Source organism: Methylacidiphilum sp. Yel (assembly GCF_004421185.1).
Lineage (GTDB): Bacteria > Verrucomicrobiota > Verrucomicrobiia > Methylacidiphilales > Methylacidiphilaceae > Methylacidiphilum.
In genome coordinates this window covers 1-55227 of sequence record NZ_LXQB01000001.1, presented here as the reverse complement: position 1 = coordinate 55227, position 55227 = coordinate 1, and the positions used below count along the sequence as shown (strand labels likewise).

At 43.6% G+C, this 55227-nt stretch carries 45 protein-coding genes; 17 read left to right on the top strand and 28 right to left on the bottom strand.

Going from position 1 to position 55227, the window contains the following annotated elements:
- Positions 1-117: 117 nt before the first annotated feature.
- Both A7Q09_RS00225 and A7Q09_RS00220 read right to left on the bottom strand, forming a co-directional pair.
- A complete protein-coding gene (locus tag A7Q09_RS00225; RefSeq protein WP_134389322.1) occupies positions 118-1206 on the bottom strand; it encodes a hypothetical protein in 1089 nt (362 codons plus the stop codon).
- A gap of 411 nt (positions 1207-1617) precedes the next feature.
- Positions 1618-2916: an APC family permease gene (locus tag A7Q09_RS00220; RefSeq protein WP_134389321.1), complete on the bottom strand. Its 1299-nt coding sequence runs from the start codon at positions 2914-2916 to the stop codon at positions 1618-1620.
- A 98-nt stretch (positions 2917-3014) separates the two neighbouring features.
- Here A7Q09_RS00220 and A7Q09_RS00215 point away from each other — a divergent pair, with 98 nt between their 5' ends.
- Positions 3015-4340: an aspartate aminotransferase family protein gene (locus A7Q09_RS00215; RefSeq protein WP_134389320.1), complete on the top strand. Its 1326-nt coding sequence runs from the start codon at positions 3015-3017 to the stop codon at positions 4338-4340.
- 18 nt (positions 4341-4358) lie between these two features.
- Here the strand turns inward: A7Q09_RS00215 and A7Q09_RS00210 are convergent, their stop codons facing one another.
- Genes A7Q09_RS00210 through A7Q09_RS00190 form a run of 5 tightly spaced genes read right to left on the bottom strand, consistent with a single transcriptional unit; the run spans position 4359 to position 8998 of the window.
- The gene (locus A7Q09_RS00210; RefSeq protein WP_134389327.1) at positions 4359-5033 is read right to left on the bottom strand and encodes a dienelactone hydrolase family protein; all 675 of its coding nucleotides are present in this window, start codon (positions 5031-5033) and stop codon (positions 4359-4361) included.
- 50 nt (positions 5034-5083) lie between these two features.
- Positions 5084-6286, bottom strand: a complete 1203-nt coding sequence (locus A7Q09_RS00205) for an argininosuccinate synthase (RefSeq protein WP_134389319.1) — start codon at positions 6284-6286, stop codon at positions 5084-5086.
- Positions 6287-6308: 22 nt separating this feature from the next.
- Positions 6309-8201 (bottom strand): 1-deoxy-D-xylulose-5-phosphate synthase, encoded by a 1893-nt coding sequence (dxs, locus tag A7Q09_RS00200; protein WP_134389326.1) that lies wholly within the window; start codon positions 8199-8201, stop codon positions 6309-6311.
- A 29-nt stretch (positions 8202-8230) separates the two neighbouring features.
- Entirely contained in the window at positions 8231-8476 is a 246-nt protein-coding gene (xseB, locus tag A7Q09_RS00195) for an exodeoxyribonuclease VII small subunit (RefSeq protein WP_134389318.1), read from the bottom strand.
- Between the two features lie 6 nt (positions 8477-8482).
- Positions 8483-8998, bottom strand: a complete 516-nt coding sequence (locus A7Q09_RS00190) for a hypothetical protein (protein WP_134389317.1) — start codon at positions 8996-8998, stop codon at positions 8483-8485.
- A gap of 179 nt (positions 8999-9177) precedes the next feature.
- Here A7Q09_RS00190 and A7Q09_RS00185 point away from each other — a divergent pair, with 179 nt between their 5' ends.
- The gene (locus tag A7Q09_RS00185; protein ID WP_134389316.1) at positions 9178-11823 is read left to right on the top strand and encodes a valine--tRNA ligase; all 2646 of its coding nucleotides are present in this window, start codon (positions 9178-9180) and stop codon (positions 11821-11823) included.
- A 406-nt stretch (positions 11824-12229) separates the two neighbouring features.
- Here the strand turns inward: A7Q09_RS00185 and recA are convergent, their stop codons facing one another.
- From recA to dnaG, 3 genes are all read right to left on the bottom strand, one after another.
- Entirely contained in the window at positions 12230-13285 is a 1056-nt protein-coding gene (gene recA / locus A7Q09_RS00180; protein ID WP_134389315.1) for a recombinase RecA, read from the bottom strand.
- 1101 nt (positions 13286-14386) lie between these two features.
- Positions 14387-16261 (bottom strand): RNA polymerase sigma factor RpoD, encoded by a 1875-nt coding sequence (rpoD, locus tag A7Q09_RS11180; RefSeq protein ID WP_134389314.1) that lies wholly within the window; start codon positions 16259-16261, stop codon positions 14387-14389.
- Positions 16262-16316: 55 nt separating this feature from the next.
- Positions 16317-18092: a DNA primase gene (dnaG, locus tag A7Q09_RS00170; RefSeq protein ID WP_134389313.1), complete on the bottom strand. Its 1776-nt coding sequence runs from the start codon at positions 18090-18092 to the stop codon at positions 16317-16319.
- 91 nt (positions 18093-18183) lie between these two features.
- Between dnaG and A7Q09_RS00165 the strand changes: the two genes are divergently transcribed.
- From A7Q09_RS00165 to A7Q09_RS00155, 3 genes are all read left to right on the top strand, one after another.
- The gene (locus tag A7Q09_RS00165; RefSeq protein WP_134389312.1) at positions 18184-19302 is read left to right on the top strand and encodes a DUF362 domain-containing protein; all 1119 of its coding nucleotides are present in this window, start codon (positions 18184-18186) and stop codon (positions 19300-19302) included.
- A 70-nt stretch (positions 19303-19372) separates the two neighbouring features.
- Entirely contained in the window at positions 19373-20158 is a 786-nt protein-coding gene (gene mazG, locus A7Q09_RS00160) for a nucleoside triphosphate pyrophosphohydrolase (RefSeq protein WP_134389311.1), read from the top strand.
- Positions 20159-20553: 395 nt separating this feature from the next.
- The gene (locus A7Q09_RS00155) at positions 20554-21306 is read left to right on the top strand and encodes a M14 family metallocarboxypeptidase (RefSeq protein ID WP_134389310.1); all 753 of its coding nucleotides are present in this window, start codon (positions 20554-20556) and stop codon (positions 21304-21306) included.
- A gap of 149 nt (positions 21307-21455) precedes the next feature.
- On the opposite strand, the gene A7Q09_RS00150 is transcribed toward A7Q09_RS00155, so the two are convergent.
- The 9 genes from A7Q09_RS00150 to A7Q09_RS00110 form a co-directional block, all read right to left on the bottom strand.
- Entirely contained in the window at positions 21456-22178 is a 723-nt protein-coding gene (locus tag A7Q09_RS00150; protein ID WP_134389309.1) for a 1-acyl-sn-glycerol-3-phosphate acyltransferase, read from the bottom strand.
- Between the two features lie 64 nt (positions 22179-22242).
- Positions 22243-22905: a leucyl/phenylalanyl-tRNA--protein transferase gene (aat, locus tag A7Q09_RS00145; RefSeq protein WP_134389308.1), complete on the bottom strand. Its 663-nt coding sequence runs from the start codon at positions 22903-22905 to the stop codon at positions 22243-22245.
- A 46-nt stretch (positions 22906-22951) separates the two neighbouring features.
- The gene (locus A7Q09_RS00140; protein WP_134389307.1) at positions 22952-24190 is read right to left on the bottom strand and encodes a CinA family nicotinamide mononucleotide deamidase-related protein; all 1239 of its coding nucleotides are present in this window, start codon (positions 24188-24190) and stop codon (positions 22952-22954) included.
- A 30-nt stretch (positions 24191-24220) separates the two neighbouring features.
- Positions 24221-27241: a preprotein translocase subunit SecA gene (secA, locus tag A7Q09_RS00135; RefSeq protein WP_134389306.1), complete on the bottom strand. Its 3021-nt coding sequence runs from the start codon at positions 27239-27241 to the stop codon at positions 24221-24223.
- A 116-nt stretch (positions 27242-27357) separates the two neighbouring features.
- A complete protein-coding gene (locus tag A7Q09_RS00130; protein ID WP_244228417.1) occupies positions 27358-28449 on the bottom strand; it encodes a S1C family serine protease in 1092 nt (363 codons plus the stop codon).
- A gap of 203 nt (positions 28450-28652) precedes the next feature.
- On the bottom strand, positions 28653-29735 hold the full coding sequence (trpD, locus tag A7Q09_RS00125) for an anthranilate phosphoribosyltransferase (RefSeq protein ID WP_134389304.1): 1083 nt from the start codon (positions 29733-29735) through the stop codon (positions 28653-28655).
- A gap of 6 nt (positions 29736-29741) precedes the next feature.
- Positions 29742-30953: a glutamine-hydrolyzing carbamoyl-phosphate synthase small subunit gene (carA, locus tag A7Q09_RS00120; protein WP_134389303.1), complete on the bottom strand. Its 1212-nt coding sequence runs from the start codon at positions 30951-30953 to the stop codon at positions 29742-29744.
- Between the two features lie 24 nt (positions 30954-30977).
- The gene (locus A7Q09_RS00115) at positions 30978-32297 is read right to left on the bottom strand and encodes a dihydroorotase (RefSeq protein ID WP_134389302.1); all 1320 of its coding nucleotides are present in this window, start codon (positions 32295-32297) and stop codon (positions 30978-30980) included.
- A gap of 16 nt (positions 32298-32313) precedes the next feature.
- Positions 32314-33273 carry an aspartate carbamoyltransferase catalytic subunit gene (locus A7Q09_RS00110; RefSeq protein ID WP_134389301.1) on the bottom strand — a complete coding sequence of 320 codons (960 nt, stop codon included), beginning with the start codon at positions 33271-33273 and terminating at the stop codon, positions 32314-32316.
- A 39-nt stretch (positions 33274-33312) separates the two neighbouring features.
- On the opposite strand from A7Q09_RS00110, the gene A7Q09_RS00105 reads away from it, so the two are divergent.
- The 4 genes from A7Q09_RS00105 (at position 33313) to A7Q09_RS00090 (ending at position 38014) form a co-directional block, all read left to right on the top strand.
- A complete protein-coding gene (locus A7Q09_RS00105) occupies positions 33313-33861 on the top strand; it encodes a 3-isopropylmalate dehydratase (protein ID WP_134389300.1) in 549 nt (182 codons plus the stop codon).
- 33 nt (positions 33862-33894) lie between these two features.
- Entirely contained in the window at positions 33895-35007 is a 1113-nt protein-coding gene (leuB, locus tag A7Q09_RS00100) for a 3-isopropylmalate dehydrogenase (RefSeq protein ID WP_134389299.1), read from the top strand.
- Positions 35008-35075: 68 nt separating this feature from the next.
- Entirely contained in the window at positions 35076-36215 is a 1140-nt protein-coding gene (locus A7Q09_RS00095; RefSeq protein ID WP_134389325.1) for an Lrp/AsnC family transcriptional regulator, read from the top strand.
- The gene (locus A7Q09_RS00090) at positions 36167-38014 is read left to right on the top strand and encodes a SulP family inorganic anion transporter (protein ID WP_134389298.1); all 1848 of its coding nucleotides are present in this window, start codon (positions 36167-36169) and stop codon (positions 38012-38014) included. The genes A7Q09_RS00095 and A7Q09_RS00090 overlap by 49 nt, the downstream gene beginning before the upstream one ends.
- Positions 38015-38179: 165 nt before the next feature.
- Here A7Q09_RS00090 and tyrS read toward each other — a convergent pair whose 3' ends face one another.
- From tyrS to A7Q09_RS00075, 3 genes are all read right to left on the bottom strand, one after another.
- Positions 38180-39337 carry a tyrosine--tRNA ligase gene (gene tyrS / locus A7Q09_RS00085; protein ID WP_134389297.1) on the bottom strand — a complete coding sequence of 386 codons (1158 nt, stop codon included), beginning with the start codon at positions 39335-39337 and terminating at the stop codon, positions 38180-38182.
- 66 nt (positions 39338-39403) lie between these two features.
- Entirely contained in the window at positions 39404-40126 is a 723-nt protein-coding gene (locus tag A7Q09_RS10815; protein WP_244228415.1) for an RNA-binding protein, read from the bottom strand.
- A gap of 561 nt (positions 40127-40687) precedes the next feature.
- Positions 40688-41074 carry an ApaG domain gene (locus tag A7Q09_RS00075; protein ID WP_134389296.1) on the bottom strand — a complete coding sequence of 129 codons (387 nt, stop codon included), beginning with the start codon at positions 41072-41074 and terminating at the stop codon, positions 40688-40690.
- A 59-nt stretch (positions 41075-41133) separates the two neighbouring features.
- Between A7Q09_RS00075 and thiD the strand changes: the two genes are divergently transcribed.
- The gene (thiD, locus tag A7Q09_RS00070) at positions 41134-41907 is read left to right on the top strand and encodes a bifunctional hydroxymethylpyrimidine kinase/phosphomethylpyrimidine kinase (RefSeq protein WP_134389295.1); all 774 of its coding nucleotides are present in this window, start codon (positions 41134-41136) and stop codon (positions 41905-41907) included.
- Between the two features lie 6 nt (positions 41908-41913).
- Here the strand turns inward: thiD and A7Q09_RS00065 are convergent, their stop codons facing one another.
- From A7Q09_RS00065 to bamD, 3 genes are all read right to left on the bottom strand, one after another.
- Positions 41914-42942, bottom strand: a complete 1029-nt coding sequence (locus A7Q09_RS00065; RefSeq protein WP_134389294.1) for an NAD(P)-dependent alcohol dehydrogenase — start codon at positions 42940-42942, stop codon at positions 41914-41916.
- A 201-nt stretch (positions 42943-43143) separates the two neighbouring features.
- Positions 43144-43677 carry an LptE family protein gene (locus A7Q09_RS00060; protein ID WP_134389293.1) on the bottom strand — a complete coding sequence of 178 codons (534 nt, stop codon included), beginning with the start codon at positions 43675-43677 and terminating at the stop codon, positions 43144-43146.
- Positions 43677-44753, bottom strand: coding sequence for an outer membrane protein assembly factor BamD (gene bamD / locus A7Q09_RS00055; protein WP_134389292.1), 1077 nt, complete (start codon positions 44751-44753; stop codon positions 43677-43679). Before bamD ends, A7Q09_RS00060 begins: the two co-directional genes overlap by 1 nt.
- A 189-nt stretch (positions 44754-44942) precedes the next feature.
- Between bamD and A7Q09_RS00050 the strand changes: the two genes are divergently transcribed.
- From A7Q09_RS00050 to A7Q09_RS00040, 3 genes are all read left to right on the top strand, one after another.
- Positions 44943-46136, top strand: a complete 1194-nt coding sequence (locus A7Q09_RS00050; protein ID WP_134389291.1) for a DUF4912 domain-containing protein — start codon at positions 44943-44945, stop codon at positions 46134-46136.
- A 37-nt stretch (positions 46137-46173) separates the two neighbouring features.
- Positions 46174-47769, top strand: a complete 1596-nt coding sequence (locus A7Q09_RS00045) for a glycoside hydrolase family 57 protein (protein ID WP_134389290.1) — start codon at positions 46174-46176, stop codon at positions 47767-47769.
- A 141-nt stretch (positions 47770-47910) separates the two neighbouring features.
- On the top strand, positions 47911-48777 hold the full coding sequence (locus tag A7Q09_RS00040) for an N-acetylmuramoyl-L-alanine amidase-like domain-containing protein (protein WP_244228414.1): 867 nt from the start codon (positions 47911-47913) through the stop codon (positions 48775-48777).
- Here the strand turns inward: A7Q09_RS00040 and A7Q09_RS00035 are convergent.
- The 3 genes from A7Q09_RS00035 to A7Q09_RS00025 form a co-directional block, all read right to left on the bottom strand.
- Positions 48665-49882, bottom strand: coding sequence for a hypothetical protein (locus tag A7Q09_RS00035; RefSeq protein WP_134389288.1), 1218 nt, complete (start codon positions 49880-49882; stop codon positions 48665-48667). The two genes, A7Q09_RS00040 and A7Q09_RS00035, sit on opposite strands and share 113 nt — an antisense overlap.
- A gap of 104 nt (positions 49883-49986) precedes the next feature.
- Positions 49987-50421 carry an arsenate reductase ArsC gene (locus A7Q09_RS00030; protein ID WP_134389287.1) on the bottom strand — a complete coding sequence of 145 codons (435 nt, stop codon included), beginning with the start codon at positions 50419-50421 and terminating at the stop codon, positions 49987-49989.
- On the bottom strand, positions 50418-50786 hold the full coding sequence (locus A7Q09_RS00025; protein WP_134389286.1) for a helix-turn-helix transcriptional regulator: 369 nt from the start codon (positions 50784-50786) through the stop codon (positions 50418-50420). Before A7Q09_RS00025 ends, A7Q09_RS00030 begins: the two co-directional genes overlap by 4 nt.
- A gap of 170 nt (positions 50787-50956) precedes the next feature.
- On the opposite strand from A7Q09_RS00025, the gene arsB reads away from it, so the two are divergent.
- The 4 genes from arsB to A7Q09_RS00005 all read left to right on the top strand — a co-directional run bounded on the left by arsB (position 50957) and on the right by A7Q09_RS00005 (position 55089).
- A complete protein-coding gene (gene arsB, locus A7Q09_RS00020) occupies positions 50957-52027 on the top strand; it encodes an ACR3 family arsenite efflux transporter (RefSeq protein WP_208526644.1) in 1071 nt (356 codons plus the stop codon).
- Positions 52028-52258: 231 nt separating this feature from the next.
- Complete coding sequence (locus tag A7Q09_RS00015) at positions 52259-52939, top strand: class I SAM-dependent methyltransferase (protein ID WP_134389285.1); 681 nt, start codon at positions 52259-52261, stop codon at positions 52937-52939.
- Positions 52936-53958 (top strand): NAD(P)/FAD-dependent oxidoreductase, encoded by a 1023-nt coding sequence (locus A7Q09_RS00010; RefSeq protein ID WP_134389284.1) that lies wholly within the window; start codon positions 52936-52938, stop codon positions 53956-53958. Before A7Q09_RS00015 ends, A7Q09_RS00010 begins: the two co-directional genes overlap by 4 nt.
- A 90-nt stretch (positions 53959-54048) precedes the next feature.
- A complete protein-coding gene (locus tag A7Q09_RS00005; RefSeq protein ID WP_244228412.1) occupies positions 54049-55089 on the top strand; it encodes a naringenin-chalcone synthase in 1041 nt (346 codons plus the stop codon).
- Positions 55090-55227: the final 138 nt, after the last annotated feature.

The following is a 55227-nucleotide window of genomic DNA, read 5'->3' as shown; positions in this document are numbered from 1 at the left end:
GGCCGATGAGAGTGTCAGGGTCTATCAAAACCTCAACACCCTCATCGGAGAGCTTGCCCTGGCTAAATCTGGTCAGTTATCTCCAGGAATCCCCTGCCTTTAGGCATGGGGAGGATGTCAATGAGTTTTTAATGAAACGATCAATCCTGCTTCCTTAGGGTTCCATTTGTAGCCAAAGCCAAATGGCAAAGGCTCGGTTTTCTGCTGAGCAAATGCCTCTTCCAGATCTTTTTGATAAAATTCCTTGAATATGTTCAAAGGCGGGGTATAGACGCCAAAAAGCTCAACATTTCGTCCACCAGCGACCAAATATCGATAGGGAATACCACTATCATCTTGAATGATCATTTCGCTATGGGAAAGGAGAAACTCTCGCAGAGATGAAAAATTACTCCCATGCAGCAGATAAGAAGCTGATTTAATAACAGTATTGAACGGCCCCAAAGAAGAAAGAAAATTCATAAGGCTTCCTTCAAATCCCCCATTGGAGAGATCCGACTGAAAATAGTAAAGGGTTTTGAGCTTCCCTTTTGAATAAAACCGAATAATGGCTCTTGAGCCCATTGTTTTGCAATCGACAACTCTCCCGCCAGAGCGAACAATCATGATGAGAAAAAGAGGCACATTGCCGCCAAGCATGGGAAGATCCTGACGTAATTCTTTTGTCACAAAGTATCCGGCTTTAAAATAACTGTGCAAGGAAGCGAGGATCAGGGGAAAAGTCCTTTCAAATGTCTTTACTGATTCAAGATCTGGACAGTTTCCAGCAGACTCCCGACTGGCCAGAACATAGGTGGAAGCAAAAGGGAAAAGAGCCAAGGCGAACATAAAGTCTGGCCCACTAAAAGGATAGAATACGGGCAGATAGGGATCATCCAGTTTAGTTATTTTGTTTTCAGAAAAAACTCGAATCGGTGTCCAGGACCAGGAGTCGCGTTTTTGCCACTGCTTTTCCAGTAACTGAGCATACTGCTGCCATGTTTGCGACTTTTCGTAAGCATACAATAAAGCTGAATCATGTTCTTTAACCGGCAATCCTCCTAAAAACAAACTAATGGCATCAGTTCCCGTTTTTGTTTGTTCAGGGATTGGCTCCTCTTCTTCAAGTTGTCCAAAAAGAGATGATAACCAACCAAAGACAAAAAAAAGAAGCCATAGGCTTATGGTCATCTTCGATTTGGATTCGATAGTTATTTCTTGTTCCATTGTTTGATTCGTCCTCAAAGAATAGGCTTTTGAAAGGCAAGCTTAGAGAAAAGCATCGAAAAAAGGTGATAATCGCTAGAAGGATCTCAATCAAGAGAAAAAACCCCATGAGGAATATAAATTTCAAAATAGAGAGAAAAAAAATCACTTTAAAAGCATTGACTGCTCCTCCGTTCTGTATAGGTAGTGTGAACGAGCGGTAGCGGCATCCAGAACACTAGCTATGGCCTAGGAAAACCGGATTTGCAAAACTCCTAAAGATAGCCAAGTTCTCCGACAGGCTCAAAGTCTCTAGTAGCTATGTAGGGCATTAGATCCAGTGGCGGGAAAGTGGCTTGAAAAAACCGCAAAAGATAAGAGGCAAGCCTTTTTGGTACCTAAGGCCATGCTAACAGATTTTATCTCGAGCTCTTACTTCGAAGGAGACTTAGTCGAAAAGAAGTAAACAATGGCACCCACTAGAAAAGTAGAGAGTCCTAGCAATGATTCTACTGGTCTTTGCCTGAACACCTGCAACAGAATGATAGACTCAATGATGATATAGAGTAAGGGAGTCAATGGGTAGCCCCATGTAGAATAAAAACGCTTGAGTTCAGGGGCTTTCAAACGCAGCACGATCACTCCAAGAACCGTAACAACGGTCGATAAGCCCAAAGCAAACTCCACATAAGTGATTATCTTTGCAAAGGAGGAACTAAACAGAAGGCAAAACATAATAAGGGCCTGAAGCAATAACCCTACGTAAGGTACGCCTTCTTTTGAACGTTTACTTAGAATACGAAAAAAAGGATAATCCTCTCCTATAGCTGCAGCCACCCTTGGTCCAGTCCATGCCATGGCGCTCAGAGAAGAAACGAGGCTTACGCCAATTAAAAATCCGGCAAACCGGCTGCCCCATTCCCCAAAAATTTTTCTAGCCACAATGGCACCGACCTCAATTTGACCTGAAATTTGATCTCGAGGAACAGAAAATATAAAGACTGCGTTAAGAAAAGTATAGATGATGACCACGATGGTCGATCCTAAAATAAGGGCAAGAGGAATGTTTTTCTTTGGATTTTCGATCTCTCCAGCGATATAGGCTGCAGCGTTCCACCCGGAGTAGGAATACATCGTGTAAATAAAACACAAGGCAAAAGGAGGGCTAAAAAAAACAGCTAGATCTTCTGGCTTTAGAAGAAAATCGAGTGTTGGTCTTTCTATATGCTCAATGCCGCTAACAATAAAAAACAAAATCAAAAAGATTTCGACCAAAATAAAAAAATTTTGGAAAATTGATTCCCAACGAAGGCTCCGAAGATGCAAAGCATAAACGAGAATTGCCACACAACAAGAAATCCAAAGGGGTGGTATCATGGGAAAGACATAGTGAAAATACTTTCCAAGGGCCATCGCCGTGGCTGCAGAAGGAGCAGCAAACCCCACAGTCACCGACAAAAAACCTGCCAAAAAGCCCATCATCGGATGATAAATTTTACTTAAAAACAGATATTCTCCTCCTGATCTTTGAAAGATAGCTCCAAGTTCTGCATAGGAAAGAGCACCACTAAGAGCAACAATGCCTCCCAAAATCCAAATGCAAAGGATGATAAAGGGCGAAGCAATTTCCTTTACTTGAAAACCAAGGGTAGTAAATACGCCCGTGCCAATCATATTAGCGATTACGATGGAGATAGCTGTTAGAGCCGATATTTTCCTAGGGCCGATCATTACTCCTCCATTTTCCTTCTTTATACAGAAAATACCACTTAATTCTCCTATTCTTTTCGATTGTCAGTAGGCCTATTAATTTTTTACTTTATGTTCTAATGAGCCTGCCTTCTTCTTATTTCTTTTTTGAGCCAACCCCAGTAACCCTACCGCTTTTTATAGAGCGGGCTCAAGGCATTTATCTCTACACCAAAGAAGGCAAGGAAATAATCGATGCGGCTTCAGGGGCAGTTGTTGTCAATATTGGTCAAGGCAGAGAAGAAATCGCGACAATAGCCCAGGAGCAAATAAAAAAACTAGATTATATTGTTCCCATTTGGTTATCTGAAGCACTTGAAGGGCTTGTTAAAAAACTATCCGAGTGGTTTCCAACCGAACCCTATCGGTTCTACTTTACGACGGGAGGCGCAGAATCTGTAGAAGCAGCGTTTCGTTTTGCTTTTTTGTATCAAGTAGCTGAGAATAAGCCTTGGAAGAACAAAATCCTTTCTCGTTGGACCTCCTATCATGGCATTACCCTTGGCGCTTTATCAGCCAGCGGCAACCGATTACGAAGGGAGCATTTGGAACACTGTCTGCTTGATTGGCCCAAAATCCCTCCTCCCTATTGTTATCGTTGTCCATGGTCCAAAACCTATCCCTCTTGTGGCATTGCCTGTGCTCAGGCACTAGAGGAACTGCTCCACTCTCAGACAGGCAAAGGCATAGCCGCTTTCATTGCCGAACCTATTATTGGAGCTAGTGGGGGAGCGATTGTACCCGTCGAGGAGTACTGGCCTGCCATTGCGGAAATCTCTAAAAAATATGGCCTATTACTGATTATCGATGAAGTAATGACTGGTTTTGGGAGGACAGGCAAACGATTTGCTTTTGAACACTGGAAGCTTCAACCAGACATTATTGTCAGTGCAAAAGGTCTATCGGGCGGCTATATCCCCATGGGTATGCTTGCTGTCAGAGAAGAGCTTGTCCAAAGATGTGAAAAAATAGCAAAAAATTTCATGTTCTTTACTTATACTTCCCATCCACTAAGCTGTGCGATTGCAAAAAAAGTGATCGATATTTTGGAGGCTGAAAACCTTATTGATCACTCAATGAAAATGGGCGAACTACTTGGCCAGTCCTTAAAAAACGAACTAGCGGATCATCCTGTTGTTGGAGACATACGTGGCAAAGGCCTTTTTTGGGGAGTAGAATTTGTAAAATCCAAAATCACCAAAGAACCTTTCCCTCCTGAAGAAGGCTTTTTAAACCGGCTATTAAGAAAAGCGCTGGAACTTGGAGTATTTTTTTATCCTTGTCAAGGAATGGCTGATGGCTTTTCAGGGGAAGCCGTGCTTGTTTGCCCACCTCTTATCGTGAAGGAAGAAGATATTCTGAAAATCGTTGCTGTTTTAAAAGAATCCCTAAACCAGCTGGTTTGATATTAGGGGAGGAGCAGTTCATGAAAGGATAGCGGAGTGTGGCCAGTGAGCAGAAAACCAATCTGCAGCCACCGCAGCGACTTTATCGAGGGTTCCTGGTTCTTCAAAAAGATGGGAAGCTCCTGGAATAACCACCAGTTCTTTTTTGCACTGCAGGGCTTCTAATGCCTGTTCATTAAGCCTTAAAACGAACTCATCCAGACTCCCAACTATGAGTAGGGTCGGAGACTTCACCTTTTTTAGCGATTCACCGGCTAGATCCGGCCTTCCTCCTCGAGAAACCACAGCTTTTATTTTGTCTCCAAGCTCGGCGGCAGCGACTAAAGCAGCTCCTCCTCCTGTGCTCGAGCCGAAAAAGCCTATTGGATAATTTCTGGTTTGTTTTTGTGTTTTTAACCAATGAGCAGCTCCTACCAGCCTTCTAGCTAGAAGTCCGATATCAAACCGGTAAATGCCACTAAACTCGTCTTCGGCTTCTTCATCAGAAGTTAAAAGATCAAAAAGAAGGGTGCCAGACCCTTTTTCTCTTAAAACTTTAGCAACTAACTGATTCCTCGGACTAAAACGGCTACTACCACTGCCATGGGCAAAAAGAACGATACCCCTTGCTCCGGGAGGAATTTCTAATGTCCCAGGGAGATAAATTTCCCCAATCGTAACGTTGACTTCTTCTTTGATCGCTTCATTAAGCACAAAAATAAATATGACAGTTAGGAATAAAGAAATCAAGAATGGCTTCTTCCTTAGCCGAATAGACCTTTTTGAGACTGAGCAACCGTCCTAAGCCGCAAAGACTGAAGCTTGATAAATCCTGTGGCATCCTTTGGGTCATAGGCACCTTGATCAGCCTCCATCGTTGCCAGCTTTGGGTTATAAAGCGAATAGGGACTTTTCCTCCCAAGCGTATAGAGCTGGCCTTTGAAGAGTTTCAGCCGAACAGTTCCTGTTACAAAACGCTGCGTTTGATCGAATGCAGCTTGAAGGAAAGATCTTTCTGGAGAAAACCAAAATCCATTATAAATCAACTCAGCATATTTTGGAATCAAGCTATCCCGCAGGTGCATGACTTCCCTATCCAGAGTGATCGTTTCCATCTGCCGATGCCCAAAATAAAGGATCGTTCCTCCAGGACACTCATAGACACCCCTAGATTTTATTCCTACAAAGCGATTTTCAACGATGTCAACTCTGCCGATTCCATGCTTTGCTCCAAGGCTATTCAAAGACTTTAAAATTTCGACTGGACTTTTTTTCTCCCCGTTGACCCCCACACAGTTACCTTCTTCAAATTCTAACTCTACCACTTCTGGTTGATTAGGTGCCTCTTCGGGACTTTTAGTTAACCGAAACAAGTCCTGAGGCGGTTCTTGCCAAGGATCTTCTAAAACACCGCTTTCATAGCTAATGTGTAGGATATTCCTGTCCATTGAATAAGGTTTTTCTCGGCTGACAGGCACCTCAATACCCTGTTTTCTAGCGTAGGCTATCAGCTCTTCTCTTCCCTGAAAGCTCCATTCTCTCCATGGAGAAATGACTTTAAACTCAGGCGCTAAAGCGGCATAAGCCAACTCGAAACGGACCTGATCATTCCCTTTACCCGTAGCTCCATGCGCAAGCGAATCAGCTCCTTCTTTCCTTGCAACCTCCACCTGTCTTTTAGCAATTAAGGGTCTAGCAATACTTGTGCCCAAAAGATACTGATTTTCGTATATGGCTCCTGCTCGAAGCATCGGATAGACATAATCCCTAACAAACTCTTCGGTCAGGTCTTCCACAATACATTTTGAAGCACCAAGCTTCCGTGCCTTTTCCTCTAATCCTATGAGTTCTTCTTCCTGACCTAAATTGGCACAATAGGCAATAACCTCCGCCTGATACTGCTCAATAAGCCATCGAAGTATCACCGAAGTATCTAATCCTCCTGAATAAGCCAAGACGATCTTCATGCCCACGCCATTCCTTTTAGTCTCAAGCAATTTCTAGATGGCCTGCGGCCTTCGATCCCTTTAAAATTTTCAAGGACTGCTCTAGAGCATTCTCGACCGTTACTCCATATTTTTTCCTGAGGATATCCACCTTCCCATGTTCAATAAACTGATCTGGCCAGCCAATTCTAACTACAGGGGTTCGCAATCCGAGCTGCTGCAGCTCCTCAAGCACAAGCGAGCCAAAGCCTCCAGCTAGCACATGATCTTCAATCGTTACAATTAGCTCGACATGTCTAGCGAAAAACTCAAGCGTTCCTCTATCAAAGGGCTTGACAGTCCTTGGGTTAATCACCGCTGCCGAATAACCAAGCTCTTCAAATCTTGCCGCTAATTCTTTTGCCATTTCTATCATCACTCCTAGTCCAAAGATTGCCAACTCCCTACCATGTTGAAGGACCTCAGCCCGTCCAATAGGGATCAATTCCGGTTGCTCTTTGACCGCTACCCCGCTGCCTGTCCCCCTTGGATACCGGATAGCCACCGGAGCAGGGTGATGCATGGCAGTAAAAAGCATATCGGCTAGTTCATCTTCATCTTTTGGATGCATGATCGTAATATTCGGTACGGTCCGTAAATAGGCTACATCGAAAAGCCCATGATGGGTCGGTCCATCATCTCCTGAAAGTCCTCCACGATCCAAGCAGAAGACTACTGGTAATTTCTGCAAGCAAACATCATGAATGATAGGATCATAAGCCCTTTGAAGAAAAGTTGAATAGATCGCACAATAAGGTTTGAATCCCTTGGTGGCAAGACCAGCAGCAAAAATGACTGCATGCTCTTCTGCAATACCCACATCAAAATACCTATCCGGAAATTTAGGCTGGAACTTATCCAGGGCTGTCCCATTGGGCATTGCCGCTGTGATCGCCACAACATTCCTGTTCATCTCAGCCAACTTAATCATTGTCTCAGCAAAGACTTCTGAAAATGTTTTTCTTGGGCTTGTGGGAGTTTCACCAGTAATAGGATTATAAGGCCCTAGACCATGAAATTTCTTTTGCTTTTCTAAAGCGGGAGGAAAGCCCCTTCCTTTTTGCGTGATAACATGAAGCAACACCGGGTATTCTTGATTTTTGAGAAATTCAAAAGTCGAAATCAACCTAGGAATATCATGTCCATCGATAGGACCATGATAAGTCAGCCCCAATTCTTCAAAAATAACACTTGGCCAGAGAAGACTTTTAAAGGCCTCTTCAGCTTTCCTGGCGACTTTAAGAACATTTTTGCCTGGCCATTTTTCTAGCACCTTTTCCACTCGATCACGCAAATAGGAATAGGCAGGATTGGTAACGATCTTGTTAAAATAACTCGCTATTGCCCCCACATTCTTATCAATCGACCATTCATTGTCATTAAGAATGACAATGAGTCTTTGTGTTGTTGAGGCAATGTTATTCAATGCTTCAAAGGTAATGCCGCAAGTAAAGGCGGCATCACCACAGAGAGCAATGACGTGCTCTTTGCCCCCTCTCCGATCCCTTCCTACAGCCATTCCAAGGGCAGCCGATAGGGCCGTTCCCGCATGCCCTGCCCCATAACAGTCATATTCACTTTCTTCTCGACACATGAACCCCGAAATCCCTCCTGGTTGTCGAATCGTATGGAACCTATTTTTCCTACCTGTCAGAATTTTATGGACATAGGCTTGATGGCTAACATCAAATACAAAATTATCCTTGGGAACATCAAAAACGTAATGCAAGGCGAGGGTCAGTTCCACCACTCCAAGATTTGGTCCAAGATGCCCTCCGTTTTTAGATAGCACGGTGATCATTTCCTGTCGGATCTCTTCGGCCAGTTTAGGCAATTCAGGAATGGGAATTTTTTTTAGATCCGAAGGACTGTCTATTTGGTCTAAGAGTCTATCCATAGTTCCTCCATCTTGAAAAAACTGCTCCTTTAGTTCTCCTTGGCTCCACAACTATTCTCTTCTTTAGCGGACAATACGATGATCCTTTGTTCAGCTTCGTTGAGCTTCTCATCACAGATCTTTAATAACCTTCTGCCCTCTTCGTATTTCTGCAAGAGATCTTCTAAAGGCATTTGACCAGATTCGAGGCTATTGACGATCTCTTGGAGTCTTTTGAACGCTTCTTCAAATCGCATCTCTTTTTCTCCCCCACTCTGCTTGTCGATCTGGCTCATAGGCAATCAAGTCACTGGTTGGTAGGTTCCTATTTTAAACCGTGGATCGGTTGCTATTAAAGATCCAAGATTTTTCCACTTTACTCCTTCCATCTCATAAAAACCCTGAAGATAAATAGAAACATATTCTTTTGGGAATTCCTCAAAAAGTGTATTGACAGCTTCTTGTAAGGTTTCTAAAGGAGGCTCTTCAGGATCCACCTCAAGAATGCCTTTTTCATCATGAGCTATGCCTAGCATATCAAGCCAACGACATAACATCGGGCTTTGAGTTTCTATAAGCCAGTGGGAAAGAAGATAAAAACTCATCGTTTCACTTCTAGGATGCGACAGGACTTTTTTGCACAGGGAATGCCTTTTTGTTTTGGGCATTTCCAGTAGTTTATTGATCCGAATTCCAAATCCTTTTGAAACCATATCTAAGAGCAGTCGATACAGTTTTTTGTCAGACTGGTGGGCGCAAAGAAGGATCTGGTGAGATAATTCTTCGGAGATGGAATTCCAAATGAAATAGGTGGGCATAAAGCTAGAAGCACTATTAGAACAAAATTTTCAAAAAAAACAATCTCTTTTTCCTTTTTCTATAACTTCTCATTTGAACTTGCAAGAGCAGATGATTGATTTAACAATTAAACGAAACAGACAACCATGAGGCTAGAAAGATTTTTTTTCTTTCTCCCCATAAAGATAAATTTGAAATAATGCATACCGAAGAGACATTTCCAAAAGCTTACGAGCCAGCTGCTATTCAGGACCGTCTGTATAGAGAGTGGCTTGATCAAAAAATTTTCCATGCCAACCCGAGTTCTTCAAAACCTTCCTTTTCCATTGTCATGCCCCCTCCCAATATTACAGGCGTGCTGACTCTAGGCCATGTCCTAAACAATACCATACAAGATATTTTGTCCCGAAAAGCCCGCATGGAAGGCTACGAGGTACTTTGGCTGCCTGGATTAGATCACGCCGGTTTAGCCACTCAAGTCGCTGTTGAAAAATATCTGCTGAAGACCAAAAACACAGATCCACGGACCTTATCCAAAGAAGAATTCTTAAAAATTGTATGGGAATGGAAAGAGAGTCATTCCAAGAGAATCCTTGAACAGCTCCAAAAACTTGGTTGCTCAGCGGACTGGGAAAGAACCCGCTTTACCATGGATCCTGCTTATAGCAAAGCCGTTGCGAGGGCTTTCATAAAACTTTATCATAAGGGGTTAATTTATAGAGGCAAACGAATGATCAACTGGTGTCCAGCCTCGCAAACGGCTCTTTCGGACGAAGAAGTCATTCCAAAGAAAATAGATGGCTTCCTTTTCTACGTACGCTATCCTTTAGCGGATCAACCCTCTCTTTTTTTGACCGTTGCCACGACCCGACCCGAGACCATTCCAGCTGACTCAGCTTTGGCCGTTCACCCGGAGGACCAACGCTACCAGCAATTTATCGGGAAGTTCTGTTTGAGACCTTTTCCCAAAGAACCTATACCTGTGATTGCCGATACTAGGGTTGATCCAAAGTTCGGGACTGGAGTTCTCAAAATTACCCCTGCCCATGATACCCTCGATTTTGAGATTGGCTGCGAGCATCATTTACCAATCAGGGATATCCTTACAGCAGACGGCAAGATCAATTGCCCTGAGTTGCCGGCACTCCATGGCTTAGACCGGTTTGAGGCCCGCAAAAAATCCATCGAACTTTTATCGTCCCTTGGTCTTCTCGAATCCCAACAACCTTACAGTCATGTCGTGGGTTTCAGCGAACGAGCCGATGCGGTCATTGAACCAAGGATTAGTGAACAATGGTTTTTGAGATATCCAAAGACAAAAGAGGCTCTCGAAGTCGTAAAAGACAAAATCATCACTTTTTTCCCCGCTTACTGGGAAAAGGTTTACGAACATTGGATAAAAAATATTAAAGACTGGTGTATTTCAAGACAAGTATGGTGGGGTCATCCCATCCCCGTATGGTGGAAAAATGGCCAATACATCTGCCAAGAGGAATCTCCTGGGGTAGAATGGCAACGAGATCCAGATACTCTGGATACCTGGTTTTCTTCATGGCTCTGGGCCTATGAAACGATGGATGAGGAGACAAGGAAAAAGTTTTATCCAACAAACGTTCTAGTAACTGGTCCGGATATCATTTTCCTATGGGTTGCCAGAATGGTAATCGCTGGATTAGAATTTAAGCCTAGTCTTTCGGATGATATTTACCAAAATATTCCCTTCCGGAAGGTCTATTTTACTGGATTGATTAGAGATCGGTTGGGAAGAAAAATGTCCAAGTCCTTAGGGAATTCACCTGATCCCCTAGAGCTCATTCAAAAATACGGAGCCGATGGCCTGCGGTTTGGCCTGCTTCGTATCGCTCCCCAAGGCCAAGACATTCGTTTTGAGGAATCGCAAATTGAGGAAGGCAGAAATTTCTGCAACAAACTCTGGAATGCATGTCGGTTTCGGATCCGTTTTGGAAGCATCAATCCTAAGGCTAGGCCTTGGGATTATCCTAGATCCTCTTTTGCTCAAGATATCTTGAGAAAACTGGCTCAAACCTCTATTCTCCTAAAAGAAGCCTTTGAGGCCTTTGAATTTAACCAGGCAGCCATCATTCTTTATGAATTTGTTTGGAATGAATTCTGTTCGAAATTCATTGAAGCAACCAAATGGGAATTGACTTTCGTTTCTAAAGAAACCCATCAGGGAGCTTTGGAAACCTTCGATTATTCCATGTCAGTTCTTTTAAGATGGCTCCATCCATTTGTTCCTTTTGTAACAGAAGAGCTCTGGCAGAGAATGGCTTTCGGCCATGCCACTATCCAACTCGAACCTTGGCCGAATGAAGAGCTACAGGAAATCTTAAAAAAACCGCTCTATGATCCCCATGCTGCCTCTATTGCCCAGGCTATTTTTGAAACCGTCGTAGCTGCGCGTAATCTCAGGGCTCAATATTGTCCTAACTTCAACCAAAAAATTAAGTTCTTGATTAAGAAAGACAAAGAAATATCCCATCTTGAAAAAACTGTACTTTGCGGTCTTGTTGGTGCCACTTCGATCCTTTCCATCGATGTCAGACCTCCAAAAATGCCACTGGTTTCTACGCCAATAGGAGAATTATACCTGCCTTTGGAATTGATCGATTTCGAGTCAGAAAAAAAACGGATTGATAAAGAACTATCTAAATTAAAAAAAGATCAATTACTTTTAGAAAAAAGATTAACCGACGAACGGACTCTTTCTAAAGCCCCGAAAGAAAAAATTGAACAATGGAAAGAAGAAAAGAAGGTTATCGACCTAAAAATTAAAAGGTTAGAAGAACAATTGGAACATATTAGTAGTATCCAGACCGACTGATTGAGGCTGTACGTAGGCCATTCTGAACCTCCCCATGGCTAAAGCCAGGGGGGGTTGGGGATGAGACACGCCGATTCCTCGCGCCCCCCTCCCGCTTGCTTGAGAAGACAAGCGGTACGACGTGCGCGTTTTCATCGGCGGCTAGCGTTCCCCTTCGGCAGACGGCCCGCTCTGATGCCCCGGAGGGCGTGAGAGGCGGCGACGACCGGCTCCGCTTGTAGGTTGATTGAAGCTCGACGGCCGCCCGACGCAGGAGCGGTTCCGCACCCGGCCAGGCCGTCTTGGCCTTGGCGTGCATCGAGCCTGTCTTCGGAGACGAAGCGAGCAAGGAAGTCAGAGAAGAGGCCCTCTGGAGGGGAAGCAGTCCGCAGTCGCAGCAGTGGAGCCTGGATGCAAGCTCCGTCTTTTAGGAGGGAGTAGTTGACCTATCCGAGGGGACAGAAGCATCGGCTCCAAAAACTTTTTCCCTGGTTGCCGCTTCCAACTTAGCACACAGAACGGGATCTGATTTCAAGAGATTAACAACAGATTCCCGTCCCTGGCCAAGTTGCGTTCCTTCAAAATAAATCCAAGAGCCTCTTTTTTCGACTATCTGCTCTTCAATAGCTAAATCGATCAACGACCCTTCCCTAGATATACCCTCATTATAGAGAATATCAAATTCACATTCAGTAAATGGAGGGGCAACCTTATTCTTAACGACCTTAAGCTTCGTTCTATTCCCATAAACCGTCCCATCCGGTCCCTTTAATTGAGCCAACTTTCTAATGTCAATTCTGACCGAAGCATAAAACTTTAATGCCTTACCTCCAGGGGTTGTCTCGGGATTACCGAACATCACTCCTATTTTGTCTCTAAGCTGGTTGGTAAAAATGCAAACGGTTTTGGCCTTGCTAATCTGCGCCGTCAGTTTCCTAAGGGCACTACTCATGAGTCTGGCTTGCGCTCCCACCACAGCATCTCCCATTTGACCTTCTATTTCAGCTCTAGGGGTCAAAGCAGCCACTGAATCAATCACAATCACATCCACAGCATTAGAGCGAATGAGCGTTTCAGCGATTGTCAAAGCTTCTTCACCCGAATCAGGCTGAGAAATAAGCAATTCGTTCATGTTCACTCCTAATTTCCGGCAATAATGTGGATCTAGAGCATGTTCGACATCGATAATCACTCCGACTCCTCCCATTTTTTGAGCTTGCGCAATGACCGTTAGGGCAAGTGTTGTTTTACCAGAAGATTCTGGACCATAAATTTCTATGATTCTGCCTCTAGGAAAGCCACCTACGCCAAGAGCCCTATCGATGGCTAAACAACCTGTGGGGATCGTTTCTATCTTAAGCTTTGAGCGATCATCTCCTAATCGTAAGATCGATCCATCTCCAAACTCTTTTGCAATGGATTGAATCGCAAGCTCTAAACTTTTATCTTTAAATGGCGATTTATCCTCAACTCTATTTGCCATAAATCTAATTCTCCTTTATTCTATTATTTTAGCATTTCTCTTCTAGATCGAACAGGATTTTTAGGAAATCAAAAGCACATAAGGAAATTATTCTTTATTTTTACAAACTATGAAGTTCTGCCAGTGGTCAGCTACCCCAGCCCTAAAGGGCGAGGCTTGCGCCTAGCCTTACGGCTGACACGATAGGCTGGCTGACAGCAGCCCGCCGGAAGTGGACATGCCGCCTCCTCCGGCAAGGTATTTCCGAGTAATGTTCCAAGCCGCCTTTAGCTTGGCGTTCAGTTCGAAGCCGCAATTTCGGCACACAAAACCTGATTGTGTTTGGCGATTGTATCAATGGGCATCCCCACAACACGAGCACATTTGTGAGGTGTAGTGTGAGGATCGATGCCAACAACGACACATTCTTTTCCCTCCGCTTTGTACTTTTGACCTATCCTCCTTCAAGCCGACACGGATAGTCTCGTAGGGGATGGGTCTAACCCGTTGGAGCAATCGTCATCAGCCAACAGCGTTGCGCACGACCCCTTCCTTTAGGCATGGGGAGGAGCGGCGCTACTCACGCTTCGCAAAATAGGATAGTATGTGAAGTATGAGGAGGACAATCCGATTGTTTCTACAACCTACAACCAAACAGGCTCAAATCCTCTTGCGCATACTCCCTGAGTACACTGATTGTTTCAACGCTGTCTGCGCTGTTGGCTGACAGAAGCGTTGCAAGAACGGTGTGAAATTGCATCACGAGACGTACTGGAGACTCCGTACGGAGCATCCGGATATGCCTTCCGGGCTTGTGATTTCTGCTAGAGTGTGCGTGCAACGGAGGCTATCAAGTCCGCCTTGAACCGTCTGAATAAAGACCGCAAGGTGAGACGGCCGCATGGGAGTGTCGTACCCATCCGGTACGACGCCAGGACCTAGACCAATTGAGGCTTCTTCAGCGTTCTATCTCTTTTCCTGTCTTTGATCCCAACGGTATCGCTTCAACGTTGGATTTTTGGTAAGCCTCCGCTCCAAATCCTTCATTATCCAGAAGGAAACTGCCTGTTACATCCTTCAAAGCCCATCTTTTTCCTATAAACAATGATTTTCTTAAAAGGCTTAAAAAAGTTGATCGATTTCAAGAAAGCCTTTCAAATGACGTAATCTCGTTGGATGACGCATTTTCCGAAGGGCTTTGGCTTCAATCTGCCGGATCCTTTCCCGTGTTACTCGAAACTGTTTGCCTACCTCCTCAAGGGTTCGAGGATAGCCATCGAGCAACCCAAAGCGTTGTTCGATAACCGTTCTTTCGCGCTCTGCAAGGGTATGGAGCACATCTCTAATCTTTTCTCTCAAAAGAGAATAGCCAGTCATCTCGGAGGGATTTTCAGCAGCTTTATCTTCTATAAAATCTCCAAAGGTCGTATCTTCGCTTTCTCCCACTTGAGCTTGAAGGGAAATGGGATGTTGTGCCATTTTGATGATAGCTCGGATTCTATCCACGCTCATCTGCGTTTCTTCAGCAATTTCTTCAGGGGTAGGTTCTCTTCCAAGCTCCTGAATTAATTGTTTTTGAACGCGCATCAATTTATTGATCGTTTCGATCATGTGCACAGGAATACGAATCGTCCGAGCCTGATCAGCAATACTCCGAGTGATCGCCTGCCGAATCCACCATGTCGCATAAGTCGAAAATTTATAGCCCCTGCGGTATTCAAATTTTTCAACCGCTTTCATAAGGCCCATATTTCCCTCCTGGATTAAATCCAAGAAAGAAAGGCCTCTGTTACTGTATTTTTTGGCTATAGAAATGACTAGTCGCAAGTTCGCTTCAACCATGCAACTTTTCGCCTTTAGAGCCTCGTTAAGCCATTGTTTTAATTCTTCATGCTTATTTTTGAAAAGATCAACTGGCAGATGTATTTGATGTTCTAATTGCTCAAACTTCAAGCTGAGTTGCTTACATTTTTTTTCTTTTGCTTCAGGATCCAATTCACTTTTTTCTAAAGCCTCCTTTTCTTTTTCTAACTTGAGTACTTCTTGATAATAGGATTCGCTGACTTGTACGAAATCCTCGATGACTTTCTGCTTGAAATACAGCTTTTCAAAAATTTTCTCAAGGCAACTCTTAGCTCTTTGGAACTCTTTTTCCAAGTTCTTTCTTTCTTTGGATTTCTCCGCAAGCTTTGCTATCTTTGGATACAATTCTTCTATTTTAGCTATATAAAATTCCAGCCGTTCAATCAGTTCGGGCAACTTCTTCAAATACTCTTCGCGACACTCCACATGTTTATCCTGAATGACCCGATCAAACCTTTCTTTACCCTGACCCAATTTCTTCGCCAATTTTAAATATTCTTTGGCAATAAAATGGAAGCTATGCAAACAACTCTTGACATTTGCTTCAGACTGCTCGATTTTTTTGGAAATTTCCACCTCCTGTTCTCTCGTCAAAAGAGGCACCTGCCCCATCTGCTTCAAATACATTCGAACCGGATCATCGACGATGTCCAATTTCGCTTCTCTTCCTTCGCTTTCCTCTATGTCAGCCACTACCGCCGATTTGGCATTATCCACATCTGAGCTGTCTATAATTTCAATCTCTAGAGTCCTTAAAAAGTCGAGGACGGCATCGATTTCTTCCGGATTGTTAATGCTATCGGAAAGAGCTTCGTTAATATCATCGTAGGTGAGATAAGTCTGTTCCTTGGCTAGTTTAATCAAAGACCGAAGCTTTTCCTGCCTGTCTGGATACTCTTCCCAAATTTTAGCTAGCCTCGAGGCAATCTGACGGTCTTCTAAAACGAGTAGTTTCGTAGAGCATTGTTTGTCAGTCGGACAATTTCCTGGAGAACCATCCTGGCATTTTTCACCCCCCTCCTCCCGTTTGTACCTCCCCTCCGAATCGTGGGAAGGATCAGATGATCCATTATTCATTGAGCAGCATGAAGATAGAGAGACAACATCATTGGTTTTTCTCGATTTCTTTTTCATAGAGAAGAGCTTTTGGAATCAGTCTTTGGACATGTTTTGACAACGAGTAGTTAAATTATAGAAGCTTTTTTCTTAAGTCAACAATCTCCTTTAATTTTGCTGAAATTTCTTCTGAAGATAGTTTTTCGGAAGCGATTTGTAGCCTTATTTTTTCTATTCGGTGCTGACACCATAATGAAGAGAGCCGCTCTTTGAGCATCAAAAAATGTTCTTCTTTAGAATAATCCCCCTGTGGTTCCTGCTGTAGCTCAAACAAAAAAGAAACAACCCTTTCCCTTTCTTCTTGAGAAAGCATTTCCAAAAAATGGGTTGTTCCATTGAGCTCTCTTAGAGCATCCACTCTGTAAAGTTTTGCCAATAGCTCTCCTCCAGGAATCTCCTTCAATGCCTCCTGAGGCAGAGCTTCTTTGAACCGGGGCATATACTCGGGATTTTCGATTAAAAACCAGATCGTTTCTGAAACAGCTGGGCTGATACTGTCTTTTGCCCACCTCTCCTCTTCGACTGCTTCCTGGTTATCCCGTTTAGTAAGTAGCGTCTGTTCAATTTTCTTTTCAAAGGCTTCCACACTGACCCCAATCCGCGCGGCAACTTCTAGACAAGCAACATGCCTGCGTATGGGATCATTGATTTTGACAATGAGTCTAGCCATCTTTTCAGCAATTTTGCTTTTTCCTATAGCAGTCTGTGGGCAATACTCTATAGAAGCCTTATTTAAAACGAAAGAAGGATAAGGCAGAGCGGTGGCAAGGATCTGTTCGAAAGCGGCTCGGCCGCCTTTTGCAATGAGGCTATCTGGGTCCTCGCCACTTGGAAGCTGCGCTACTTTTACTTCAAAACCTTCCTCCAAAAGGATATCCAGTGCTCTGACTGCCGCATCCTCCCCAGCCCTATCCCCATCATAGGCAACTATTACTTCAGAACAAAACCTTTTCAAAAGGGCAGCTTGGTGATCCGTTAAGGCTGTACCTTGCGTGGCAACAGCCGTGGGAAATCCCGAGGCATGCAGTCGGATCAAATCGATATGGCCTTCGCACAAAATCGCTTTGTCAGACTCTACGATCGCTTTTTTTGCCACATTGAGCCCGTAGAGAATTTTCCCTTTCGAAAAAATCAGACTTTCAGGAGAATTCAAATATTTAGGACCCTGATCCGTTCCTATAAGCCTGCCACTGAAACCCACAATTTTTCCAGTTTCATCAGCGATCCTGAAGATGAGTCTCCCACGGAACCGATCATATATTTTTGAATTTTCAGCCCGGACGACAAGACCAGCGGGTTCTAAGAGTTCAAGAAACCCACTTTTCTCTGCAGCCCATCTAAGCAATCCATCCCAGAGGGCTGGGGCATAGCCGAGGCCAAAGGTTTTAGCTGTCTCTAGATCTATCCCCCTTTCTTTCAGATAGGCTCTTCCCACTTCCCCTTCTGGCTCTTCGAGTAGTATTTTGGTCCAATATTCGGCAACAGCTCTGTGGAGATCCCATAACCTTTGCTGAATAGAAAGCTTTTCTGCCTTCTCCGAAGACCGAAAGGAAGAAGGAAAGGCAATTCCCGCTCTTTGGGCTAAATATTTCAATGCCCCTAAAAAGTCGAGCTTTTCATAATACATGATAAAATCAAAAACAGTCCCCCCATACCCACTGCTGAAGCATTTAAAGAGTTGTTTTTGCGGATCAACAAAGAAAGAAGGCGTTTTTTCTTTTTTAAATGGACTAAGGGACTTAAACTTGGAACCGGCTTTTTTTAAGACCACATATTCACTCACGACCTCAACGATGTCATTAGCCCTGCGTACCCTTTCCACAAATTCTTTGAAGCCGATTGTATCCATCGCAAAGTTGGATGATGACCCTATGCTTTCGTGTCAAACTATTTTACGCTATTATGAAGAAAAACCGAATTAAAAATTGGACTTTTCTAAAATGCTTACTTTTTGGGTTTTACTGCTTGAGTTTTGCCTTTTGTTAGCTGCTCTTTGGGCTCAAACGACCGAAAAACACCGTGTTCTTATCGTTGAAAATCCTGCTTCGGTCGTAGGCTATGAAGCTAATTTTTCAATAGTTAAAGCAATGTTTCAATCCGCTCTGAAAACCTACACTCAGAAATCATCAAGCCGAGAGGCCTGGTCAAGCTTTTTTCATGTCAGCTCAAAGGATGTAGTGGGCATAAAGATCAACGCATCAGGAGGGACCGTTATGTCCACAAGAAAAGCGTTGGTCAATGCCATAGCAGAAAGTCTTATGGAAGCAGGGGTTCCTGCCCAGCATATCATCGTTTGGGATAAATACGAAGATGATCTTTATAACGCGAACTATCTACCGCTTACCGAAGATAGCCGCTATCTGGTCAAATCGGTGATTCCCCAAACCGGATTCGATCCAAAGGTTTTTTATGTCAACGAAATTTTAGGCAAACTCATCTGGGGAGATATGCTCTTTCAAGGACTCAAGCCTTCGCCATTTGAAAAGAAAGAGGCTTCGAACTCAGAAGAGAACGTTGCCAAATTGTACGAAAAAGGAGTCCCAGTCAGCAGCCTCGAAAGACGGGTAAGTAACAAATCCTTCTATGCGAAAATTGTCACACAGATCTGCTCAAAAATTATCAACGTGCCTGTGTTTTGTGACAATCCCAACATCGGACTTAATGGTTGTCTTGCTTCGCTTGCTCTAGGAATGGTCGATAATACGCGGCGGTTCCAGGGAGAAGGGGTATGGGGCGATCCAGCCATCGCTGAAATCCTCGATCAACCTATAGTCAGGAAAAAGGTCATCCTCCATGTTATGGATGCATTGATTGCCGGATATGCTGGAGGTCCACAGTTCAGCCCAGAATATGCGGTAGTGACTGGCAGTATCTATTTGAGTACGGATCCTGTTGCTATTGATTCTATCGTGCTTCCGCAAATGGACTCCTGGAGGAGTTCGGCAAGAATTCCTCCACTGAGTCCTTATTCCCATTACATTCAAACGGCTGAAGAATATGGTCTTGGTATAGCGGACAGTAGGAAAATTCAGGTTATCCGCAATTCCTTTTCTCCCTAAAGATAAACTGTTGTTTGAAAGACTTTGCTTTTGTATTATAATGTTGCTTTTCTCTTTTTTTAAGCCACCTATGAATCCATACGACTCTCTGCCCCAAGACCCCTTACTCCGAATCCTTTCTATTATGACCATTTTGAGATCGCCCCAAGGCTGTCCCTGGGATAGGGAACAGACCCACAAGAGTTTGAAAGCAAAACTCATTGAGGAATGTTATGAGCTGATTGAAGCCATTGACTCTGAAGATATGGCATCAATGAAGGAAGAACTTGGAGACATTCTTCTTCATGTCTTTTTCCATGCACAAATAGCTCAAGAAGAGGGAAACTTTTCTTTCTTGGAAGTTTTAGATGCTCTTTGCACCAAGCTAATACGCCGTCATCCTCATGTATTCGGTACCGAATCAGCCACCACTACCGACGAGGTCCATAAGCATTGGGAAAAAATTAAGAAAGTAGAAAAACCGCATAGAGAAAGCTTATTCGACGGTATTCCATCCCTACTGCCACCCCTCCTTAAAGCCATAAAACTCCAATCCAGGGCTTCCAAAATGCATCTGGATTGGACCAGTCCAGAAGGTCCCCTTTTGAAAATGGAAGAAGAACTCCAAGAAATCAAAGACGCCTACAAGGAAAAGGACCTAGAAAAGATCAAAAAAGAAATTGGCGATCTTATTTTTTCAGCAATCAATTTTACAAGATTGCTTGGGATCGATCCAGAAGAAGCTATTAAAGCCTCCTTGTTGACTTTTGAAAAAAGATGTCGGTTTGTCGAAAAAGAACTCAAAGACAAAGCTAATCCAGTTTCCCCTGAAGAACTGGACAAGCTATGGGAAAGAGCCAAAGAGGAATATTCCTAATGGTTTGGTAGAGGATGGAATGGATGCTCTGTCTTTTTCGTTTTCGAATTGATTGTATCTCTAAGGAAGCTAAAATAACAAAAAAAAATAGAAAGTGTGTGCTTCGAGCACAATAGAGCACTATTTCGGAGTAGCTGTAAGCTAGATAGATGCCACAGTTTTTTAGCCACCTAGCTCAATTACTACTGAACCTCCCCATGTCTGAAGCAAGGGGCTTGCGGCGGCCGCATTCGGTCAGCAAACAGGGTGAGCTATCCTCCTTAAAAAAAAGCCAATAGCTTCTGAGGTCTGGCTATAAATCCATAGACTCCATTTCTATTATATATTTTAATGATTATCGAATTGAATAAAAAATTGTTATTAAAGATGTTAGCTCTTCAAAATATTCTCTAGTTATGACAGTACCGTTTCATGATCCACTGTGGGTTCAGAAAAAAATTACAAGCCTAAGCAAGAAACTGGGCTGGAAAAAAAAGCACCTTGCTACCGTTAGCAACTACTCAATCACAGCTCTTTTTTCTTCGGCACCTAGCCCCTCTGCCAAACATGTCTATCTTTCTGCAGGCATCCATGGAGATGAACCAGCTGGTGTTTTAGCTCTTATTGAATGGTTGGAAAATCTTTCATCGGCTTCTTACAATTACCAATTTACTGTGATTCCTCTTATTAATCCCTGGGGACTGAAACATAACAGTCGACTAAACGAGCAGGGAATCGATCTTAACAGGGCTTTTCACAAAGTTGATCTATCCCCTATCAAAGAAATCCGGCGCTTCTTAGAAGATCGCGCCCCTTTTGATTTAGCTTTGATTTTACATGAGGACTACGATGCGCAAGGGGTCTATCTCTATGAAACTCCCGCAAACCTCTGCTTAGGCAAAAAGATCCTAGAGGAAGTTTCGAAGACCTGTGCGATTGATAACCGACCAAAGATTGAAGGGCGGAAACACAATGGGGGGGTCCTCTCTAGACCCGTCAAAAAAAGTTGGTTTGAAAAAAATGGCTATCCAGAAGCCATTTATTTTTATTTTCAATTAGGCTGCAAGAAAATCTACACCATCGAGACCCCCTCCGAATGGGATATTGTCAAAAGAGTTCAGGCGCATCTCTCAGCGATCGACACGGCGCTTTCATTGCTTAACTCTTAGCAACAAACAGTGCCTTCTTGCCTTGGAGCTTCATCCAAGACCAGCATCGATGCAAGCGCTAAGAGAATCTCCAATAGCTAGAGGAAATAAAAGAAAGAGAGAGTACAAGAAGATAGGAGAGAAATCAGAGCCTTAAAGAATTGCTTTTTTCAAAAACGGCGGGGTTTTTCCTTCCACCTTTGCTGAGCTGAGCAAGGCCATTCAAATGGATCGATATTATACTCTTTTACAAGCTGCCAAAAAAGCATAAGGAGATACTCATGGATTCTTTTGGTCAATTCCCCTCTTTTCTCCGAAGCTTCCGGATAAATCAGCTCGCCAAATTTTACGAATATTCTTGGTCTATAAAACCAGGTCTTTGGCTGATAAAGAAGATCAGAGCCGACAATGACCGTAGGCAAGATTGGGCACTGGGACAATTGGCAAAGAACGGCTGGGCTCAACGAAAGTTTCGCTCCCAGCAAAATGGAATTTTTACCATGCCTGATCCCTCTTTCTGGGAATAATCCAACCAATCGACCCGCTTTGAGTCGACTGACTATTGACTTTGCGGCTTTCGGATCCATCCGCTCTCTATCTACTGGAATGACATTCAGGTTCGTCAAAATCTGAGAAAGAACGAGATCATTGAACAGTTTCCCATCGGCTACATAATCGATTGGCCGAGGAGAATTCATGCCTAAGATGATGGGATCAAAATGACTGATATGATTAGAAACAAGCAGACAGCCCCCGCTCAAGGGGATTTTCTCTAGCCCCTGAATATGCATTTTAGAGGATAAAGTTAAAATCCTTTTGCAAATGACACCAGAAAAGAAGAAAAAACCATCTCTAGCATGTTGATTCATAGGAAAGTCAAAAAATCGAAACATTCGACTTTTTGCCTTTTTTGGAGACAATGACAAGAAAAAGTTTTTCCCTAAAATTTTTAGATTTTTAGACGAAGCTAGTCGGAACTTTTAAAGCTTGAGAAAGCCTTTGAAGATACTCACTACGCGGAATATCCACAGCACCCATAAGTCGGGTTACCGGCGTAGCAACCTGTGTATCAAATAGCACAAAACCTCTTTCTCTTAGATGGGCAATGGTGAAAGCTAGAGCCGCTTTCGACGCATCAGTCACCCTATGGAACATCGATTCTCCAGCAAAAAACCCACCAATCGAAACGCCATAGAGGCCTCCCGCTAGCATCCCTTTGTACCAAACTTCCACACTATGCGCATACCCATAGCGATGCAAATCGGTATAGGCTTTTATAAACCGTGGGCTGATCCAGGTATGTTCTCTGCCAGGGGCTGGCTTTGCGCAATTTTGAATCACCTCGCTAAAACATTGGTTGATAGTAAATTGAAATTGCCCTTGCCTTATTTTTTGTGCTAGGCGTCTAGGAGGCTTAAAAGAAGCAATATCGAATATCGCTCTTGGATCAGGAGACCACCAGGTCAATGGGCGATCGGTCCAGGGAAATATACCAGAACGATACCCCGCTAGCAGCCTAGAAATCGATAAATCCCCACCCACTGCGACAAGTCCATCGGGATCGGCTTTCGCTACATCTGGAAATTGTATCCGAAAAATATTTAGAATGACAGCTGCCACGGTTATAAAATTAACAAAAAATAGATTAATGCAACATTTAATTTTCTTAACATTTAGGCAAATTTTTGTCGAGAATAGATCGTCTTAATAGATCTATACCAAATTGGGATACAAGTCGTTTAAAAGTTAGTCTATCGGAAGGGAAAAATCGTTCATAGGATTTTATCGGTTTTCCTTTTCTCCCGATGGCCAACCAAACAAGCCCCACAGGCTTTTCTGGAGTGCCACCTTGAGGTCCAGCAATGCCAGTGACAGCAAGGGATATATCTGCACCACTTGCTTCCAAAGCACCCAATGCCATAGCTTCTGCGACTTCCCTGCTAACGGCACCAACCGAAGAAAAGAGATGGCTGTTGACTTTCAATTGAGAGATTTTCGCTTCGTTCGAATAGGTCACCCAGCCATAGGTAAAGACGGCTGAGCTTCCAGGCACGTCGGTAAGCCTGTTGCTTATCAAGCCTCCCGTGCAGGATTCAGCGGTAGCAATTTTCAAATTCCTTGCCGCAGCACTTTTAATAACGACCTCTTCGAGCGTTTGGTCTTCTAGAGTATACAAATCATCGCCGAAGGCTTCGATCAGAAGCTGAGCGATCTTCTCTATAGCATCGGGGTCTTTGAAAAGCAATCTTAGAGAGACTTCTCCGGGGCTTTCACAATACCCTATTTCCTCTATACCCGCCAACTTCAATTTCGATTCTATTTTTTCCTGTATGACCGATTCGGGTACTCCGATGATTCGGCAAACTAATCGGGTGGTTTTTTCAGAATGAAAATGGGCTTTCCACCAGGGAATGACGCTTTTTTTCCACATCGGTTCGAGTTCCCTTGGCGGTCCTGGAAGCAAGATCAAGTAATGGCCTTCTTTTTCAATGATAGCTCCACAAGCCGTACCATAAGGATTTTCCAAAATAAGAGAGTTTTCAGGGAAAAATGACTGTTTTTGTACTGCCCATTCAGGAGCTTGAATCCCTTGGGCTTCATAGAGGGATTGCACCTTTTTCGAAACTTCTGGATAAAAAACCAAGGGAAGATTAAGGGCTGCTGCCGCTGCCTCCCTTGTCAAATCATCCGATGTTGGTCCTAAGCCCCCTGTAACAATCGTAACGGTGGAACGAGCAAAAGAAGTTTTAATCACTTCTTTTAGCTCCTCCTCATCCCCCACGGTCTGTTGTAAAGCAATTTTTCTATCAAGGAAAAAGAGTTGATTGGCTAGAAATTCTAGATGCGTATTGGGCTTATATCCCAATAGGATTTCCGTCCCCGTATTGATCAATTCAATTCTCATCAAAAGTAACTATTCTGGGCTCATCGAAGCTCATTTCTTAGCCTCTCGATGCCCTTCTTCTGAATAGGGATATTCCATAGCTATCTTTAAACAGCATTTGGCTCCTTGGGCACCACAACAATTTTTAAATTTTTTCCTTGGATCCAATGGACAGGGGTCATTCCTTCCCATTTTTGGCCCAGCTCTTCTTATAGGCAAGCTTACTTTCGCTGCCTTTTTTTCTTCTCCCCCCTCTTCTTCCTCTTCGTGGGCAACAGGAGAAACTGCCGCCGGCAGCTGATCGGTATGCTCGCTGCGCGTTAAAGAAGAAAGAAATTGTTCAAAAGCGACAACACTAGAAGCCGATCTGAATAGATTATGGACTATTTCTTTTTTGATTCGATCCATAAGATCCTCAAAAAGAAGATAAGCTTCCTGTTTGTATTCAATCAAAGGATCTTTCTGCCCATAGGCTCTTAATCCAATGCTGCCTCGAAGGCCGTCCATTGAGTAGAGATGCTCCTGCCACAGCTTGTCAATAGCCGAAAGGACAATGTATCTTTCCAGAGAAATCAACTCATCACTCTTCTCAAATTTAATCTTTAATTCATAAGCTTTCCTGACCTTATCTAAAAGATAGTCGCTTAGCTCTTTCTCAGTCCCCAACTTTTCGATTTCTTCCGGCCTCACCACAACCGGGAACATCTGATTGACCCAATGGGCAAGCCCCACAAAATCTGGACGCTCTCCACTACTAATCCGGTTTTTGACCTCCTTTTCGATCACTTCCTGAACCGCTGAAAAAATTTCTTCTCGGGGATTATCCGTTTCAAGGATTTCATTGCGGTACCCATAAACCACTTCTCTTTGCAGATTCAGCACGTCATCATACTGCAGGGTGTGTTTGCGAATCATGTAATTTCTTTGTTCTACCCTTTTCTGAGCAGCCGCTACTGCTTTAGTCAGCCATGGATGCTCTAATTCCTCATCCTCCTTCATTCCCATACTAGTCAAAAGAGAAGCAATTTTCCTAGAATCCCCAAAATTCCGCATCAGATCATCTTCTAGAGAAATATAAAATTTTGAGATCCCTGGATCCCCTTGTCTGGCGCATCGACCTCGCAACTGGAGATCGATCCGCCTAGCCTCATGCCTTTCTGTTCCCAAAACATAGAGTCCCCCCAGCTCCGCAACCCCTTCACCTAGCTTAATGTCCGTGCCTCTTCCTGCCATATTCGTCGCAATCGTCACCGCTCCCCGTAAGCCCGCACGCGCAATAATTTCAGCTTCCTGTTGATGATGTTTGGCATTGAGAACGTTATGCGGTATGTTTTCTCTTTTTAGCATTCGACTCAACAGTTCGGAAGCTTCAACGGAAATCGTGCCTACCAGCACAGGTTGTCCCTTAGCATGCAGTTCTTTTATCTTCTGGACTATATTTTGGTACTTCGCCCGGCGCGTCTTAAAAATGGTATCTTCATAATCTATTCTACGGCAGGGTTTGTTCGTCGGAATAACCACCACATCTAGCTTATATATATCATGAAACTCATTGGCCTCTGTCTCAGCGGTGCCTGTCATTCCAGCCAGTTTCTTATAAAGCCTAAAATAATTTTGTATGGTTATGGTCGCCAAGGTCTGCGTTTCTCGATCAATTTGCACCCCTTCTTTGGCTTCTATGGCCTGATGCAACCCCTCGCTCCATCGTCTTCCAGGCATAAGCCTCCCTGTAAACTCATCGACAATGACAACTTTATTGTCCTGAATCACGTAATGGACATCCTTTTCATACAGGCAGTAGGCTCTTAGCAACTGGGAAACGCAATGGATCCTTTCGGTTGCTTCTTCATATTTTTGTTGGGCTTGTAACCGAATTTTTTCTTTCTGCTGAATATCCAATCCAGGATTTTTGTCTAACTGATCGAAGAGAGCAGCTAGATCTGGAGGAGCAAAATAATCGGGATCGGTTGGATTTAAAAACTTTCTTCCCCTTTCACTGATGTCTACCTCGTTGTTTTTCTCATCAATAGAAAAAAGGAGTTCTTCTTTTATGGCATATAACTCAGTTCTACGCGAATCCTGGTAAAGAGAAAGCTCGGCATCATCCATATACCTTCTAATCTCTGGGTCTTCCAAGAATTTCATTAGTTGTTTATTCCTGGGCATACCCAGCTTTATTTTGAAGAGAAGTCGACCGATTTTTTCTTTATTGGCTGCCTTATCCTTAAGCAACCCTTGGACGTCCTCGGCCATGCGTGCGCATTCGATCACTTGTTGCTGAACAAGCCGGCTGACTTGAGGTTTGTAGCGACTATATTCCTGAGTAGCTCCAACGGTGGCAGGACCAGAAATGATCAATGGCGTACGGGCTTCATCAATGAGGATACTGTCCACTTCATCGATAATCGCATAAAAATGACCTCTTTGAACTTTCTCCTCTTTTTGCGTCACGATGCTGTTATCCCTAAGATAATCAAAGCCAAACTCACTGTTGGTCCCATAGGTAACATCACAGGCGTACTGCGCTCTGCGTTCCTCATAAGACTGTCCTTGTTGGAGGCAGCCCACCGTTAGATTCAAAAACCGATAAATCTCCCCCATCCATTCACTGTCTCTAGCTGCCAAATAATCATTGACGGTTACCACATGCACCCCTTGACCAAGCAATGCATTTAAATAAACAGGCAGAGTGGCAACCAAAGTTTTCCCTTCGCCGGTGGCCATTTCAGCAATCTTGCCCATATGCAGGACAATGCCCCCTAAAAGCTGGACATCAAAAGGGACCATGTCCCAAACCACTGGATGACCGCGAACAATGATCACTTTGCCGCTTTCCTTAAACCTGCGGCAGACATGTTTTACCACAGCAAAAGCTTCGGGAAGTAGATCATCAAGGCTTTCCCCTTCGTTCAGCCGTTTTTTAAATTCAAAAGTCTTATTGGACAGCGCCTCATCAGAAAGGGAAAAAAGATCCTTTTCTAGCTCGTTGATTCTATGGACAATAGGCCAAAGCCTACTTAGCTCTCTTTCGTTTTTTGAGCCAAATACCTTTTGCAGCAATTGCTTTATCATATCACTTCTTTCTATTCCAATCTTGAATAGAGAAAAAACTCTTTTTTTATTTTATGTGTAAAATAATCTAGAAAAAAATACACGCTTTTCTCTTCGTTAGCTAATAGCAAAAAATCTTATCTAGAAAATACTTGCACCGTAGAGGTTTGACTGAGGAAAAACCCTTGGCTTTCCCGAACCACCATAATAGTCATTAATACTCCTTCACCACTTTTAATATCCTTGAGCAGCATAGGATAGGACTCCAATTCATCGACTCTACGGTTGCCAATTGCTAGAAGGATCATTCCAGATTTGATTCCCGCTTTGGCTGCAGGGCTATTGGGTTCTACATCAGAAATGAGCAAACCCATTCCCTCCTGCACATGGAAAGCTTCTGCTAACTCCCTGTTTATCTCTTGGACATGCAACCCAAATTTCTTAGCTAATATTTGCTCAATTGTTACTGTTTTTTGAGAGGGGGTTCCGTTTTTTATTTCGGACAATGCCTCTTGATAAAAAATATTCACTTTTTTAGCAGGAATAGCAAATCCTATCCCTTCTATCGCTTCTCCAGCAAACTTAGCAGAACTGATACCCACAAACTTACCTGAAATATCCACAATCGGACCGCCACTATTGCCGGGATTGATCGCGGCATCCGTTTGTAGGAGTCCCTCGATCCTACCCTCATCGGTTTCAATCGTCCGGTCCATCGCGCTGAGGATTCCTTTGGAAACACTATTCTGATAGCCCACTGGATTGCCCAGAACGATAACCGTTTGACCAAGCAGCGTGGGGGAGCTACTCTGAATATCAAGAAAAGGAAGGGCAGTTTTAGATTCGATTTTTAAAAGAGCTAGATCCACAGCAGGATCAATGATTAACACTTTGCCTTCCACAGCGGATTTTTTTTCGTTTAGAGTCACTTGGACTTTGCGCTCGATGGACCTTTCCACTACATGCGCACAGGTAATGATGTAGCCTTCGGCACTGACCAAAACACCAGAGCCCAAACTCTTGACTCTTTCCTTATAGCTATAATACCTGCCAAAGAAAAGATCAAAAGGATCCTGTACTCTTTTCTGTATGATTCTTTCTGAGCTGATATTGACTACGGCAGGCATCACCTTTTGCACCACAAGCACCGTGGGTTCATCTTCGGCCCGATAAGGGATTTTGTTTTGGGACCATCCGGAACTAAGAAAGAAAAAAAAGCAGAGGCCCAAAACAAGCTTTCCTTTCTGCTGCCGCCCTAAGCAAGCATAGGAAGAAAAAAGCGTCCTAGACAAGCGTTGAGAATCAAAGGGGAAAAAATTCATCGGAGTTCTTCCTGTTTTACATTCTGAGGCTTTGCCACAAGCTAAAAGAAAAGATAGGCTCTTTTTTTAAGATTCTCGATAAAAAATTCACTCCTTCTTCTTTGAATATTTTAAGAAGAAGAAGAGGCTCTCTGCCACACAAGGGCAAAATGCCTTGCTTCTTGCAATTTTCTATAGACTTTGCCTGAATCGATCGCTTCCTCAATAGCCTCTAGAGCATCTTCCACTTTTCTTTTCCATCCCCACTGTAAGAGGCCTACCAGACAATTTGCTACCACCAGTCCTCTGGCATACCCTTTTAGGGTTGCTCTGAAAATCGCTTCGATTTTTTGGGCACTTTCTAGAGGAGAATGCACCAGTGCTTCGGCCATCGATCCACAAGCATACCCCTTTTTGAGAGCATGTTTTTTCAGCAAAGGCCGTATTGCTTCTAAAGCTATGCCTGCGGCTTTCCCTAATCCTTCGACACCTAGTTCTCCTAAAGGATTCGATTGCTCATCTAGCCCGTATACGATGGCCCGCTGTTCTATTCCCATAGCTTCAAGGGCCGCGTCAAAAAGATCCACATGCTCTTCTCTAAACACGCCGACTACCTGTACCATTGGTCGAGCAGGATTCATTAATGGCCCAAGGAAATGGAAAACGGTCTGTATCTTTTTTTCGCCCAGCTTCTTCCTTAAAGGAGCTAATTGCATAAAGCTAGGATGATAATCGGGCGCATAAACAAAAGCAAAACCTATCTCCCTCATTGACCGATCTACCCCATCTGGAGAAAGCCTATAGGCTATCCCCAGCTTTTCCAGAACGTCCGCACTGCCTGAGATTTTTGTTATCCCCTTATTCCCATGCTTGATTACCGGTACTCCCAGAGAAGCCAGGACAAAAACCATAGCAGTGGAAACATTGAATAGCGACAATCCCCCTCCTCCCGATCCACAACAATCAAAAAGGGGGAGACTATCCCATTGCTTTTGAAAGGATAATCTAAGACTCTTTTCTAAAAAGACCCTAGCAAAGGCAACCAATTCTTTGGGCCGCATCCCACGACGCGCCATGCAAACCAAAAACTGCTCTTTTTCTGAATCAGGTATAGATGGATTCAACAGCCACGCTACTGCTTCTTGAACTTGCCCTTCATCCAACTCCCTACCAGCGTTAATTTCTAGAGAAAGGGCATGCAACTGCCATTTCATCGTGTTTTATCCTACCTGATAAATTTTACTTGCCCGGACTTTATTGAAAAAAACTTCAAAATAGCCTAACGCATCATGCGGTCCTGGAGCAGCTTCTGGATGATACTGCACAGAAAAAATGGGCTTAGTCTTATGCACCATCCCTTCAATGGTTCCATCGTTGAGGTTGATTTCACTAATTTTCAAGCAATCAGGAATCGATTCGGCACAAACCGCATACCCATGATTCTGAGAAGTAATCTTGATGGTCGAATCAAAGAGATTTTTTACCGGATGATTTGCTCCTCGATGCCCAAAGCGCAGCTTGAAGGTTCTCGCTCCCAAAGCAATAGCTATGAGTTGATGCCCTAGGCAAATACCAAAAACAGGCCTGGCTCCTAAAAGCGGTTTTATTTCTGCATGCAACCTTTCGAAAAACGCAGGATCTCCGGGACCGTTAGAGAGAAAAATAGCGTCAGGATCACTTTCTAAAATACGTTTTGCAGACGCATAGGCTGGGAATACGTGCAGATCAAAACCTTTTCTGCGAAGATAGCGTAAAGTAGAGAACTTGACGCCAAAATCCATGACCGCTAACCGATAAATGGGTGGAGCCAGCCGTGTGAGCCGCTGATTCCATTTTTCGATCAACTCCTTTTTATGGGCATCCCAACCATCTGCCCCCTTCATCTCTTCAATGATCGGTTTCAACGCTTCTATTTCATCCCACCGGTAGGGCACTGGTGTCGTTACCTGAGCTATAAAATCGACTTTGGAATAGTCCCAATTTTGGGTTAATGCTACCGCCTCCGTCCTTTCCATGTCTTCTGTTGTCAAGACCGCTCGCAATACCCCAGCTTCCCGTATGTGCAGCGTCAGTCGCCTCGTATCGACTCCTTGGATCCCAATTACTCCCTTCTGTTTTAAAAATTCAGGCAGCGAACAGAAAGCTCTCCAACTACTAGGTATCGGAGAAAGAGAACGGATGATTAAACCGGCTACTTGAATATCCCTGGACTGATGGTCGAAAGGACAAAGTCCATAATTACCGATTTCTGGATAGGTCAGGCACACAATCTGGCCTCGATAGGAAGGATCCGTCAGTATTTCCTGATAGCCTGTCATCGAAGTATTAAAACAGATCTCTCCAATGACCGTGCCTTCCGCTCCAAAAGATTCACCAGCGAACACCCTACCATCTTCAAGGACTAAGAATGCCTTCTTTTTATGTTTTTTCATCTCTATTGGTTAAAGCTATTTTTTTTACACCATTTTTTGTTCCTCCACTAGCCTTTTTTCCCTCCATACAATCTTGCCATCAATCATGGTCAACACAACCTTTCCTTTTAGATTCATTCCTTCAAATGGTGTATTCTTGCCTTTGGAAAAAAAGGCCTTAGAGTCGACTTGCCAGGAAGCGTTGAGGTCTAGCAGAATAAGGTCCGCAGGCGATCCATATCGTAGGGAGGGAGGCTCTAGTCCAAGGACTCGACTGGGACCTACGGTTAACTTAGCAAACAAATCCACCAGTTCCATTTTTTTCGAGTAATAGAGCTCCTTGAGACAAACTGCCACTAGCGTTTCTAAACCAACGACTCCAAAGGGCGCTTTTTCAAACTCCACCTCTTTTTCGAAACGAGCATGAGGGGCATGATCCGAAGCAATGACTTCCACAGTACCATCAACTAGAGCCTCTATCAAGGCTTCTCGATCTTTTTGCGTCCGCAAGGGAGGGTTCATTTTAAAGCGGGGATCATACTCTTTGAGGGCAGATTCGGTTAAGGCAATATGATGCGGACAAACTTCAGCGCTTACGGGAAGCCCCCTTTTTTTAGCATCCCTCAAGAGCCGAATGGATCCTTCTGTAGTTAAATGCTGCAAATGAATTTTCGCCCCGGTTTTTTCGCAAAGAAGGATATCACGGCTAACGATCAGCTCTTCAGCAATACTGGGCCAACCAGGCAACCCCAAAAGCGTACTCCATAGCCCTTCGTTCATTACCCCTCCATCCGATAGAGCCGTATCCTCGCAATGATCCAGAATGGGCACTCCTAAAACAGATGCATATTCCATTGCCCGGCGCATTATTCGGGCATTCTGAACGCAGCTGCCATCATCTGTCAACGCAATAGCTCCAGCCTGAATAAGAGATTGAAAGGGAGCCAGTTTTTCTCCCAACCGATCCTCAGTGAGACATCCTGTAGGATAGACTTTTACTAGCGCTTCCTTCTCCACTTTTTTACGGATCCAAGCGATCGTATCGGGATGATCGGCTGGTGGAATAGTATTGGGCATAGCCACCACAGTCGTTATGCCGCCTGCGGCAGCAGCCATCGTGGCCGTTCTAATCGTTTCTTTTCTAGATTCGCCGGGCTCCCGCAAATGCACATGCATATCGGTCAACCCAGGCAGAATGATAAGGCCCTGAGCGTCTATTTTGGTCCAAGGAAAATCTTTGGGATAGTTGGCAGGATCTACAATTTTACCCTCTGCTACATAAAGATCAGCTGGCTCCTCGTCACGCCTTAGGAGCGGATCAATGAGCCGGCCGGCCGATATAAAAAAAGCCTCCTCAGTTTTCATTGTCTACCAAGCTAGTTTATGGCCGATTCTCAAAGTAGCTACCAAGCAGGTAGAACACAGCCATTCGGATGGCTAAACCATTTTCTACCTGCTTTAGAATGGCTGAATTGGGCGAATCAGCCAGTTCGCTTTCCATTTCTACCCCTCTTTCCACCGGACCTGGATGCATAATGAGAACATCTTTTTTGCACTTTTTCATTCTTTCTGTAGTCAAGCTATAAGAGGCAATGTATTCGCTTATGGAGGGGAAAAGATCTTTTCTTTGTCTTTCATGCTGAAGCCGGAGCAGAATGATGCAATCAGCAAAAGGCAAGGACTCATCCAGATTGTAGCTGATCTCTGCTCCAAAATCTTTGAAATAGCTAGGCAGGAGGGTGATAGGCCCGACAAATTTTACCTTTGCCCCATACTTCGAAAGAGCCCAAAACGTCGAACGGGCCACTCGACTATGCAGAATATCCCCAACGATTAATACCTTAAGCCCACGGACGGTCCCAAAATGCTCTTCAATAGTCATCAAATCAAGAAGCCCCTGCGTTGGATGTTCATGGGCACCATCCCCTCCATTAATGACCGAAATGTTAAGGAGTTTTGCCAGAAAGGCAGCAGAGCCTGCCGCTGGATGGCGAATGATGAGAAAATCGATCCCCAAGGCTTCGAGATTCTTAGCCGTATCCTTCAAGGATTCACCTTTTTGAATAGAACTGGTTTTGTAGTCAATCGATAAAAAAGAAATGCCCAGTTTTTTAGCCGCAATTTCAAAGGAAACCCGTGTGCGGGTACTTGGTTCAACCATCAAAGCCAAGGCAGTGCGTCTTTTTAAAAAAGGAAGAGGAAGGTTTTCCTTGAGAATTGTCTTAAACTCTTTGGCCGCAAGCAAAATGGCCTCGATTTCAGAAAAATCTAGTGTTTCTAAAGCAACTAAATCTTTTCTTTTCCACTTTCTTTTTATTGCATCAAGTTTTAAGTTTTGCATTGATCTAGAGAAAAATATAGAAAGAAGCAAAAGAAGAAAATGACAAAAAGAATTTTTGGTAAAGCTTACGTTGTGGGGGATAATATCGATACCGATCAAATTATTCCAGCACAATATCTTATGTATGTCCCAACGGTTCCTGAAGAACTCGAAAAATTGGGCAGTTATGCCCTTTGCGGATTGCCTGAATCTCTCTATCCCCTTCGGTTTGTTGAAGCAGGTAAAACCAAGACGGAATATCCCATTATTATTGCAGGAAAAAACTTCGGCTGTGGTTCATCTCGAGAGCATGCTCCCATTGCTCTAGCTGCTGCTGGCTGTCGAGTGGTCATTGCCAAAAGCTATGCAAGAATTTTCTTTCGCAACTGTATTGCCACAGGGGTTCTTTTTCCTTATGAGATCGGAGAGAGATTTCCAGAAAAAATAGAGATTGGCCAAGAACTGGTCGTTGACCTAGAAACGGAGACTCTGTTGGTGGCAGATCATGCTTATCCCTTAAAGCCTCTTGGGGATGCCAAAGAGGTCATCGAAGCTGGTGGAATATTTAACTATGCAAAAAAAACGGGGATGATTCCAGCTGGCTCTTAATTTTCTATTGAGTCTCATTTTAGTTTTTCCTTTATGAAAACTTATCGTGTCGCTGTTCTTGCTGGAGATGGTATAGGTCCAGAATTGGTGCGAGTCACTATTCCAATTTTACGATTAGCTTCCTATCTGTACGGTTTTGAACTCATTTTTGAAGAAGCCTTAGTGGGAGGAACGGCTATAGAAGCAACGGGTAAAGCCCTGCCTCCAGAAACTCTGGAAATCTGCAAGCGGGCACAAGCCATTTTTTTTGGTGCAGTAGGAGGAAAACAATGGGAAAGTCTGCCGCCAGAAAAACAACCTGAGAGGGCTGCCTTGCTTCCCTTACGAAAAACTTTTTCGCTTTTTGCCAACCTTAGGCCAATTACCTGTTATCCAGAAATCATCGACGCTTCTCCCCTTAAACCCGAAATAGCTTCTGGGGTAGACCTGCTTATCGTAAGAGAACTGACAGGGGGCATTTATTTTGGTCAGCCCAAAGGAAGGGTTTTAACGGAGCAAGGGGAAAGAGCGATCGATACGCTTCTTTATGATAGCTCTGAAATTGAAAGAGTGGCCACAGTCGCCTTCGAAATAGCTTTGCGGAGAAAAAAGAGTTTGACCCTTATTGACAAAGCTAATGTTCTGGAATCGAGTTTGTTATGGAGAAAGACTGTCAAGGAAATTGCCAAAAACTATCCTGAGGTCGACTTGAAGTTTATGTACGTAGACAATGCGGCCATGCAGCTTGTATTAAAACCCACGCAGTTCGATGTCCTTCTTTGCGAAAATCTTTTTGGAGACATCCTCAGTGATGAGGCGGCGGGCATTGCTGGAAGCCTTGGGCTTTTAGCCAGTGCTTCCATTGGTGCCACCAAATTCGGCTTATACGAGCCTGCCGGAGGATCCGCTCCTGACATTGCTGGCAAAGGAATAGCTAATCCTATTTCACAGATTTTGTCCGCGGCGTTGATGTTGGAATATAGTTTCCAGGAAGAAGAAGCTGCCCAGGCTATAAAAGATGCCGTAAGAGAGGTTCTAAAAGATGGGTATCGAACGATGGATATTGCTAAAGGCTCTGCTGCCTATTGTACGACTGAAGAGTTCGCTCAAAAAGTGGCTCAGAAGCTTGAAGTAAATTTCAAGAAGAAAAAACAGCAAGAGAGCTAAAGAAAAAAATCTTAAAATGCAGTTCTTTTTATAATAATATAGTACTTAGACCAATGATTTATACGAATATGCCCCTTTCAGCTTTTGATTCCACTGCCAGTATTGAAGATGAGATCAATCAAAAAATCCTTTCGGTCTCAGAAGATCGACTGCAGGGCTTTATTGCGGATCCTTTCAGAGAAATTGCCCATTTGACAAACCTACCTCTTGCTCTGGTCTTAGAACGAATCCGTTTGATGTTTTCTGCTGGAACAATCCGGCGCATACGGCTAACCCTTTTAGCTAATGATTTAGCGCCTGGAGCATTAGTAGCCTGGAAAATACCGGAGAGCAGTCTGCATGAAGCTTTTGACTTTCTGTTTCAAAAAGATCCATTTAGTGGCCATGTAGTGATTCGTTCTACAGATCCGGCGGCGGCAGGGGCCCGGTATCGACTATGGAGCACCTTAAAAGTCCCTCAAGGCTTTTCTATTCAAACTCATTGTGAACTACTAAAAAATCTTATTGGCGCTGAAGACTACAAGATCATGCCCGCCAAAGGAATCTTTACTTTAGGGGTGGGACATATCCGCCGAAAAACGATTCTTCCTGGAACAAAATCGCCAAGGGCAGCTGTCATGCATCCGATCGCCATAAAAACGCTTAGTGAAAAACAGTGGCTTGTGCTGAAATCCTTGAAAGAAGAATTGACTTTGGAAGAAATTGAGGAGGGATTATGGGAAAAAAGAGCAAGCAAAATAGGGATGAGTAGCCAGGAATTTTTCTCAATAGCCAAAGAGCTTGAAAAAATTGGGATTTTAGGAAGGTTTTCTACCTTTTTGGAACATGTTAAACCCTTGTATGACGGGAAAAAAGTGACTAAGTTTAACGCCCTTTTCCACTGGGCCGTTCCTCAAGGCATGGAAAGAGAAGCGGGGGGGCAAATCGGAAGATTTGAAATTCTTACTCATTGCTATTGGAGGGAAGCAGGAAGTGAGTTTAAAAACGTCAATATCATGGCAGTAGCCCATGGAAAGGAAAAAGGACTGTTGGAATCTCATAAGAAAGCGATCGACGAACATTTGGAGGCGGTCGGTATCCCAGTTTCCTATACGAACATTTTTTGGGGAGGAAGAAGCGAAATTAAACCTTCAGAAATTTTCCCCGAGGCTTACAAAGAATGGCTCCAAAAGATGGGTTTAGATTCAAGCGTAATATCAAATTCCTGATCAGGCGTTCTATTCCATCCTTTAATCGATGGAAAGGACGGTTTATTGAGCAAATTCAGGATTTGCATTTTGATCTTGGTCCGTTCCGGGACACAATCAAAAACTATTCGAAAGAAAAGTTTCAAACCGATTTCAAAGCAGGCATTAATGTGGCCCTCTTATCCATCCCACAGGGAATGGCTTATGCTCTCATTGCTGGATTGCCTGTCCAGTATGGACTTTATGCTTGCGCTATCTCTTCTTTGCTTGGCCCCCTTTTTCAAAGCTCCCGCTATGTCGTACTTGGTCCAACCAATGCCACCTCAGTCCTTTTGTTTAGTACCTATTTAAATATCCAAAAGCAAGTAGACAAACTTTCCACCCTACCCTTTGTATTGCTTTTTGTGGGGATCATTTTGATCCTCATCAGCCTTTTTAGAATGGCAGGCCTCACTCAATATGTATCCAGAACGGTTATTGTTGGGTACATTACCGGGGCTTCTTTCCTTATTATTGCAGGACAGCTGCACCGAGTTATGGGGTTTGAGCTTTCGGAAGCCTATACGTTTTTCGATATTGTTCTGCAAACATTGAGTCGACTACATCTCATCCAGTGGCCATCTGTAGCTATCGGTATCTGCTCGCTTGGCTGTTGGTGGTTGCTTAAAAAGCGGTTTCCGAAACTCCCAGCTATTGCCCTAAGCCTTGTTTTGATGAGTTTTCTAGGCACCTTGATGCATTCTTTGCATCTACCTATTGAATTCCTAAAACCTATTCCCATGGCCACCTGGCCAATCACGCTCCCAACGATGAATTTTCACTGGTTTTCCACCCTAGCAAGCATGTCTTTTGCGCTCGCTTTTTTTGCTGCCGTAGAAGGCACAGGCATTGCCAGATCGCTTGCCAATAGGTCCGGAGAATCTTTAGAACTAAACCGCGATCTGTTCGCTCAGGGAATTGCTAATATTGGATGCAGCTTCTTTAGTGGTATGCCTGTATCAGGCTCCTTAACACGATCCGCATTAAACTGGGCAAGCAAACCAGCCACCCAGCTTGCCAATTTATGGAGCGGCATCCTCATGTCCATAGCTCTGCTATTCGGAGGCCCTCTTCTAGGCTATATTCCCATTCCAGCTCTTTCGGCCCTCGTCATAAGCGCAGGATTATCCCTCATAAATCCTAACGAAATCAAAATTGCGCTTACAGCCACTCGATTCGATTTTACGGTCTTTGTTGTCACCTTCATCGGCGCACTGCTCACTCCACTGGATTTTGCCATCGGCCTTGGCATTGGAGCTTCCATTCTGTTCTTTCTCAAACAAGCTGGAGAGCCCTTTTTTGTCGAGTACACTTTCGATACCGAACAGGGGGATCTAAGAGAAAAGATAAAAGGGGAAACGACCGTTCATCCAGATATTTCTATCATCCATATCGAAGGAGAACTCTTTTTTGGAGTTTCAGAACTTTTTAGAACACAGATCAACAAGATCCTTGCTCTGAATCCAAAAATACGAGTGGTCATTTTAAGAATGCGTAACGCCCATCACCTGGATGCTACCAATGCAATGGCTTTAGAAGAACTGCATCATTGGCTCACTGAACAGGGGAAGTTTCTGCTGATCAGTGGGGTCATCCGTCCCGTTTTCCGCGTCTTGAGAAACTCTGGGGTCTTAGATCGTATCGGTAGAAAAAATGTGTTCCCACTGATTCCTACCCAACCCAATCTTTCGACTCGTCAGGCCCTCATCAGGGCTCAAGAACTTTTGGGGAAAAAGGAGAGTGAAGTCAAAATTTTCTTTGAAAAACTCCCTAAAAAATGATCGACTCTGTTCCTCTTCTCCTCCCCGCAAGCCCCATTGAATCAAACAGCAGCAATAGATCCCACACGATAGCCTAAGGAAAAGCAGCTGGCTCAGCCGCTATCCCTTTTTCCCTCTCTGGCTCTAAAGGGCTGGGTTTGTCGCACACATGGTCAAAAAAGTCTTTTAGCTAGAAGGGTTGATTCTAGCAAAAAATCTTTTCCCGCATCTTAAAACAGCATCCGGTTGTATCTCAACGGAATGGTGAACATCAGTAACCTTCTTGCCTTGGTAAGAGACTCCACCCTGGCTAATCAACCTTCGGGCTTCTGATTTGCTTTTTACTGCTCCCACAGCAACTAATAGCTCTACAATGGGCATCTGCTTTTGAGAGAAGCAAAACTCAGGCATCTCTTCGGGAAGTTCTTTTTTGGAAAACACTCGCTCAAATTCAGTTCTAGCTTTGATAGCTTCTTCCTTTCCATAAAAAAGAGTCACAATTTTTTCGGCAAGTCTCTTCTTTTCTTCCATGGGATTAGCATGGGGATCAACCTCTTCGCCGAAAAGCACCAGAAACCATCTTTTCATTAGCCAATCTGAAATGCTCATGGTTTTACCGAAGATTTCCTTCGGAGGCTCCGTAATCCCGATATCGTTTCCTAAAGACTTACTCATTTTTCTTGAGCCATCCAAGCCCTCTAAAATAGGAAGAGTTATCACCACTTGCGGATTCTGTCCCTCTTCCTTTTGAAAATCTCTTCCTAACAACATATTGAAGAGCTGATCCCTTCCCCCAATTTCAATGTCAGCCTTCACCATGACCGAATCCCAAGCTTGCAATAGCGGATAAAACAGCTCATGAAGGAATATGGATTGATCAGCAGTGAACCGGTCATGAAAATCCTGCCTGTGCAGAAGCTGATTGACCGTGACTCTTCTTCCTAGACCAAGCAGTTCTTCGGCTGATAGGCGCCCAAACCAGCTGCCGTTCCAAAAAATTTCCGTCTGCTCTTTATCAAGGATTTTGAAAGCCTGCTCAGTATAGGTTTGGGCATTCTTAAGGATCTGTTCCTTAGGTACTAGCGGCCTTGTAGTGTTTCTTCCGCTTGGATCACCAATCGAAGCAGTAAAATCACCAATCACTAAAAGCACTTGATGGCCTACGTCTTGAAATTGTTTGAGTTTCAGCAAGGAAAGGGCATGACCCAGATGAAGATTGGCCGAGGTTGGATCCACGCCAAACTTGATTCGCAACTTTTTTCCGCTACTAAGGAGCTTGTCTAGCTCTTCTTCTGAAATGACCTGTTCGGTACCTCTAGTCAATATCTTTAAAAGAGGGTGCATAGCTCAATGGTGGCCCCATGGCCTTTGTTCCAAAAAGATAGGGATCTAGCTTTCTTTTAAGAGATTTTATTCCTGGGTGGAATCTTTCTTTTCGGATTTCGCCCCAGTGACGATTATGCGTCTGCCCATAACCTCTATTCTATTGAGAATAGTCACGGCTTTGCGAGCGGAATCAAGATCTGCCATTTCTACAAACCCAAAACCTTTGGTACGATTCGTCCTTCTATCTCGAATAATCTCCACATTTTTTATTGGTCCGACTTTGGCAAAAATCTCAAATAGATCGCTATCCGTTAAATTGTAGGGAAGATTACCCACGTAGAGTTTGTTGGAAGTAACAAGCTCTTCGATAGACGGTGCAGGAGGTGGGCTCTGAGCTTCTTTTTGTTCTTCTAGGCTCTCCGTAACTGTTTTTGCTTCGGTAGGCTCAGTCCCTTGATCCACTGTAGCCTTAGGTGACCACTCCTTATAGGTCGCTCCCTGCTCTTTGGATTTAGTCACAGTCGGTTTGCTTAGAGCCTTTGCTTCTGTATAAGACTTCTCTGGAGCTTTCCTCTCTTCGGTTTTTGTCTCCTCCTTTTTATCAGTTTGTTTTGTAAGAGCAACTGATTTGGTCGGGTGAGAACCAAAAAGATTTCCAAAATACGAGGAAATCTTTTCTTTTAAACTCTTCCAAAAAGAAGTTTTGACTTTTTTTGTTTCTTCCGAACGTAAGGCATACCGATTTTTTCTGGAATATCTTCGAGAAGAATCCTTTCTGTAAGTACTTCTTAATTGACGATCTTTCATTGTTGTTTCCTTTCTTAAGGAATCCAGCTGTTGGATGAGGATCATTATTGGCTGCGGATGGTTCCCTTCTTTTCATCTGAGAAAAAACAAATGAGGAGAACCGGTTTGGGTAAACACCTTTCCAAAGGGCTAAAATAAAGAATAGTCCCAAGAAAAAAAAGAGAGAAGGCCTGTTATGGTCTTTCCTGCCTGTGCGTGCAGGAAAAAACGCATTCTCTAAAAGAAGGAATGTAAGCGGGCTAATTATTCCTTCTCTTTCATCCATACTGGATTCATATTGTATTGAATTGCCCTTCAATCTTATACCTTCTTTTTTGGCTCTTGTAGCTGTTTTTAGCCACCAACTGAGTGATAACATTCCATTCACTAACCCCCGCAGGCCTCTTGATTTATATCCCGCTATAAAAAAATAGAATAAAATGGGATTTGTTCAAAATTTTTTCATTTAATTTTGGATTTTCATTTAAAAGTCACCACACGCCCTTTATTAAGGGTCCTTTTAACTTACTTAAAAAAGAGCCAATGCGTAGGCAAAAAGTCTATGTCAGAAGGCTCAATCGGCTAAATAATATCTTCAGGAATCAAAAGAGCAAACTTAGGGATAGGGATCACAATCAGAGAGCCTTCTGAATTAATGCCAAAATAAGAGCCTTCGACGACACTAGGTCTCGAATAGAAATGGTGGCTTGAATAACGGAACTTTTCTCCCATCTTCAACCTTGGATAAGTCCCAACAATCCCAAGGCCTTCAATGACCGTTTTTTCACCTAAATCATTGGTTACTATCCATTTTCTACCTTTTAAGAGCACTGTTTTGGGGCTAAAATTCAGAATCGAAATATAATAAAAACAGACATAAAGATAATTGGAAGAAAGGCTTTTGGAGCGTTCATATTCGAGATGTTCAATAATCACTTTGATCTCATTGACTTTTAAAAATTCTTCCATTTGAATCTTTATTTGTTTTTCTGTGTATCCATTTTATCTTATTTGTAGGATCTAACAAGATGATTGGAATACTTATTATTGGAGGATCTGATTGTAGTTGCGGAGCTGGCATACAAGGCGATTTAAAAACTGTTACAAACCTTGGAGCCTATGGGACAACCATTATAACCAGCATTGTGGCCGAGCATCCTGGCCGTGTGGAATCCCTCTATCCCCTCCCCTTTTCGATTATTGAATCTCAGTTTCATTCCATTCTAGACTTTTTTCCGATCTCAGCAATCAAAATTGGGATGCTCTACAAAAAGGAACTTCCAGAAAAAATTGCGGAATTCATTCAGAAGTTTCGCATTAAAGCTCCCATAGTCATTGATCCGGTGCTGGCTGCCGGAAACGGAGATCCCCTTGCCGAACCTGGAATGGAAGAAGAACTGCCTAAAAACCTTTTTCCCTTAGCCACAATCGTCACTCCCAACATAGAAGAAGCCGAAATATTGAGCGGTTTTATCATTGAAGGTCCCGAAGACTTACCCAGAGTAGCTCAAGACTTGGCCGAACAGTACGGCACCTCCTTTATGATCAAAGGCGGGCATCTTCAAGGGAAAACGACACTCGATGTGCTCCACCACAATGGCAAAACCTACTCGTTTGAATTGCCACGGATTTTTTCTGCCAATCCCCATGGAACGGGATGTTCTATGGCTTCCATGATTGCTGTTTTTCTTGCCCAAGGGTTGGAGGTACCTAAAGCTGTAGAAAGAGCCAAACACACCCTCTATGAGAAAATAAAAAGAGAAATACAAATCGGTCCCTTTTATTTTTTGCCTCCACAATGAGGTTTTTTATAAACCTCCTGATGTATCGCCTAACCGAAGGACAATCTTTCCAAAATGCTCGCCACTTTCTAAACGCAGAAAAGCCTCCTTATATTGAGAAAAAGGAAAGACGGTATCGATCAGCGGTTTAATTCCCAATGTTGTAATGGCTCTATTCATCGCCTCAAACATAAGCCGGTTACCCACATAGATCCCATGGATTTTTGCTTGTCTCATAAGAAGAGAAACCACATCAATCTGGGCTTTTGATCCAATCAAAATCCCAATCGAACATATCATTCCTCCATGTTTGACAGCCTTAATGCTTTCCTCCAAATCCCCACCCAGGACATTGATCAGTACATCTGCACCCCTTCCCTCGGTCAGTTCCCGAACTTTTTTATGCCAATTCTTCTCTTTAGTGATATGTATGCCCTCCTTGGCTCCCAGTTTTTTTGCTTTTTCTATTTTTTCTTCACTCCGTGACAGAAAGATCACTTGAGCCCCACAGGCCATCGCAAATTGCAAGGAAAAAAGGCTTACGCCTCCACTGCCCTGCACCACGACGGTTTGTCCAGGAGAGAGGGCTGCTTCTTCCACAATCCCATTCCAGGCTGTCAGTGCGGCACAAGGTAGCGTAGCCGCTTCTTCAAAACTAAGATTTTTAGGAATCGGTAGCGCCCCCTCTTCTTTCAAAAAGATATATTCAGCAAGGGTACCATCAAGAGGGCCGCCCAGCACCGATTGACCGTATTTTTTTTCGAAAGGACCAGCTAACCAGTCTTGAAAAAAAGTTCCAACAACTCTATCCCCAGGTCGAAAGGACTGGACCGCTTTGCCTACGGCCACCACTTCGCCCGCTCCATCAGAGCAGGGGATCAAAGGCAAAGCTTGATCGGGATTATACAGGCCTTTTACCATCAACAAATCCCTATAGTTCAAAGAAACCGCCTGAAGCCGTACCAGAATTTCTTTGTCTTTGGGTTCCATTGGATCCGCCAGATCAACCATGGCAAGTCCATCAAGTCCAAAAGTATGAATCCTCACTGCTTTCATTCTCTACTAAATGCACAAGAAAGCCTATCTTCTCCAGAATAAAATACTCACTCTTGCTAATCAGCCAGCGGACCTTTCCATCCCAAGGATCAATCAAAAAAAGAAAGTTTTCTATTGAGACCTACTTAGCTTGTTTTTCCTTTCGCAGAAAAAAAAAGCAAGAGCGTTCTGGATCTCCAAAGGCTCAGTTATTCAGAATATTTACCAGCCTTCTGTCAATAGATTAACGATCCGATTGGCCAAATCTTCTGCGACTAACGGAAGATCTTGCCTTTGGGCTTCAGGCATGTTTGTTTGGGTAAAATAATAGGAAGAGCCGCTGACCTGAGCCCCCTTTATCGTTGCTCTGCCAAGCTTCCTATTAATTAAGGTGACCGAAGCAGTAATAATGAGCTTGTATTCAGCGGTAGTAAAAGGATCCAGAATTTCAGGCCTGAGGATGACTCTGTTGAAATCTACAATTGTCACATCTAGTTCAGCATCCGCATCAACATTCCTAGATGTTTGCATGGTCCCATCATTATCGATAGCCCTGATGATCTCATTGGTCACCATCGATTGCAACCCCGGAATAACCGTCTTGTTTTTCACCGTCGGGACATAAATCGTCTTGATCCCCTGAATCGCTGGTCCGCCAATACTACCAAGCCGGTACCCACCCGAACATCCAACAACACCAATACAAAAGAAAAAACCCACAATCCATAGCCAAAAGATCGCTCTTCGATGTGTCATTAAGGGGTTCCTTTCGTTTGCTGGGTTTCAGAGGAAGAAGAAGCGGCGTTCCCATTGGGAGAAGGCGCAGAAGGGGGATTAGAGGTTAAAGAAGGCAATCCCAAATCTTTGGCAACCAGAGGCCGCAGTTGGATAATTTTTTGCTCAGCAATTTTTGCCTGATCCGAGGTGGGGTTCTGTTTGATCACATCACTATAATAAATGTAGGCGGCTTTGAAATTTTTAGCCTTTTCATAATACTGGGCAATATGAAAACTGCCCAAAGTGGACTTTCCCTTAAGTTCGGCAATATGGGCTTTAGCCGCTTCTACCTTATCCCCCGAAGGATACCGAACAATGTAATCTTCAAAACCCTCAATCGCCTTTTCGGTTGCACTCTGATCGTATTCAGCAGCCTGTGAGGCGATATACCACGTATACCCAATTTCATACTGGGCATCATCCGCTAGGGAATGATTGGGATATTTATCAAGCAGACGATTAAAAGTTGCGATCGCATCGGTAAATTTTTTTTGTTTAATCCGCGTCAAGCCAAGCTGAAATTCTGCCTGTGGAGCAAAACGACCATAAGGAGCCGCCCGAATAATGCTTTCAAAAATATCCGCTGCGATATCCAGTCCGGAACCCATGGGGATATTAAACAACCGTTTGGGTTCACCTGCGAGATAAAGATTACCAATAGCCAATTTTCTTTCCAGCGCCTGTTCGAAAAAACTTGATGAAGGATATTTCTGGATCATCCGATCGTAGGCCTTATTGGCTCCAAGAAAATCCCCCTTTTTTTCTAGACATTGTCCAATACGGAATTGTGCTTCGGGAGCAAACACTGCATAGGGCCATTTCCTAATGAGAATCCGATACGCTTTCAAGGCGTTGTCATAATCTTTGGCTTCTTCAAACTTTTTGGCTAAATTGAGCTGATCCCTGGAACTGGAAGCAGAAAGACCCGTTCCTGTACTTTCATCCACCCAACCTTCTCCTGGTCTCCAGACCAATGGAGCATAAAGCTCAACCTTTAAAAAGAAAAAAGTCAAGAAAAAAAGGAGTAAAACTTTTCGATAACGAAAAGTGTTCATTGACTTAATCACATTCTCCCTTTTTAATGGTTTAGCTTTTCGTCGATAGAAAAGTCTTTTTGTTTATAGGAAAAAAAAATTCAAAATTTTTTTTTAATTAAGTAACTTTGGATTCCATGGGCGTTGTAATCATCAAAAATAAGTATTCTTTTTCCTTCCTCAAGTTATTAGACTGTGGATCTCAATAATATGTCGAAAAAAACTGGAAAAAAAATAAAACACTTTACTCCCAGCCACCCTCCTTTACCACATGGAGCTAAAAAGAATATTCTTTTAAAGACCAAAGCAGTTTTCAGCTCCAAAGGTCAAGGAAAAACGCAAAAAGAAACCCAATTATCTACCGCAGCCCAACCCTCTTCTTTTCCTCATATTCTTGCTTCGCTTCCAAAGACTGGGAGAAAACAGCTCTTTTTCTATCTTTTTGCAGTAGACCCACATTCCTTACATGCCTACTGGATTATGGATCAAAATGCCTTCAGGGCTTTCGAAAAGAGCCGTTGGGTATTTCGGTTGGTTAGTAATGGCTCTCAATTGGAAGCAGAACTGCCATTAGAAGAGTCAACGCATAGAATCTATTATACTAAAGCAAAACCCAACACCCGCTACCATGCTGAAATTGGGTTCTATATTAGCAGCAGTACGCATTTTATCCTCATTGCCAAATCTCCCGAAGCTCATACCCCTGCTCTTTCTTTCTCTGCAAAAAACGAAATAAGACTGGCAACACTCCCCCCACAGCTTTCTTTTCAAAAGCTTATCCAAAAAGCCACAAAAAAAGGCATTAAAAAAGAAACCCTCGCCGAGGCCTTTGAGCTTCCTCCTCCGAAAATCCACCAGCTCCTCACTGAAAAAGAATCTGTGATCCAATCCTCAGAACAAACAAGCGATCTTTTCTCTTTTCTAGATGCGATTCAAAATTTTCTCTTCCCCCAAGACTCCTCATTAACTAGTTCGTATGCTTCTCCCATTCCCCCTTCTGCTCCCCTAAAAGAATTCTCTAGCTTTGAATTCTTTCCGTGGTTCCAACTCAAAGACTTTCCTCTCCAGTTCCTTTGGCCTGCTTCTTTTGGATTTGAAACAAAAGAGGGATCGTTCCCACAGAATGAACCCTCTGAAACCCGGCATTTTCCTTTGGAACTAGAAGTTGAACTTGTTATCCGAGGCAAAACTTCCCCAAATGCCCTCCTAAAAGTCGACAATAAAAAAATACAAATAGCTGAAGATGGCTCTTTTACTTTTCGGTTCGATTTTGCCGATGGCATTTATGAAGTTCCCATTGAAGCCTTTGACCAAGAAAATCTACAGACAGAAAAGCTCGTTTTGTTCTTTTCCCGTTTCAGTCGACCTTTCCCGGATGCTCTATCCTTTTTTCCTTCTCCTTGACTCTTAAAGGCTATTGGCTTACAGCTAGAGATTGCTAATGAAATCATCCCCTCTGGGCTATCTAGCATTGCTACTGCATGCGCACCTACCCTTTGTGCGTCATCCTGATAAGGAGGAGGTTTTAGAAGAAGATTGGCTCTTTGAAGCAATCACCGAATGTTATATTCCGCTTTTGTGGATACTTGAAGAACTTTATCAGGGGGCGATTCGGTGTAAACTGACCCTTTCCTTAAGTCCAACCCTCTGTGCCATGCTAAAGGATCCCCTGCTTATCCAACGCTACAAACGCTACCTTCTACAACGGATCGAGCTTTGCTCTAAAGAAATAGAGCGGTATGCCGCAACTGATCCTGAAAGATTGATGCTTGCGAAATTTTATAAGGAAAGATTTCAGAATGTCTGGAAGAGTTTTACAGAAGCGTATGCTGAAGATATTCTTGGCCAGTTTAAAAAATACCAAGAAAAAAGCCTTTTAGAACTGGCCACCTCTTCGGCCACACACGGGTATTTGCCGCTGCTAAAAAATCCAGAACAGGCGGTTAACGCCCAAATTTTTGTGGCTATTGAGAGTTTTTTTGACTCCTTCCAGACCTATCCTAAAGGCTTCTGGCTGCCCGAATGCGGTTATTATCCAGGAATTGAATTTTTCCTTCAATCTGCCGAAATCCGCTGGTTTGTTCTGGAAGCGCATGGCCTACTTTTTTCTGAGCCTCGTCCCTTTCTAGGGCTTTTTGCCCCAATCTACACTCCTTCTGGTCCGGCTGCCTTTGGCCGTGACTCTCTTTCAAGCAAAGAAGTATGGAGCGCTCAAGAAGGATATCCCGGAGATCCTGTGTATAGAGAGTTCTACTGGGATTTAGGTTTTGAATCCGACCTCGAGTACATTAGACCCTATATCCTGCCTACCGGACAGAGGAAATTTACAGGTATCAAATACCACAGGATTACAGGAAAAACTGAACAAAAGGCGCTCTATGATCCCAAAAAAGCCCAGGAAAGAGCTAAGGAACATGCCGAAAATTTTATCATGAAAAGAGAAGAAGAAATTAAAAAAACAGCCCCTCTATTCCCTACTTTCACTAAGCCCATTCTCCTTTGTCCTTTCGACTGTGAACTCTTCGGTCATTGGTGGTTCGAAGGCCCGCTTTTTTTAAAAGAACTAATAAAGAAAGCGCATCAGAGCGAAATCCTTGAGCTAACCACTCCTTTAGCATATCTCCAACGTTATCCTACCCAGCAGATCTGCCGTCCGACCTATTCGTCTTGGGGACTCGAGGGATATTCCAAAATGTGGCTTAATGAAACGAACGATTTTATCTATCAGCATTTGCATGAGGCCGCTTATCTTCTAGTGGAACTCGTCAGAAAATATAAAAATGGCAATAAACAAACTGTTCGATCTTTGAAACAGGCAGCAAGAGAGCTATTGCTTGCCCAAGCAAGCGACTGGCCCTTTCTGATCAGTAAGGCCACTGCTAAAGAATATGCCTTTTTACGAGTCATTACCCATCTGAACCGTTTTTCAGAACTCTGCGAGGGAATTATCCAACAAAAGATTAACAAAAGCTTGCTCGAATACTGTGAATATACCGACAATCTTTTCCCAACCCTTAATCTCAATTATTTTAGTTGATATTTTTTCTAAGCGGCATAGGCTGTAAGAGTGGGAAAGGTCCAAAAAAAACTTATTTTCCCTTTTCTTTTCTCCCTTTTCCTCCTCCTTTTTCCGGCGTATGGAAAGATTTGTCTTCCTTTTTCCAGGGTCTTCGTGGGCATGGATACCTTTGAGAAGCTCCTACGCTTTGCCAAAGAAGAAGGCTTAGCAGCCCTTCCTTTAGGTGAAAGAACCGTCCGAATAGGTCTTTATTTAGTGGGTACTCCTTACCAGCATTATACCCTTGAAATAGATGATCAGATTGAATCGCCTTCGGTAAATTTCCAGGCCATGGATTGCTGGACATTCTATGAAATCAGTTTAGCTTTCGCCCGAATGCTCCATTATGACGAAAGCTATTGGAGTCCTGAAACCTTGCTGAAACTCATCGAAATTGAAAGGTACCGGAACGGAGAATGCACTGGGAGCTATCTTTCGAGGATCCATTTTTTAGAAGAACTCTTTGTAGATAATCAAAAAAGGGGGCTTTTGGTCGATAAGACAAGAAGCCTTGGTGGCGTCCCTATCCACCGGAAGGTAAGGGAAATGACAGTCGGTTGGCACCAATATCGCTACCTGCGTCATAACCCGACTCTTTTGCCCGCTATGGCAAAAATAGAAGAGCGGGTCTCAGCCCTTCCGGTCTATCATATCCCCAAAGCCGCCGTCCCGGCAATCGAACCAAAAATCAAAAATGGGGATATTATTGCCATTACTACGCACCATCTCCATTCCTATACTTCCCATGTCGGAATCGCCTACAGGGATTCTCAAGGCATTCTTCATTTCCTCCATGCTTCTTCTACACACCATCAGGTCTATATAGACAAACGACTTTCCGATTATTTAAATTCCATTGCGAGTGATGCCGGTATCATTGTCGTCGAACCCAAAGAGGTTCCTTTGAATCTGATCGAAACAAGCCAGTACCCGGCTTTAACTCCAGTTGCGTCGACCAAAAAATCGTTTTGCCCTCCGATTCAATAGGTTTTGCCCAAGGCTTTAGTTCTATCCAGTCATACTCCGGTTGTTCTTCTGAATCGAGTCTTTTGCCTAGAGTCAAATCGTAACGTTCATAGAAAGGAGCCTTGTTTTTTTCTGTCGAACCAAACACTACTCCTTGGCCTTCCTTTTCAAAATACCAGTCGATCAATTGTGGGTATTTGCCAAATATCCTTAAAAAAATGTCACCAGCCTTGTAAAATTCGAGGAAAGACCAACTCCCTGAACTTTGAGTCTCTCGAATCCATCCTGCCGTCCCGTTCCGGGCTATCTTAAAATTTCGACACACCCCAGGATACCTTAGTTCGGCTCTTTTACCGCTTTTAAAGAGGAGGGTCACTACAGTAGTCTTTTTTGCAGGTTCTCTGTCATCCACCACCTTGCCGACTATCGCAACAGGATAGTCTTCTTTAGCCTCTGCATGATGAAACACATAGGGCAGAAAATCGACATCTTCCCTAAGGAGCTGCTCCCAGGCAGTCCTCCCAAAGCTTGCTTCCAGTTTATCTTCAGCCTTAATCCTTCTGCCTGTGTCCAGATCAAAGACTTCCACCAGTATTTGCCCATTGAAATCCCTTGATCGAAGCCCTACGGCCATGTCTCTTAAGCCTTCAATCCGACAAAAAAGCCAAGCTTCTATGAACGGATAGGCACTTGTAAGGGTTAATTGTCGAGGGATCCCTTTTTTCTTTTTCTGAACTATGAGTCGATCGCAAACATAGTCGATCCCCACTCCGACTCCTTCGTGCCGACCTTCTACCCATCCGATCCAGTCGGGAGATTCGATCGGGAGGACAGAAAGTTTATCTAGCAGAGCGGTTTGTTCTTGATTCAGAGAGATCTTGCCATGGATCCACTGGGCTGAACAAGTTGGATAGTTGCAGGGCACAGGAATTAAATAAAGAATTAAGTCTTTCTTATTTAAATCTTTCTTGTTTTTATTCTCTGGAGCATTTCTACCGAAAAGAGAAAAAAAAAGAGGGAAAAAGAACAAAAGACAAAAAGAGTGGATGAACAGCCTTGAACTTGGAAAGGATAATACAAGCCCCGGCTTGTTTTTCGGAGAACAATTCCATTTTAAAATCTTCACGATCCTGAGTTTATAAAACCATTTGTTGAAAAATAGATTTTTTTTATTAGCTCAGAATCGAGAAATTTTTCGTTTGGTCAACAAGAAACACACCCAAAAGGAGCCTAGCGACTAAGAAAATAAAGGAGAATTTTCTGATGCAATAGGTCAAAGATTTCTTGGAAAGCTTCTTTTTGTTTGCCTACATCCCCTTCGACAGCAGCCGGATCTGGCAAATCCCAATGTTCAACAATCGCCTTTTTAGGAAAAAGTGGACAGGCCTCTTTTGCAGCACTTGAACAAACCGTCACTACATAATCGATCACAGGGGCATTGGCTTGCAAAAACTCAGTCAATGGCTTACTCCGTAGTCCATCGATGGAAATTCCATGAGATTGGAGAGTTTCCAAAGCAAGGGGATGCACTAGTCCTTTTGGCCTGCTCCCTGCGCTATAGGCGCGGAAACGGCCTCCACTAGAATGGTTTAAAATGGCCTCCGCCATGATCGATCGGGCCGAATTGCCTGTACACAAAAACAAAACATGCAATGGGAACATCATCTGCAGCTCTGCCTTTCAGTTGAAAGTGGCCTTTCCCCTTTTTCTTTTGTTTTACAGAAGAATTGAATCAACGCTTCCACATCTTTGCCGCAACAGTCTTCGAGCAAATAGCCAATTAACTCAGCGATCTTTCCAAAATCAGCACAATAGACAATCTGCCTGCCTTTCTGTGTGGCTTCAATAAGCGTCGAATTTTTTAAATGATGCAAATGAAAGGAAAGAGTTGTCAAGGGCACTTGCAGTTTTTCGGCCAGCTCCCCAGGACAACTCCCCTTGGCCCCAGCTTTTATAAGCAGCTTGAAGATCTCAATCCGAGTTTTATGCGCTAGCGCATTTAAAATCAAAAGAGCCGTCTTATTATCCATAGCGAAGGGTGAAACGAACAATAGTTTTATTCTATTGGAACTATTGTAATATTCAAGCCTAATTGTTACTAAAAACTACAGAAAAGCAAAAAAAAAACGGCGGATCACAAACTAAGAAAAAAAGAAAAAAATATTTCCATATTTTTAGAAAAATGGATAATATATTTGCTATGAAATCTGAAGTAACGGTGGAAAAGCCCTTAGAACAAAAAGAAGGGATTGGGTTTTTTGAGAAGTATTTAACGCTGTGGGTAGCCCTGTGTATAGGCGCTGGGATCGGATTAGGGAAATTGTTCCCTGGCCTTTTTCAGTTCCTTGGAAGTATAGAACTCATGCATGTGAATTTGGTCGTCGGCTTTTTTGTCTGGCTCATGATTATCCCTATGCTCATGAAAATCGATTTTAGTGTTCTCCACAGGGTAAGAACCCATACCCGAGGCATGCTTGTCACCCTGCTTGTCAACTGGGCCATTAAACCCTTCTCCATGGCTTTTTTCGGTTGGCTTTTTTTGAAAAAAATCTTTTTCCAGTTCCTTCCTCCCGATCAACTCGATTCGTACATAGCAGGACTGATTTTATTGGCCGCAGCCCCCTGCACAGCAATGGTGTTTGTTTGGAGCCATCTTTGTCTTGGGGATCCTTACTTTACCCTCTGCCAAGTCGCTCTCAATGATACTATCATGGTGTTTGCTTTCGCTCCCATTGTTGGGTTGCTCCTTGGTGTTTCTTCCCTCCACGTGCCCTGGGACACTTTACTGCTCTCAGTCATCTTCTATATCCTCATCCCCCTTCTCTTTAGTCAATGGCTCCGTGCAAGAATTCTTAAAGAGGGAGGGAAGCAAAAGCTCGATAGGGTACTTTCCCTGCTCCATAATCCTACCCTCTTTGCCCTGCTGGCAACCCTTATCTTGCTATTCGGCTTTCAAGGAAAAGTCATTCTGCATAACCCTCTTGTCATTCTGCTCCTTGCTATTCCTATCTTGGTGCAGGTCTATTTCAACTCGGCCTTAGCTTATATGCTCAATCGAAAGTTCAAAGTGGCTCACTGTGCCGCTGGCCCTTCCGCTCTGATTGGAGCAAGTAATTTTTTTGAACTCGCTGTGGCCACAGCCATCAGTCTTTATGGACTAGACTCTGGAGCAGCACTGGCAACTGTTGTCGGCGTACTCATCGAAGTTCCCGTCATGCTCTCTGTTGTGGCAATCGTGAAAAAAACTCAAGGATGGTACACTAAAGGCTGATCTTTTGGGTTTTGCTTTTTCTATGAGTTTTTAAAAGAAGCATAGACAGCCTGCCAAAAGATCTTTCCTGTTCCTTTTCCTTGCTCTAGGCTATATCTTTAAAAAGAGAGAGAGAAAGAAAGCTCTAGTCCTTCCTTCTTTTGAAGAGTCAAAAACTCTCCTTTTTGTAGGAGAACTTCAAGAAGGTTGGCAAGCTCTATCTTGGAGGGAAAAAAAGAGAGGGGGGGCTTCATGCAAAGAAAACTCGAAGAAAAGGAATACCTGGATGAGTTGGCTTATGATTCTTATCTGGCTAAAAAAGGAAGAAAAGGACTAAAGAAAATTAATTATATAATGGGAAATTTTGTATGGTTTAAAAAAAGGCTTCGGCAAATAGTCTCTCTACAGGGAGCAGTAAACTTTATAGAAATAGGCGCAGGCGATGGGTCCATGGGAAGGTTCCTTTATGCCGATCCGTTGTTACAAAAATATCTGTTGCTAACGGGAATAGATAGGTTTCCTAGGCCACAATACTGGCCTGCTCCTTGGCCGTGGATTCAAACCGATCTTTTTGATCTGATTAACACTGGCACCTTTGCCCCAGGAAGCTACCATGGCATACTAGCCAATATGGTGCTGCATCATTTTTCCTCTGCCCAACTGGCTATCATTGGCAATTGGATCGTACAGCTCTCTGCCCTTTGCCTCTTTTGTATTGAACCACTCCGTTCTTCTCTTTCTCTCTTCGAACTGTTCTTGCTCAGATTAGTCGGACTCAATCAAATAACCTTTCATGACGGTTGGCTAAGCATCAAGAGTGGGTTTATGGGATTGGAACTGCCAGAGCTTTTAAATCTCAGTTCCAAGCAGTGGCAATATAAGATCGATGTAACCCTCTTGGGAGCTTACCGGTTAGAAGCCACAAAAAAATGAAATCCATTACGATCATTGGCGGAGGACTAGCTGGCTTAGCTTTGGGCATAGGACTGCGTCGCTACAAGATCCCAGTTGCTGTCTACGAAAGAAATGATTATCCGCTTAAAAAAGTCTGCGGGGAATTCCTTTCAGGGCTGCCTCAAAGGGTAATTCAGCAATTAGGAATCATGCCGATCCTCGATCGGTTTCCGCTGGCTCAATCGGCCAGTCTATCGATCGGAGATAGCAAACCAACCCTTCTTCGCTTCACTTTGCCTGTGTATTTAACCCCTCGAGAACGGTTAGATACAGAGCTTGCACAACTTTTCGTGGATCATGGGGGCAGTCTGTATACAAAAACCCGGTGCGATCCTACTACCCTCTATCACGAAGCTGTTGTCTTGGCTACCGGTAAACAGCGGATTGGTGGACCATGGATCGGGCTTAAAGTGCATCTCCAAGGGATTGAATTAAAACATGATTTGGAAATGTATGCAGCCAAAGACGGCTACGTTGGGCTTTGCAAGATCGGGCATGGCACCGTTAACCTTTGTGGGTTATTCAAAAATAAGAAATTTTTGGTTACGTCTAAAAAAGAACTCTTTGCCTCTTTTCTCAATGCATCGCAGCTTGCAAAGCCTTACCATTACTTAGAAGAAGCTAACTTTATGGAAAAGAGTTTTGTAGCCATTCCTTCTTTTTCTCTTGGATTCCAACCGACTAAGTCCGAACCTATGGTAGCCCTGGGAGATGCCTTTGGCGTGCTCCCACCTTTCCTAGGAAACGGTATGGCCATGGCTATGGAATCGGCCGCTTTAGCCCTCGATGACCTCATAGCCTACGCCCAAGGCTCCAAAAGTTGGGCAGAAACCCTAAGGCAAATCCACCAAAAACTGAAAAAGACCTTTGCCCTTCGGATAACCCTTGGCCTTTGCTTGCACCCTCTTCTTTTTAAACAATCTCCCCTCCAATCGGTGCTGATCAAAAAGCCTATCGCTTCCTTTCTTTATACCTTGACTAGGTCCATGGAGCCTTAGTCAAACTACTAATGACTAATACAGGGAAAATCTAAGAATTCGTTTAGTCTCCTGTCCGCTTCTAGACTATATTTTATGCATAAAGAGACTATGATACTTCAATCTATCTGCTCCATGGTCCCAGAGCATGGTTATACGCAGTCTGAATGCTGGGAAATCTTTAGCCAGTCTATAGCGGCTAAAACCCTCAAAGAGGCTTCTTTGGATTTAGTAAAAAAAATTCTACTTGGAGATAGCTGGATTGAACGCCGGTATTTTGCTGTGGACCCTATCGAGTCAGTCTTTGAGATGTCGGCAGAAGCTTTAAACAAGGCCTTTGAAAAATTGGCTCCTGCACTGGCTGCAAAATCCCTCAAAGCTGCGCTGGATCAATCTGGACTCAAGGCCACAGAACTGGACGCCCTTTTTGTTTGTACCTGCACGGGTTATCTTTGTCCAGGCCTTTCCAGTCACATTGCAGAGAAAGTGGGAATGCGACCGGATAGTTTTTTAATCGATATCGTAGGCCATGGCTGCGGAGCAGCTCTCCCTATGCTGTATTCGGTCAAAGGTTTTCTAAAAGAAAACCCAGATTGCTATGCTGCTGCCATTGCCGTAGAACTTTCTTCGACGGCTTTCTATGTGGACGATGATCCAGGATGTCTGGTTAGCCTTTGTATTTTTGCCGATGGGGTCAATACCACCCTATGGCACCATACGAAAAAGGGTTTAGGATGGCATTGCAAAGATTTTTCTTCATTACATATTCCAAAAAATCGAGAGAAGCTTCGGTTCGAAAATGCTTTTGGCAAGCTTCGGAATAAACTTCATCGAACGGTACCTGTGCTTGCCACTGAAGCGGTATGGGAACTTTATAAAAGATTTGAAAAGCATGCGCAAACTGATTCGAAAAGGCTCATTGCTCATCCGGGAGGGAAAGAGGTATTGACCGAATTAAGAAAAGCCTTGCCTAGTGGAAAATTCGAAGAGAGCGAGGCAGTTCTTAAAGCTTTTGGCAATATGAGCAGTCCATCGGTTATGTTCGCCTTTCAAAAAGGAATTGAATCCCAGCCAATAGAAAAAGAACTTTGGTTGTTCAGTTTTGGCGCAGGCTTTTCATGCCACGGGTGTCGAGTTGTTTCTATACTATAGTATTAGTATTTAGTTTTATTTGACATCCTCCCCATGCCTAAAGGCAGGGGATTCCTGGAGATAACTGACCAGATTTAGCCAGGGCAAGCTCTCCGATGAGGGTGTTGAGGTTTTGATAGACCCTGACACTCTCATCGG

Coding starts and splice junctions, on each gene's coding strand:
- A7Q09_RS00225 (WP_134389322.1), bottom strand. CDS start 1,206: ATGGAACAAGAAATAACTATCGAATCCAAATCGAAGATGACCATAAGC.
- A7Q09_RS00220 (WP_134389321.1), bottom strand. CDS start 2,916: ATGATCGGCCCTAGGAAAATATCGGCTCTAACAGCTATCTCCATCGTA.
- A7Q09_RS00215 (WP_134389320.1), top strand. CDS start 3,015: ATGAGCCTGCCTTCTTCTTATTTCTTTTTTGAGCCAACCCCAGTAACC.
- A7Q09_RS00205 (WP_134389319.1), bottom strand. CDS start 6,286: ATGAAGATCGTCTTGGCTTATTCAGGAGGATTAGATACTTCGGTGATA.
- dxs (WP_134389326.1), bottom strand. CDS start 8,201: ATGGATAGACTCTTAGACCAAATAGACAGTCCTTCGGATCTAAAAAAA.
- xseB (WP_134389318.1), bottom strand. CDS start 8,476: ATGAGCCAGATCGACAAGCAGAGTGGGGGAGAAAAAGAGATGCGATTT.
- A7Q09_RS00190 (WP_134389317.1), bottom strand. CDS start 8,998: ATGCCCACCTATTTCATTTGGAATTCCATCTCCGAAGAATTATCTCAC.
- A7Q09_RS00185 (WP_134389316.1), top strand. CDS start 9,178: ATGCATACCGAAGAGACATTTCCAAAAGCTTACGAGCCAGCTGCTATT.
- recA (WP_134389315.1), bottom strand. CDS start 13,285: ATGGCAAATAGAGTTGAGGATAAATCGCCATTTAAAGATAAAAGTTTA.
- rpoD (WP_134389314.1), bottom strand. CDS start 16,261: ATGAAAAAGAAATCGAGAAAAACCAATGATGTTGTCTCTCTATCTTCA.
- dnaG (WP_134389313.1), bottom strand. CDS start 18,092: ATGGATACAATCGGCTTCAAAGAATTTGTGGAAAGGGTACGCAGGGCT.
- A7Q09_RS00165 (WP_134389312.1), top strand. CDS start 18,184: ATGCTTACTTTTTGGGTTTTACTGCTTGAGTTTTGCCTTTTGTTAGCT.
- mazG (WP_134389311.1), top strand. CDS start 19,373: ATGAATCCATACGACTCTCTGCCCCAAGACCCCTTACTCCGAATCCTT.
- A7Q09_RS00155 (WP_134389310.1), top strand. CDS start 20,554: ATGACAGTACCGTTTCATGATCCACTGTGGGTTCAGAAAAAAATTACA.
- A7Q09_RS00150 (WP_134389309.1), bottom strand. CDS start 22,178: ATGTTTCGATTTTTTGACTTTCCTATGAATCAACATGCTAGAGATGGT.
- A7Q09_RS00140 (WP_134389307.1), bottom strand. CDS start 24,190: ATGAGAATTGAATTGATCAATACGGGGACGGAAATCCTATTGGGATAT.
- secA (WP_134389306.1), bottom strand. CDS start 27,241: ATGATAAAGCAATTGCTGCAAAAGGTATTTGGCTCAAAAAACGAAAGA.
- trpD (WP_134389304.1), bottom strand. CDS start 29,735: ATGAAATGGCAGTTGCATGCCCTTTCTCTAGAAATTAACGCTGGTAGG.
- carA (WP_134389303.1), bottom strand. CDS start 30,953: ATGAAAAAACATAAAAAGAAGGCATTCTTAGTCCTTGAAGATGGTAGG.
- A7Q09_RS00115 (WP_134389302.1), bottom strand. CDS start 32,297: ATGAAAACTGAGGAGGCTTTTTTTATATCGGCCGGCCGGCTCATTGAT.
- A7Q09_RS00110 (WP_134389301.1), bottom strand. CDS start 33,273: ATGCAAAACTTAAAACTTGATGCAATAAAAAGAAAGTGGAAAAGAAAA.
- A7Q09_RS00105 (WP_134389300.1), top strand. CDS start 33,313: ATGACAAAAAGAATTTTTGGTAAAGCTTACGTTGTGGGGGATAATATC.
- leuB (WP_134389299.1), top strand. CDS start 33,895: ATGAAAACTTATCGTGTCGCTGTTCTTGCTGGAGATGGTATAGGTCCA.
- A7Q09_RS00095 (WP_134389325.1), top strand. CDS start 35,076: ATGCCCCTTTCAGCTTTTGATTCCACTGCCAGTATTGAAGATGAGATC.
- A7Q09_RS00090 (WP_134389298.1), top strand. CDS start 36,167: ATGGCTCCAAAAGATGGGTTTAGATTCAAGCGTAATATCAAATTCCTG.
- tyrS (WP_134389297.1), bottom strand. CDS start 39,337: ATGCACCCTCTTTTAAAGATATTGACTAGAGGTACCGAACAGGTCATT.
- A7Q09_RS10815 (WP_244228415.1), bottom strand. CDS start 40,126: ATGAAAGATCGTCAATTAAGAAGTACTTACAGAAAGGATTCTTCTCGA.
- A7Q09_RS00075 (WP_134389296.1), bottom strand. CDS start 41,074: ATGGAAGAATTTTTAAAAGTCAATGAGATCAAAGTGATTATTGAACAT.
- thiD (WP_134389295.1), top strand. CDS start 41,134: ATGATTGGAATACTTATTATTGGAGGATCTGATTGTAGTTGCGGAGCT.
- A7Q09_RS00065 (WP_134389294.1), bottom strand. CDS start 42,942: ATGAAAGCAGTGAGGATTCATACTTTTGGACTTGATGGACTTGCCATG.
- A7Q09_RS00060 (WP_134389293.1), bottom strand. CDS start 43,677: ATGACACATCGAAGAGCGATCTTTTGGCTATGGATTGTGGGTTTTTTC.
- bamD (WP_134389292.1), bottom strand. CDS start 44,753: ATGAACACTTTTCGTTATCGAAAAGTTTTACTCCTTTTTTTCTTGACT.
- A7Q09_RS00050 (WP_134389291.1), top strand. CDS start 44,943: ATGTCGAAAAAAACTGGAAAAAAAATAAAACACTTTACTCCCAGCCAC.
- A7Q09_RS00045 (WP_134389290.1), top strand. CDS start 46,174: ATGAAATCATCCCCTCTGGGCTATCTAGCATTGCTACTGCATGCGCAC.
- A7Q09_RS00040 (WP_244228414.1), top strand. CDS start 47,911: ATGGATACCTTTGAGAAGCTCCTACGCTTTGCCAAAGAAGAAGGCTTA.
- A7Q09_RS00030 (WP_134389287.1), bottom strand. CDS start 50,421: ATGATGTTCCCATTGCATGTTTTGTTTTTGTGTACAGGCAATTCGGCC.
- A7Q09_RS00025 (WP_134389286.1), bottom strand. CDS start 50,786: ATGGATAATAAGACGGCTCTTTTGATTTTAAATGCGCTAGCGCATAAA.
- arsB (WP_208526644.1), top strand. CDS start 50,957: ATGAAATCTGAAGTAACGGTGGAAAAGCCCTTAGAACAAAAAGAAGGG.
- A7Q09_RS00015 (WP_134389285.1), top strand. CDS start 52,259: ATGCAAAGAAAACTCGAAGAAAAGGAATACCTGGATGAGTTGGCTTAT.
- A7Q09_RS00010 (WP_134389284.1), top strand. CDS start 52,936: ATGAAATCCATTACGATCATTGGCGGAGGACTAGCTGGCTTAGCTTTG.
- A7Q09_RS00005 (WP_244228412.1), top strand. CDS start 54,049: ATGATACTTCAATCTATCTGCTCCATGGTCCCAGAGCATGGTTATACG.